56 protein-coding genes and 1 tRNA gene (1 of these 57 running past the window's edge) are annotated in these 57,176 nt (G+C 52.9%); 23 read left to right on the top strand and 34 right to left on the bottom strand.

Features of this window, described 5'->3' with window-relative positions; translation table 11 throughout:
- Positions 1-297: 297 nt before the first annotated feature.
- A complete protein-coding gene (locus tag ABIC79_RS21650) occupies positions 298-1,596 on the top strand; it encodes an MFS family transporter (protein ID WP_354568471.1) in 1,299 nt (432 codons plus the stop codon).
- Between the two features lie 189 nt (positions 1,597-1,785).
- Here ABIC79_RS21650 and pssA read toward each other — a convergent pair whose 3' ends face one another.
- From pssA to trxC, 4 genes are all read right to left on the bottom strand, one after another.
- On the bottom strand, positions 1,786-3,141 hold the full coding sequence (pssA, locus tag ABIC79_RS21655; RefSeq protein WP_153376683.1) for a CDP-diacylglycerol--serine O-phosphatidyltransferase: 1,356 nt from the start codon (positions 3,139-3,141) through the stop codon (positions 1,786-1,788).
- Between the two features lie 84 nt (positions 3,142-3,225).
- Entirely contained in the window at positions 3,226-5,946 is a 2,721-nt protein-coding gene (locus ABIC79_RS21660) for a bifunctional acetate--CoA ligase family protein/GNAT family N-acetyltransferase (RefSeq protein ID WP_112198038.1), read from the bottom strand.
- 31 nt (positions 5,947-5,977) lie between these two features.
- Positions 5,978-6,682: a tRNA-uridine aminocarboxypropyltransferase gene (locus tag ABIC79_RS21665; protein WP_013574073.1), complete on the bottom strand. Its 705-nt coding sequence runs from the start codon at positions 6,680-6,682 to the stop codon at positions 5,978-5,980.
- 129 nt (positions 6,683-6,811) lie between these two features.
- A complete protein-coding gene (trxC, locus tag ABIC79_RS21670; protein WP_013574074.1) occupies positions 6,812-7,231 on the bottom strand; it encodes a thioredoxin TrxC in 420 nt (139 codons plus the stop codon).
- A gap of 244 nt (positions 7,232-7,475) precedes the next feature.
- Here trxC and ABIC79_RS21675 point away from each other — a divergent pair, with 244 nt between their 5' ends.
- Positions 7,476-8,579, top strand: a complete 1,104-nt coding sequence (locus ABIC79_RS21675) for a tRNA/rRNA methyltransferase (protein ID WP_037035243.1) — start codon at positions 7,476-7,478, stop codon at positions 8,577-8,579.
- Positions 8,580-8,654: 75 nt separating this feature from the next.
- On the opposite strand, the gene emrB is transcribed toward ABIC79_RS21675, so the two are convergent.
- The 15 genes from emrB to ABIC79_RS21750 all read right to left on the bottom strand — a co-directional run bounded on the left by emrB (position 8,655) and on the right by ABIC79_RS21750 (position 24,427).
- Positions 8,655-10,190, bottom strand: coding sequence for a multidrug efflux MFS transporter permease subunit EmrB (gene emrB / locus ABIC79_RS21680; protein ID WP_015689403.1), 1,536 nt, complete (start codon positions 10,188-10,190; stop codon positions 8,655-8,657).
- Positions 10,191-10,207: 17 nt separating this feature from the next.
- On the bottom strand, positions 10,208-11,383 hold the full coding sequence (gene emrA, locus ABIC79_RS21685) for a multidrug efflux MFS transporter periplasmic adaptor subunit EmrA (protein WP_354568475.1): 1,176 nt from the start codon (positions 11,381-11,383) through the stop codon (positions 10,208-10,210).
- Between the two features lie 25 nt (positions 11,384-11,408).
- Positions 11,409-12,863: an efflux transporter outer membrane subunit gene (locus tag ABIC79_RS21690; RefSeq protein ID WP_354568477.1), complete on the bottom strand. Its 1,455-nt coding sequence runs from the start codon at positions 12,861-12,863 to the stop codon at positions 11,409-11,411.
- Between the two features lie 23 nt (positions 12,864-12,886).
- Positions 12,887-13,408: a transcriptional repressor MprA gene (gene mprA / locus ABIC79_RS21695; protein WP_013574079.1), complete on the bottom strand. Its 522-nt coding sequence runs from the start codon at positions 13,406-13,408 to the stop codon at positions 12,887-12,889.
- Positions 13,409-13,582: 174 nt separating this feature from the next.
- The gene (gene ygaH / locus ABIC79_RS21700) at positions 13,583-13,921 is read right to left on the bottom strand and encodes an L-valine transporter subunit YgaH (protein WP_013574080.1); all 339 of its coding nucleotides are present in this window, start codon (positions 13,919-13,921) and stop codon (positions 13,583-13,585) included.
- A complete protein-coding gene (locus tag ABIC79_RS21705) occupies positions 13,911-14,672 on the bottom strand; it encodes an AzlC family ABC transporter permease (protein WP_013574081.1) in 762 nt (253 codons plus the stop codon). The genes ygaH and ABIC79_RS21705 overlap by 11 nt, the downstream gene beginning before the upstream one ends.
- Before the next feature lie 174 nt (positions 14,673-14,846).
- Positions 14,847-16,031: an MFS transporter gene (locus tag ABIC79_RS21710; protein ID WP_013574082.1), complete on the bottom strand. Its 1,185-nt coding sequence runs from the start codon at positions 16,029-16,031 to the stop codon at positions 14,847-14,849.
- A gap of 168 nt (positions 16,032-16,199) precedes the next feature.
- Positions 16,200-16,631: a type II toxin-antitoxin system HicB family antitoxin gene (locus tag ABIC79_RS21715; protein ID WP_013574083.1), complete on the bottom strand. Its 432-nt coding sequence runs from the start codon at positions 16,629-16,631 to the stop codon at positions 16,200-16,202.
- 21 nt (positions 16,632-16,652) lie between these two features.
- Positions 16,653-16,835: a type II toxin-antitoxin system HicA family toxin gene (locus ABIC79_RS21720; protein WP_013574084.1), complete on the bottom strand. Its 183-nt coding sequence runs from the start codon at positions 16,833-16,835 to the stop codon at positions 16,653-16,655.
- Between the two features lie 116 nt (positions 16,836-16,951).
- On the bottom strand, positions 16,952-17,947 hold the full coding sequence (proX, locus tag ABIC79_RS21725) for a glycine betaine/L-proline ABC transporter substrate-binding protein ProX (protein ID WP_013574085.1): 996 nt from the start codon (positions 17,945-17,947) through the stop codon (positions 16,952-16,954).
- A 24-nt stretch (positions 17,948-17,971) separates the two neighbouring features.
- Positions 17,972-18,982, bottom strand: a complete 1,011-nt coding sequence (proX, locus tag ABIC79_RS21730; protein ID WP_112152327.1) for a glycine betaine/L-proline ABC transporter substrate-binding protein ProX — start codon at positions 18,980-18,982, stop codon at positions 17,972-17,974.
- A gap of 105 nt (positions 18,983-19,087) precedes the next feature.
- Positions 19,088-20,287 carry a glycine betaine/L-proline ABC transporter permease ProW gene (gene proW / locus ABIC79_RS21735; protein WP_013574087.1) on the bottom strand — a complete coding sequence of 400 codons (1,200 nt, stop codon included), beginning with the start codon at positions 20,285-20,287 and terminating at the stop codon, positions 19,088-19,090.
- Positions 20,284-21,480 (bottom strand): glycine betaine/L-proline ABC transporter ATP-binding protein ProV, encoded by a 1,197-nt coding sequence (gene proV / locus ABIC79_RS21740; protein ID WP_013574088.1) that lies wholly within the window; start codon positions 21,478-21,480, stop codon positions 20,284-20,286. Before proV ends, proW begins: the two co-directional genes overlap by 4 nt.
- Before the next feature lie 588 nt (positions 21,481-22,068).
- A complete protein-coding gene (locus ABIC79_RS21745) occupies positions 22,069-22,782 on the bottom strand; it encodes a response regulator (protein ID WP_112152328.1) in 714 nt (237 codons plus the stop codon).
- Entirely contained in the window at positions 22,775-24,427 is a 1,653-nt protein-coding gene (locus ABIC79_RS21750) for an ATP-binding protein (protein WP_119261267.1), read from the bottom strand. The genes ABIC79_RS21745 and ABIC79_RS21750 overlap by 8 nt, the downstream gene beginning before the upstream one ends.
- Before the next feature lie 319 nt (positions 24,428-24,746).
- On the opposite strand from ABIC79_RS21750, the gene ABIC79_RS21755 reads away from it, so the two are divergent.
- Positions 24,747-26,102, top strand: coding sequence for a 2-hydroxycarboxylate transporter family protein (locus tag ABIC79_RS21755; RefSeq protein ID WP_354568483.1), 1,356 nt, complete (start codon positions 24,747-24,749; stop codon positions 26,100-26,102).
- A 296-nt stretch (positions 26,103-26,398) separates the two neighbouring features.
- Positions 26,399-26,857 carry a C40 family peptidase gene (locus ABIC79_RS21760; RefSeq protein WP_223510322.1) on the top strand — a complete coding sequence of 153 codons (459 nt, stop codon included), beginning with the start codon at positions 26,399-26,401 and terminating at the stop codon, positions 26,855-26,857.
- Positions 26,858-26,904: 47 nt separating this feature from the next.
- Here ABIC79_RS21760 and mgrA read toward each other — a convergent pair whose 3' ends face one another.
- The 6 genes from mgrA to ABIC79_RS21790 all read right to left on the bottom strand — a co-directional run bounded on the left by mgrA (position 26,905) and on the right by ABIC79_RS21790 (position 32,558).
- Positions 26,905-27,948, bottom strand: a complete 1,044-nt coding sequence (gene mgrA / locus ABIC79_RS21765) for an L-glyceraldehyde 3-phosphate reductase (RefSeq protein ID WP_112152331.1) — start codon at positions 27,946-27,948, stop codon at positions 26,905-26,907.
- Between the two features lie 117 nt (positions 27,949-28,065).
- On the bottom strand, positions 28,066-29,049 hold the full coding sequence (gene nrdF / locus ABIC79_RS21770) for a class 1b ribonucleoside-diphosphate reductase subunit beta (protein WP_013574094.1): 984 nt from the start codon (positions 29,047-29,049) through the stop codon (positions 28,066-28,068).
- A gap of 21 nt (positions 29,050-29,070) precedes the next feature.
- The gene (gene nrdE, locus ABIC79_RS21775) at positions 29,071-31,233 is read right to left on the bottom strand and encodes a class 1b ribonucleoside-diphosphate reductase subunit alpha (protein ID WP_112198036.1); all 2,163 of its coding nucleotides are present in this window, start codon (positions 31,231-31,233) and stop codon (positions 29,071-29,073) included.
- Complete coding sequence (gene nrdI / locus ABIC79_RS21780; RefSeq protein WP_013574096.1) at positions 31,215-31,619, bottom strand: class Ib ribonucleoside-diphosphate reductase assembly flavoprotein NrdI; 405 nt, start codon at positions 31,617-31,619, stop codon at positions 31,215-31,217. The genes nrdE and nrdI overlap by 19 nt, the downstream gene beginning before the upstream one ends.
- A gap of 10 nt (positions 31,620-31,629) precedes the next feature.
- Entirely contained in the window at positions 31,630-31,869 is a 240-nt protein-coding gene (gene nrdH, locus ABIC79_RS21785; protein ID WP_013574097.1) for a glutaredoxin-like protein NrdH, read from the bottom strand.
- Between the two features lie 257 nt (positions 31,870-32,126).
- Positions 32,127-32,558 (bottom strand): carboxymuconolactone decarboxylase family protein, encoded by a 432-nt coding sequence (locus ABIC79_RS21790; RefSeq protein WP_013574098.1) that lies wholly within the window; start codon positions 32,556-32,558, stop codon positions 32,127-32,129.
- 123 nt (positions 32,559-32,681) lie between these two features.
- Between ABIC79_RS21790 and pdxR the strand changes: the two genes are divergently transcribed.
- Together pdxR and ABIC79_RS25685 are read left to right on the top strand one after the other, a co-directional pair.
- The gene (gene pdxR / locus ABIC79_RS21795) at positions 32,682-34,133 is read left to right on the top strand and encodes a MocR-like pyridoxine biosynthesis transcription factor PdxR (RefSeq protein ID WP_354568488.1); all 1,452 of its coding nucleotides are present in this window, start codon (positions 32,682-32,684) and stop codon (positions 34,131-34,133) included.
- Positions 34,117-34,290, top strand: a complete 174-nt coding sequence (locus ABIC79_RS25685; RefSeq protein WP_015689408.1) for a hypothetical protein — start codon at positions 34,117-34,119, stop codon at positions 34,288-34,290. Before pdxR ends, ABIC79_RS25685 begins: the two co-directional genes overlap by 17 nt.
- A 237-nt stretch (positions 34,291-34,527) precedes the next feature.
- On the opposite strand, the gene ABIC79_RS21805 is transcribed toward ABIC79_RS25685, so the two are convergent.
- Positions 34,528-34,833, bottom strand: coding sequence for an ElaB/YgaM/YqjD family protein (locus tag ABIC79_RS21805; protein WP_013574100.1), 306 nt, complete (start codon positions 34,831-34,833; stop codon positions 34,528-34,530).
- Between the two features lie 272 nt (positions 34,834-35,105).
- Here ABIC79_RS21805 and ABIC79_RS21810 point away from each other — a divergent pair, with 272 nt between their 5' ends.
- On the top strand, positions 35,106-36,302 hold the full coding sequence (locus tag ABIC79_RS21810; protein ID WP_013574101.1) for an MFS transporter: 1,197 nt from the start codon (positions 35,106-35,108) through the stop codon (positions 36,300-36,302).
- A gap of 126 nt (positions 36,303-36,428) precedes the next feature.
- Complete coding sequence (locus ABIC79_RS21815; protein WP_013574102.1) at positions 36,429-36,764, top strand: DUF2002 family protein; 336 nt, start codon at positions 36,429-36,431, stop codon at positions 36,762-36,764.
- A 64-nt stretch (positions 36,765-36,828) separates the two neighbouring features.
- Here ABIC79_RS21815 and ABIC79_RS21820 read toward each other — a convergent pair whose 3' ends face one another.
- The 3 genes from ABIC79_RS21820 to pfkB all read right to left on the bottom strand — a co-directional run bounded on the left by ABIC79_RS21820 (position 36,829) and on the right by pfkB (position 39,387).
- On the bottom strand, positions 36,829-37,716 hold the full coding sequence (locus ABIC79_RS21820; RefSeq protein WP_121020180.1) for an AraC family transcriptional regulator: 888 nt from the start codon (positions 37,714-37,716) through the stop codon (positions 36,829-36,831).
- A 126-nt stretch (positions 37,717-37,842) separates the two neighbouring features.
- Complete coding sequence (locus ABIC79_RS21825) at positions 37,843-38,283, bottom strand: DUF1198 domain-containing protein (protein WP_013574104.1); 441 nt, start codon at positions 38,281-38,283, stop codon at positions 37,843-37,845.
- Positions 38,284-38,442: 159 nt separating this feature from the next.
- Positions 38,443-39,387, bottom strand: coding sequence for a 6-phosphofructokinase II (pfkB, locus tag ABIC79_RS21830; protein ID WP_112152335.1), 945 nt, complete (start codon positions 39,385-39,387; stop codon positions 38,443-38,445).
- Positions 39,388-39,571: 184 nt separating this feature from the next.
- On the opposite strand from pfkB, the gene ABIC79_RS21835 reads away from it, so the two are divergent.
- Positions 39,572-40,102 carry a class IV adenylate cyclase gene (locus ABIC79_RS21835; RefSeq protein ID WP_013574106.1) on the top strand — a complete coding sequence of 177 codons (531 nt, stop codon included), beginning with the start codon at positions 39,572-39,574 and terminating at the stop codon, positions 40,100-40,102.
- Positions 40,103-40,150: 48 nt separating this feature from the next.
- Here the strand turns inward: ABIC79_RS21835 and ygfZ are convergent, their stop codons facing one another.
- On the bottom strand, positions 40,151-41,143 hold the full coding sequence (ygfZ, locus tag ABIC79_RS21840) for a tRNA-modifying protein YgfZ (protein ID WP_013574107.1): 993 nt from the start codon (positions 41,141-41,143) through the stop codon (positions 40,151-40,153).
- Positions 41,144-41,421: 278 nt separating this feature from the next.
- Here ygfZ and sdhE point away from each other — a divergent pair, with 278 nt between their 5' ends.
- The gene (gene sdhE, locus ABIC79_RS21845) at positions 41,422-41,688 is read left to right on the top strand and encodes an FAD assembly factor SdhE (RefSeq protein WP_037035260.1); all 267 of its coding nucleotides are present in this window, start codon (positions 41,422-41,424) and stop codon (positions 41,686-41,688) included.
- Complete coding sequence (locus ABIC79_RS21850; RefSeq protein WP_013574109.1) at positions 41,669-42,121, top strand: protein YgfX; 453 nt, start codon at positions 41,669-41,671, stop codon at positions 42,119-42,121. The genes sdhE and ABIC79_RS21850 overlap by 20 nt, the downstream gene beginning before the upstream one ends.
- Before the next feature lie 45 nt (positions 42,122-42,166).
- On the opposite strand, the gene fldB is transcribed toward ABIC79_RS21850, so the two are convergent.
- Positions 42,167-42,685, bottom strand: a complete 519-nt coding sequence (gene fldB, locus ABIC79_RS21855; RefSeq protein ID WP_013574110.1) for a flavodoxin FldB — start codon at positions 42,683-42,685, stop codon at positions 42,167-42,169.
- A gap of 99 nt (positions 42,686-42,784) precedes the next feature.
- Between fldB and xerD the strand changes: the two genes are divergently transcribed.
- The 7 genes from xerD to ABIC79_RS21890 all read left to right on the top strand — a co-directional run bounded on the left by xerD (position 42,785) and on the right by ABIC79_RS21890 (position 50,000).
- Positions 42,785-43,744, top strand: a complete 960-nt coding sequence (gene xerD / locus ABIC79_RS21860) for a site-specific tyrosine recombinase XerD (RefSeq protein WP_072012276.1) — start codon at positions 42,785-42,787, stop codon at positions 43,742-43,744.
- 25 nt (positions 43,745-43,769) lie between these two features.
- Positions 43,770-44,489 (top strand): bifunctional protein-disulfide isomerase/oxidoreductase DsbC, encoded by a 720-nt coding sequence (gene dsbC, locus ABIC79_RS21865; RefSeq protein WP_354568494.1) that lies wholly within the window; start codon positions 43,770-43,772, stop codon positions 44,487-44,489.
- Positions 44,490-44,495: 6 nt separating this feature from the next.
- Positions 44,496-46,229, top strand: coding sequence for a single-stranded-DNA-specific exonuclease RecJ (gene recJ, locus ABIC79_RS21870; protein WP_013574113.1), 1,734 nt, complete (start codon positions 44,496-44,498; stop codon positions 46,227-46,229).
- Positions 46,230-46,359: 130 nt separating this feature from the next.
- A protein-coding gene (gene prfB, locus ABIC79_RS21875) for a peptide chain release factor 2 (protein ID WP_013574114.1) occupies positions 46,360-47,458 on the top strand; the annotation gives its coding sequence in 2 pieces (ribosomal slippage) (positions 46,360-46,434 and positions 46,436-47,458; 1,098 coding nt in all).
- Between the two features lie 9 nt (positions 47,459-47,467).
- Positions 47,468-48,997 (top strand): lysine--tRNA ligase, encoded by a 1,530-nt coding sequence (lysS, locus tag ABIC79_RS21880; RefSeq protein WP_354568497.1) that lies wholly within the window; start codon positions 47,468-47,470, stop codon positions 48,995-48,997.
- Positions 48,998-49,148: 151 nt separating this feature from the next.
- Positions 49,149-49,222: transfer RNA gene (locus tag ABIC79_RS21885), tRNA-Gly, on the top strand.
- Between the two features lie 526 nt (positions 49,223-49,748).
- The gene (locus tag ABIC79_RS21890; RefSeq protein ID WP_013574116.1) at positions 49,749-50,000 is read left to right on the top strand and encodes a helix-turn-helix domain-containing protein; all 252 of its coding nucleotides are present in this window, start codon (positions 49,749-49,751) and stop codon (positions 49,998-50,000) included.
- Positions 50,001-50,071: 71 nt separating this feature from the next.
- Here ABIC79_RS21890 and argG read toward each other — a convergent pair whose 3' ends face one another.
- Together argG and ABIC79_RS21900 are read right to left on the bottom strand one after the other, a co-directional pair.
- Positions 50,072-51,433 (bottom strand): argininosuccinate synthase, encoded by a 1,362-nt coding sequence (argG, locus tag ABIC79_RS21895; RefSeq protein WP_015689414.1) that lies wholly within the window; start codon positions 51,431-51,433, stop codon positions 50,072-50,074.
- Positions 51,434-51,583: 150 nt separating this feature from the next.
- Positions 51,584-52,489, bottom strand: a complete 906-nt coding sequence (locus ABIC79_RS21900) for a LysR family transcriptional regulator (RefSeq protein ID WP_037035253.1) — start codon at positions 52,487-52,489, stop codon at positions 51,584-51,586.
- 128 nt (positions 52,490-52,617) lie between these two features.
- Here ABIC79_RS21900 and ABIC79_RS21905 point away from each other — a divergent pair, with 128 nt between their 5' ends.
- From ABIC79_RS21905 to ABIC79_RS21920, 4 genes are all read left to right on the top strand, one after another.
- Complete coding sequence (locus ABIC79_RS21905) at positions 52,618-53,757, top strand: M20 family metallopeptidase (RefSeq protein ID WP_354568500.1); 1,140 nt, start codon at positions 52,618-52,620, stop codon at positions 53,755-53,757.
- 364 nt (positions 53,758-54,121) lie between these two features.
- Complete coding sequence (locus ABIC79_RS21910; protein WP_015689416.1) at positions 54,122-54,802, top strand: nucleoside recognition domain-containing protein; 681 nt, start codon at positions 54,122-54,124, stop codon at positions 54,800-54,802.
- Complete coding sequence (locus ABIC79_RS21915; protein WP_013574121.1) at positions 54,795-55,262, top strand: YjiG family protein; 468 nt, start codon at positions 54,795-54,797, stop codon at positions 55,260-55,262. The genes ABIC79_RS21910 and ABIC79_RS21915 overlap by 8 nt, the downstream gene beginning before the upstream one ends.
- 47 nt (positions 55,263-55,309) lie before the next feature.
- A complete protein-coding gene (locus ABIC79_RS21920) occupies positions 55,310-56,413 on the top strand; it encodes an amidohydrolase (RefSeq protein ID WP_013574122.1) in 1,104 nt (367 codons plus the stop codon).
- Between the two features lie 54 nt (positions 56,414-56,467).
- On the opposite strand, the gene ABIC79_RS21925 is transcribed toward ABIC79_RS21920, so the two are convergent.
- On the bottom strand, positions 56,468-56,944 hold the full coding sequence (locus ABIC79_RS21925; protein WP_015689417.1) for an Lrp/AsnC family transcriptional regulator: 477 nt from the start codon (positions 56,942-56,944) through the stop codon (positions 56,468-56,470).
- Positions 56,945-57,076: 132 nt separating this feature from the next.
- On the opposite strand from ABIC79_RS21925, the gene ABIC79_RS21930 reads away from it, so the two are divergent.
- Positions 57,077-57,176, top strand: partial view of a DUF2000 domain-containing protein gene (locus ABIC79_RS21930; protein ID WP_013574124.1) — the 5' end (the start) only. 317 nt of this gene lie beyond the right edge of the window; the window shows 100 of its 417 coding nt (coding positions 1-100); its start codon is at positions 57,077-57,079; its stop codon lies off the right edge, out of view.

Genomic DNA, 57,176 nt, shown 5'->3' on the forward strand with positions numbered 1-57,176 from the left:
CAGAAGTGAAACGCCGTAGCGCCGATGGTAGTGTGGGGTCTCCCCATGCGAGAGTAGGGAACTGCCAGGCATCAAATAAGTGGAAAGCCCCGTACGAAAGTACGGGGCTTTTTGCTATGCGGAATTTAACTAAAAGTTACCTTTAACCACGCGCTGCATCACAAAAAACAACGCAAACGCAGGTAACTCGTCAACTTTCCTCTCTTCCTTATCCATTCGTTGCTTAACTCAATATTTCCTATCGATAAAAAATAGTCATAACCACGCTTATAGCAGGAACTATTGGGAGAAAATAATATGAAGGATACTCTGGGATCTCAATCTGAGAATCATGATCAGCAAGATAAGAAGAAACGTATTTTTGCGATTGTGGGGGCATCTTCGGGAAATCTGGTCGAATGGTTTGACTTCTACGTCTATTCCTTTTGTTCGCTCTATTTTGCTTCTTCATTTTTCCCCAGCGGAAACAGTACAACCCAGTTATTACAAACTGCAGGCGTTTTTGCCGCAGGATTCTTTATGCGCCCTATTGGAGGATGGTTATTTGGTTATATCGCCGATAAACATGGGCGCAAAAACTCAATGATGATCTCGGTCTGCATGATGTGCTGCGGTTCGCTGGTGATCGCCTGTTTGCCAACCTACGCGACGATAGGCAGCTGGGCACCGGTCTTATTACTGGTCGCCCGTCTATTCCAGGGGCTTTCTGTTGGTGGGGAATACGGAACAAGCGCAACTTATATGAGTGAAGTTGCGATTAAAGGACGTCGCGGTTTTTATGCTTCATTTCAGTATGTGACCTTGATCGGTGGGCAACTATTAGCACTTCTGGTTCTGGTTATACTGCAGCAGATATTCTCCAATGATGAGCTTAAATCCTGGGCGTGGCGGATCCCATTTGCCTTGGGCGCTGTGCTTGCTGTCGTGGCGTTGTTCCTGCGGCGTTCACTGAACGAAACATCAGATAAACAAACTCGTGAGCATAAAGATGCTGGTACCCTCTCGGGTTTATGGAAGCATAAAAAGGCATTTATGATGGTATTAGGGTTCACGGCGGCAGGATCCCTGACCTTCTATACCTTCACCACTTATATGCAAAAATATCTGGTGAATACTGCCGGGATGGATACCAAAACAGCGAGTGCCTTAATGACCGTCGCCCTGTTTGTCTTTATGTGTTTGCAGCCTATTATTGGCGGGCTCTCGGATAAAATAGGTCGACGCAGTTCTATGTTGATATTCAGCGGCCTGGCGACTGTTTTCACCATCCCGATTTTGTATATTCTGCAAACCGTTACCAGTCCTTATATCGCCTTCGGACTTATTGTTTTGGCACTGCTGATTGTCAGTTTTTACACATCAATCAGCGGATTATTAAAGGCGGAAATGTTCCCGCCGGAAGTGAGGGCATTGGGTGTCGGATTATCTTATGCGGTTGCAAATGCTGTGTTTGGTGGTTCGGCAGAATATGTCGCCCTGACCTTTAAATCCTGGAATATAGAGGAAGTATTTTTCTGGTATGTCTGCGTAATGTGTTTGATCGCTTTGGTCGTATCGATGAAATTGCACCGCAAAGGAAAGGAAATACGGCTGTAATTCTTACGGAGAGAGTGCAGGGATGCACTTTTAATAATGGATAAGATGATAAGCGCTGTAGCCAGCAGCTGCGCCTGCTATAAGCATAATGACAGGAAGCCTGAGAGCCAGGAGAATTTTTGCATCACAAAGTGGAATTCCAAATACAAAAAAGCCCGATCACGATGATCAGGCTTTCAGTATAGCCAATTACAGAATCCGGCTGATTAATCTGTCGATACGTATCCGGCGCAGACGGCGGATAAGCTTACGGACTTTCACCGGGTAATTAGGAATACTTTCCAGCTCCATATAATGCGAGACAACCTGCGTGTGCTGGCGTATTTCTTCCAGTTCTTTGTGTCGCGCGATCGCCAGCTCTTTATGCGGATCATGGATCAAAATGGCATTCTCCAAATCCAGACGCCAGGCGCGAGGATTCAGGTTATTACCGGTAATAAGTTGCCAGCGGTCATCCACCCACATTCCCTTCAGGTGATAGCTGTTATCACCGTCTTTCCACAGGCGGACAATCAACTGTCCGCTGTCCACGAAGCGTTGTAAACGGCTCAGGAAACGACGCAGATTAATTTCATACAAATACGGTAAGGCACCGATGATTTTGAATGGCTGATCCTGCGGAATATAAAAATCGTTTGCGGTTTTGTCACCCACGATAATTTCAACCTGCTTACCACGACGCAGCAGATGAATAATATTACGTGCCAGCATGGCAGGCATATTGAAATAAGGCGTACACAGCGTCAGCTTATGTTCCGTACTGGCCATGAGATGATGGATAGTTCGGTTAAGCTCATTTTGTTTGCCCAGACCGACGATAGGGGTCACTGCCAGCTCATCATTCCCTGCGCTGTCTTTGAAATGATAACCGCTGCTGCGCAGATTCTGACGGAACTGACGCGTTTCGTTTTTAATCTCAATGCTTTTCGGGCGATCTTCACGATCAAGACGCTGTACCGCTGCGGCTGTCAGGATCGACTTCTTCATAAAGTCGATCATGGCATCTGCCAGCGGGGCGTTGGACAGTAACTGATAGCGATCGTAGCGGTATTTTTCATGACGATGCAGATAAACATCATTGAGGCTCGCGCCGCTGTAGATCACCTGATCGTCAATAACAAAGCCTTTGAGATGCAAAACACCTAACGCTTCACGGGTATTGACCGGAACGCCATACACCGGCACGGAAAGCTCAGGATGCTCTTTTGCCATGCGACAATACCAGTCAGCATTGGTGTTTGACGCTGCCGCGCCAATGCGACCACGCTGCGCGCGGTGCCAGTCAACCAGCACACAAATCTCCAGTTCAGGGCGTTGCTGCTTGGCGGCATATAGCGCCGACAATACATCACGACCGCCATCATCGTTCTCTAAATAGAGCGCGACCAGATAAATCCGTTGGGTGGCGTTGGCAATGGCTTCGAGCAGCGTCTTACGGAAATCTGCAGGGCAGTAGAGTGTTTTTACAGCATCAACCGTTTGGGGGAGTTTGGGCAGCTGAGCAAGGTGTTGTTGATGTTTATTACGTTTAAATTTTGACAACATCACAGTGCGCTTCTTCTCTCTTCATGTAATGGCTTTAGCGGCACAAGCAGACAGTGGTAACCGCACAATCGGTCGATAATACCATTAGTCCTGCCCCATGTGCGCATCTTTTGCCTGTTCATGGCGCAGGCTCGCGGCTTTCTGCTGCGAAATCCGGGTCTTTTCCAGTGCCAGTGAGAGGTTCACAATGCCGTCCTGGATCTGAATATCGACGTCGAATTCGAGTTTTCTGGCCAGCGTGATCATGCCACGGTTATTGGGCATCGTAATGCCGGTCAGACGTTGCAGGCCGTGCTCTGCCGCGTAATGGATCATCTTATCAAGCAGCCGCCTTCCGAGCCCCAGACCTTTCAGATCCGACCGCACCAGTACCGAGAATTCAGCATCAATATTATCCGGATCCGAGACCGCCCGGGTGACGCCAATAATTTCACTTTCATCATTCACAGTACGAATGGCGACGAACGCCATTTCACGGTCGTAGTCGATCTGTGTCATGTTCGCTAAATCTTCATGGGTGAACTCATTGATCTCACTGAAGTAGCGGTAATACAGGTCTTCCTTAGTGACTTTCAGGATAAATGCTTTAAGCAGCGGCTCATCTTCCGGAAGGATTGGCCGGAACAATGCCGGTGATCCGTCTTTCAGTATAACGCGCTCTTCCAACTCGCGCGGATAAGGGCGGATCGCCAGTCGTGACGGTGCCTCTGCTCCCTGTGCACAAAGCTGCATGGACACATCCAGCAGGCTGAGCTCACTGCCGGAAATCAGCAGAGGATGGATATCCAGCCGTTCGATCTCCGGGCAGTCGATAATCAGGTTCGACACATTCACCAGCAACTGACTCAGCGCCGGTATATCAAGAGGATGCAGGGCATGGCGACCACGAATTTTGCCACTCTTCAGCGCCTGAACTATCTGATAACGTGCAAGCGTCATGTTCAGCGGCGGCAGGGAAATCGCCGCCTGTCTTTCAGGTCGCCAGTCGGTACCGCCTTCGGCCAGCATGATCAGCGGGCCGAATACCGGATCCTGTTCGACCACCACGCGCAATTCTTGTGAGCCTGGCCGGTTGGCCATGGTTTGCACCAGCAGCCCCAGAATTCTCGCCTGCGGAAACGCCTGTCTGGCACGGTCAAAAATGGCATTCGCCGCCTGCGCGACTTCGCTGGCGGTACGCAGATATAACATCACGCCCTGTACTTCAGAATTATGCGGGATGTCAGGGGAGCGCAATTTCAGCGCCACCGGATAACCCACCTGGCTGGCGATATTCACCGCTTCTGCGCTGTCGCTGGCAATCCACGTCGGCAGCACATTCATGCCGTACGCCTGCAAAATCGGGCGTACCTCATGTGTATCCAGCTGTGTCGTGCCTTCCGCCAGTGTGCGGGCGATCAACTGATGCGCCTGATCAGTGTTCTGCTCGAGGTCGGCCGGAAGTGCCGGTGTTTCTTTCAGCTGCTTTTGGTTCCGGCGATATTCCACCATATGCATAAACGCCGTCACCGTTCCTTCCGGTGTCCGGTAAGTCGGGATCCCGGCTTCGGTGAATAACTTGCGGGCTTCCTGCGAGGAAAACTCGCCGCACCAGTTGGTTAGCAGCGTGATGTATTTGCCACGCGAATGCTTATGCACAGCATCGATCAGATGGCTGGCGGTCACCGTACCGTGTGCGACGGCGCTGGGGGCGTGGATCACCAGCAGCGCATCGTAATCAGTGCTGTCCAGCAGGGTGGTCATCACAGCCTGATACAGCTGCGGTGTGGCGTCATCATGCAAATCCAGCGGATTCGAGACGGCAATATTGTCAGGCAGAATGGCACTCAGTTTTTGGCAGGTTTCATCGCTCAGTTTCGCCAGTTTGCCGTTACGCGAAAGCAACTGATCCAGCGCCATCGCGGCAGGAGCGGCACCGTTACTGATGATAAACAAACGCTCACCGCGTAACGGGCGCATATGGCTCAGCGTTTCAACGGCGGAAAACAGCTCGTGCGTATCCTGCACGCGCAGTAAACCGGCGCGCTGAATAGCCGCATCATAGGCGGCGTCGAGGCTAAGCGGGCTGTTGAGTAATTGCTGCGCCTGTCCGCTGCGACCACTTTTGATCACCAGAATCGGTTTATTGCGTGAGGCACTGCGGGAGGCAGAAAGAAAGCGCCGTGCATCGCTGATGTGTTCGAGATAGAGCAAAATAGCGCTGGTTTTACTGTCGCGGGCGAGGAAATCGAGCAGGTCATCGACATCAATATCCAGGCTGTCGCCCAGTGATACGAAATAGGAAAAGCCGACGGCACGCTGTTGCGCCCAGTCCAGAATCGTATTGGCGACCGCAGCCGATTGCGAAATAAACGCCAGCTTACCGGGCAGGATGGGCACCGGCGAAAAACTGGCGTTTAGTTTTTGCCACGGTGCAAGAATGCCCAGGCTGTTGGGTCCGAGCAGGCGCATCGAAAAGCGCTGGGCGCTGGTTTTGAGTTCAACGAATTGTTGTGGCTGTGAGGAAAGCACAATGACCGTCTTGCAGCCACGTTCGCCGAGCTGTTCGAGCAATGCAAGATTGCGGTCAGCGTGGGTACAGAGAATGGCGAGATCGGGCGACATCGGCAGGCTGGCGACATCCCGCCAGGTCAGTACGCCGCACACCGCGCGATAAGCGGGTGTAACCGGCAGCACCGGGCCATTGAATCCGCTGTCGAGCAGATTGCGCATCATCAGATATCCGGCCCGCCCCGGTTTATTGCTCGCGCCAATGACCGCGATAGATTCAGGTCGTAATAAGGCTTCCAGTCCGCGCTGACTCATAACGTCTCCGGTTCATCATGTTCCCATGATTCTAGAGGTTTTCTTCGTTCTTTGCTGTGAGCTGGTGCACCGGATGATGGGGTTTTCCGGCCAGATACTGGGTGCGGAAATGGGTAAAGTGGCGTGAGAGGCCCGCTGAAGCATCGAGATCACCGGCTTTTTCCAGCAGGGCGGCGGCCACTTCCACGGTGCAATGCAGTTCCGGGCGCGAGGCTTCCCGAAGGATATAGCCGGAGCTGGCGCTTACATCGAGAGAGAAAACCGGCAAATTATCCAGATACGGGCTTTTGCGGAACATTTTGCGCGCTTCGTTCCAGGTGCCGTCGAGCATAATGAATAAAGGCGGTTTGCTGCCCGCCGGAACTTCGGTAAACACCTGACGCGGCGGTTCGGCGAAAGAGGCGGGAAACACCACATAAGCCTGACGCTGCGGGTCCGCAATTGCTTCCAGCAGAGCCGGATCGGTTTGCGTGCGTGACCACAAAAACGCCTGCGTATCCGGCAACACGTCCGCGATTAAGCGACCCGTATTGCTCGGTTTCATCGGCTCCGTGTCAAACATCACCAGACAAAAACGGCTGGTGGCCTGATGAATTTCGCGCGTGGCGCAGATGCAGTGGCGTTTGGGCAACAGGCAGGTCTGACAGCGTATCGCCCGTGAACCACGCGCAAGAAAAGGACGGGTGGATCGGGCTAAACGCTGCTCACGCAGGCGAAGGACGGCATTGTCTGACATAGGCATTCCGGTATGCGAAAAACGGCTATTCTAATCGCCCGGTGGTGGCAGGCAAGTGGCTTGTGTTCGGAACAGAAAAAGGCCCGTGCGGTGACGGGCCTTCAGCAGGGCTTTATAGCGGCTTATGCGTTACAATGATTCATTAAGCCAGTTGTTGAACGGTGCTTTAGGCATTGCTCCACTCAACATATCGACCATTTTGCCTTCATTAAATACCATAATGGTCGGAATACTGCGGATACGGAACCGCGCGCTCAGTTCAGGTTCAGCTTCGGTATTAACCTTGATGAAGCGGATTTTACCGGCGCGTTCCTGTGCAACGTCTTCAAAAATCGGTGCAAAGTTAACACAAGGGCCACACCACGGTGCCCAGAAATCGACAACCACCGGCAGATCATCCTGCAGGTATTTGTCCAGCGTGGCGGCAGTCGCGTGAATGACATCGCCTTCAAAAAGTGCATGACCGCAACGGCCGCATTTTGCGCCGTCGTCGATACGATCCTCAGGCAGGCGGTTGGTGGCCTGACATGATGAACAAACCGTATTCATAAAATAGCCTCTACATTGCTTAACGTGAGAATGGTATCAACCACAACCCCGGTTTTATCCTTAAAAGCGGTAAAGAACACGGCTGATATGTTACTTATATGTTGTAAGTATGGGGTCGATACGTCACGTAAACAACGTGGTTTATTCAATGATTACGATAGTTTTTAGCTTTTGGTCCAAAGCCTGTGGCTTAGCTCACAGACATCAGGTAATCTTCGCGCCCTGCGCGTAGGTGGAGAGAAAAATGAACGATTCATTCAGTGGCAAGAACGGCAAAGTCAAAGTGATGTACGTCCGCAGTGACGACGACGGCGATAACCGCAATAACGATAAACGTCCTTCTAACAATAAAGGACGTCCGGGCGATAAACCTCGCCAGGGTTCCCGTCCAGATGATGCCCGCCGCAATGAGCGTCGCAGCAGCGATTCCCGTGGCGATTCCCGCGGACCGGCACCACGCCGTAGTGATGATCGCCCGCGTCGTCCGGCGCGTGACGACGACGGCCCGTACTCTTCGCCGTGGAAAACAGTTTCACGTCCGCCGGCAGATGAATCTGTTCCGGATCACGGCGGTATCAGCGGTAAAAGCTTTATCGATCCTGAACAACTGCGTCGTCAGCGTCAGGAAGAAACCCGTGTGTATGGCGAAAACGCCTGTCAGGCACTGTTTGCCAGCCGTCCGGACGCGATTGTGCGTGCATGGTTTGTGCAGTCCGTGACTCCGCGTTTCCGCGAAGCGCTGCGCTGGATGGCGGCGAACCGCAAAGCCTACCATGTGGTTGAAGATGACGAACTGGCGAAAGCCTCCGGCACCGAACACCACGGCGGCGTGTGCTTCCTGATCAAAAAACGTCAGGGTCTGGATGCAGAAACGTATCTGCAAACGGCTCCGGCGAAAGACTGTGTGCTGGCGCTGGAAAACGTCGGTAACCCGCACAACCTCGGCGGTATCATGCGTTCTTGTGCGCATTTTGGTATCAACGGGATGATGGTTCAGGATCCGGCCCAGCTGGAATCTGGCGCAGCAGTCCGTACCGCTGAAGGCGGCGCAGAACACGTTAAAGCCATCAGTGCGGATAACTTCCTTGAAGTGCTGGAAACCTTCCGTAAAGCGGGATACACCATCGTGACCACGTCGAGCCATAAAGGTACGGCGCTGGGCAAAGCGCAGTTACCGGCCAAAATGGTGCTGGTGCTGGGCGAAGAAAGTGATGGTTTATCTGACAGCGCATGGCAGCAGGGCGACCTGAGCGTGTCTATCGGCGGTACCGGTAAAGTGGAAAGCCTCAACGTTTCCGTGGCATCCGGTATTTTGCTGGCAGAATGGTGGCGTCAGAACCAGGCGTAATCGCCCGGTTTCAGCCATAAAAAACGGACGCATAAGGCGTCCGTTTTGCTTTCTGACATTCAGGGTTTATCTGAATCAGTGCGCACCACCCGCGCCACCGCCACTGGTGAATGGCGGTCGGGCGAACCAGATTAAAATCAGCAACACCAGGAACGCCCCGCCGGATAACCAGAAAATCTCGTTGGCAGAGATAATTAATCCCTGATTGGTGATCTCCCGCGCTATCCATCCTGAAGCCTGCTGGTGGCTCATACCGAGACCTTCGAGCTGCTGATAAGTCTGCGTCGCAGCCGGATTATACGGCGTGATGTTTTCCGTTAACTGGGCGTGATGCAGCGATTCACGGTTCGACCATAACGTGGTGGTGATTGACGTACCAATCGACCCCGCCAGTGTACGGATAAAGTTCGACAGACTCGATGCCGCCGCCATCCGTTCCGGCGGTAATCCCGACAGAATAATGGTGGTCAGCGGCATGAAGAAGCAACCCACCGCGAAGCCCTGAATAAACTGCGGCCAGGCGGATGCGCCAAAATCCATCCCCGGTTCGAACGTATACGCACGCCAGAAGAAGCAGTAGGCATACATGATAAAGCTGAAGGTCACCAGCTTTCGCATATCCAGACGGTGCGCGAAACGCCCGATAATCGGCGACATCAGTACCGGCAAAATACCCACCGGCGCGGACGCCAGACCGGCCCAGGTGGCGGTATACCCGTAAACCTCCTGCAACAGCTGCGGCAGCAACACAATCGCGCCGAAGTAGAGCATGTAGGCCAGGCTGATACACAGCACGCCGATGGTAAAGTTTCGCGATTTAAACAGTGACAAGTCGACGATCGGATGGTCGTCGGTCAGTTCCCAGACCACAAGGAAACAGAGCGCGACCACCGCCACGACCGCCAGCACGATAATTTCCGTCGAGTTAAACCAGTCGAGTTCTTTACCCCGGTCGAGCATCACCTGCAAGGCACCGATACCCAGCACCAGCAGCACTAATCCCACACTGTCGATCGGACGGATCTGCGTGGCGGTTTCGCGTCCCTTCAGCGTTCTGAGCGTCAGGAACACCACGGCCAGACCGATCGGCACGTTAATAAAGAAGATCCATCCCCAGTGATAGTTATCACTGATATACCCGCCGAGGATCGGCCCGCAAATCGGGGCGACGATCACCGTCATCGACCAGAGCGCGAGCGCGGTACTCCGCTTGGCCGGTGGATAGTTATTCAGTAACAGACTTTGTGATAACGGGATCAGCGGACCTGCCACCACGCCCTGCAACACACGGAAGAAGATCAGCATTTCCAGACTGTTGGACATCCCGCACAACCATGAAGCGAGGGCGAACAGTACTGTGGACCACAGGAACAGTTTGACCTCACCGATGCGTTTTGCCAGCCAGCCGGTGATCGGGATCGAGATGGCATTCGCCACCCCGAATGAGGTGATAACCCAGGTACCCTGTGAGTTCGAGGCACCCAGATTCCCGGCGATGGTCGGGATCGCCACGTTGGCGATCGTCGAGTCCAGCACCTGCATAAAGGTGGCCATAGACAAAGCCACCGTCATCCAGGCCAGCGGGGCGCCTACCAGCGGTTTATTTGCCACAGAGGCCTCCGGATGTTTTAGCCTGCATTGGCATGTATAACGTCAGCAATAATGGCGTTAACCGGTGCCAGATCCAGCGTCAGTGCTGAAGTCTGATACAACGGTTCGGTACGGACTTTATCGGCCAGCACCAGGCCATCGCGATTCTGAGTATCAACCGTTACCAGTGTCGATAAACCGATACGCAGCGGATGTTCAGCCACTTCCTGATCGTTAAGTTCGATACGAACCGGCAGACGCTGAACCACTTTGATCCAGTTGCCGGTGGCATTTTGCGCAGGTAACAGCGAGAACGCGCCGCCGGTGCCCATGTCCATACCGACGACTTTGCCGTGGTATTTCACGTCATCGCCATACATATCGCTGACCACGGTTGCCACCTGACCAATACGCATATTCGCCAGCTGGGTTTCTTTAAAGTTGGCATCAACCCAGATGTGATGCGCTGGCACCACGGCCATCAGGGACGTTGTCGGGCTGATCTGCTGGCCGATTTGTACGGCACGGCGTGAAACGAAACCGTCAACAGGGCTGCGCACTTTAGTCCGTTGCAGGGCAAGCCATGCGTCACGAACCTGCGCGGCGGCCTGCAGAACTTGCGGCTGTTTATCGACCGGCGTATCCAGAATCATCGCCTGATTGGCGTTGTACTGCTGAACGGCGACATCGTATTGCGCTTTCGCGGTATCGACGGCGTCACGGGCGTGTTGCAGTTCTTCGCGACCAATGGCATCGACATTACCCAGCACAATGCGGCGCTTAAGGTCAGTCTGTGCCTGTTGCAGTTGGGTCTGACGCAGCGCGATATTGGCCTGATATTGCTTGCCGTTGATGATCAACTGATGCATCTGACGCACGCTGTTCGCCAGCGCCGTTTTAGAGCGCTCGAAAGCCTGCTCTGCATCGGTCGGATCGAGGGTCACCAGCACGTCGCCTTTTTTCACAAAGTCGGTGCTGTCGAAGTTGACGTCGGTCACGCTGCCCGACACCTGCGCCATAATCTGTACCTGATTACCGGCCACGTAAGCATCGTCGGTAGACTGGAAATGACGTAATACCAGCAGCCAGTAGAACAGGTAGGCGATGGCAATAATGATGAAAATTCCGGTTAACAAGAGCATCGCGACTTTGCGCGTCTTTTTCTTATTTTTCGGAGCTTGCGGCGTTGCCTGAGTGTCGGCATTTGCGCTCATGGTCTTCTCCACACTGAGTCTTTTATTATGATTTTTGGTCCGCGGCAGGGGCCTGATAGCCACCCCCAAGCGCACGGATGAGACTGATTTTTGCCTGCATCAACTGACTGCTGGCAGTGAGTTGCGCCTGCTGTTGTTGCAGGAGCGCTGACTGGCTGGTTAACAGCTCATCCCGTCCGATGACGCCAGCGTTGTATCTTGCATCTGAAACGCGATACACCTCTTCCAGCGATTTAGCGGCAGAAGACGCCTGCTGCAATTGTTCAACGCTGCTTTTCGAGACAGTAATGGCATCCGCAGTTTGCTGGATGGCGTTCAGGATGGTCTGGTTATACGACTCAACAGACTGGTCATATAACGCGGACTCTTCGCCCAGTTTGGAGCGCAGCGCACCGGCGTGGAAAATTGGCAGCGAAATGGCTGGCGCGATATTCCAGGCTTTACTGGCTGCTTCAAAAAGATTCGGGCTGGTGCCGCCGTAGTTGGTGGTTGTCAGACCGCCGAAGGCACTGATGGAAAGGCTTGGATAAAATTCTTTTTTCGCGGCACTGACCCGCTGGGAATAGGACTCCACCAGATCACGTTGTGCAGCGATGTCCGGGCGTTTGCCGAGTAAATCCAGCGTCAGTTCCCCTTTCGGTGCCAGCGCGTCAGGCGACGGCAATGCCACGGCGTGCAGCCCGTTCATGGCATCCGGGCCACGTCCGGCCAGCGCGGAAAGCTGATGTCTTAGCTGTTCGGTCTGCGCTTTCAGATTGATGATTTGCTGTTTGGCACTGTCGGCCTGAGCCTGGGTTTGTTGCGGAATTTCAACACCGTACACGCCTGCCTGATATTGCGCTTTACGCAAATCAGCCAGATGCTGATTATTGTCCACTTCGTGTTGCAGAACATCCTGCAAGGCAAGATCTGCCTGCAACTGATAATAGGCTGACGCCACCGAACTGGTCAGCGTCAGAGCGGCTTCAGCCTGTTCAGCACGGGCGGAATCCACCTGTGCTTTCGCGGCATTCACCTGATTGCGGTATTTCCCCCACCAGTCAAACTCATAGCTCAGATTCAGCCCGAGGCTGTTGCTGCTGTCGTAAATTGGCGCTTCGGGATAGCTGGTCAAAAACGGAGGGATCGTGTTTTTTGCGACACGTTCACGACGCGTTGAACCGTTCAAATCCAGATAAGGGCCATTGGCGGCATCAGCTTCTCCCATCACACTTTGCGCTTCGTGCACGCGGGCGGCTGCCTGACGTAATGATGGCGAGTTTTGCAACGTCGTAGTCATCAGATTATCGAGTTGCGGGTCATTAAGACTGCGCCACCACTGAGGACCGATGGTCAGGGAACTGACTTTTTCCTGCTGCAGATGAAGCTGTTGCGTATCCAGCAGCGACGACTGAGGAGCAATATTATTACTGGAGGCGCAGCCGGCCAACGTCAAAACGGCAAACAGCGGCGTAAGCCTCCAGCGAGCTTGGAGTGACATGTGTGGTTTACCTGAACAGAAATCTAGAATTGTTGTGGTGCTGTCGCATCCATCTGATCAAGGCGAGTTAACAGTTTGCGCGTCAGGGTTTCTAACTGCTTCTGTTCATCTGCGTCTAATGTCGACCAGAGAAAATGCAGGCTCTTATGTTGAGGCGGCAGTAACTTCTGAATAAAGGCTTCACCGTCAGCCGTCAGGTGCAAATGCAGACACCGGCGGTCGTTATCGCTTTCACGGCGTTCGATCCATCCGCGTTTTTCCAACTCATCCGCAATACGGGTGGCGTTGGTACGGGATGAACCTAGCGCAGAGCTTAGCTCCGAAGGCTGAATACTGTGACTTTCCTGCGCATCAAGGGTGAGTAACGCCATAAACAGCGTTTCATTAATTCCTTGTGCTTTCAGCATCTTATTACGGTTTTCAAGCAATTTACTTTGCATGTGCATACACAGGCGGGTCAGCAGAATTTCCTGATAAGGGAAATCTTTTTGCTTTTTAGCCCGGAAATTCAACATGTTTTCAATTGGCGCGAACGAACTGTCCATATGAGAAGCCTCATTAGTTACGAATGACATAGTAACGATGGTAATTAATAATATCAATGTCATGAATCACCAATTCTTTAGCAATTAGTGTTATTCATAACTCCGGTGAATTATTCGATGTTTAATGTATCAGGCAGACTTTGCCCGGGTGTTGCCTTACGGTAAAAATGGTCCTCAGCTTGCCAGCAGCATCACCTTGAACACCAGTCCGTACACTACGGCACCGGTCAGGGTGGCAATAATGATGCTTTTGGTGCGCCAGAAAATCAGTGCGAGCAGAACGAAACCGGCCAGTGACGGCAGCAGCTTTTGTTGATCGCGCAGAATTTCAGGGGTGCCTGAAACCACCAGCAGCGCGCAAATTGACGCGATACCAATGCTGTCGAGCACGCGGGAGAGCGGGCCATTTTTCAGTCCCGATTTCTGCCGCGAACCCAGGCGCAGAGGCAGATACCGGAACAGGTAATTGACGGTGCCGACGAGCAGACAAACCAGAATGACATCAGTGCTCATCTGAGGTTATCTCCGTGGCAGAAGGGGATTGAGGACGTTGCAGCAGGGCGGCAAGGCACCCTGCGCCCAGACCACCGCCTATGGCAGCGGGGATCGACCAGAACAACAGCCCGCCCAGCGCACCGGCCAGCGAGGCGACAAACACTATGCTCTGCTGGCGCTTAAAAGCAGCGAGCAGGAAACTCAGAAACAGCGCCGGTAACATAAATCCCAGCGCGGCTTCGACGGCCGGGAAATTTTCCAGCGGACCATTACCAAACAGTGCACCCACGGCGGTGCCCGATACCCACGACAGCCACGATGACAGCGCAATGCCGCACATCCAGTTTTCACTCCAGCTGCGTTTATCACGGATCAGCCTGGCGGTGGCGGCAGCGAACACTTCGTCCGTCAGGCCGAATGCCCAGAGCGCCGTTTTTTTACCATTGAGCTTTCCCGCCAGGCGATTGCGCAGCGACGGGCCGTACAGCACGTGCCGGACATCCATCGCCATCACGGTCAGGGCGGAAACCCACAACGACATTCCTGCACTGAGCAGCGCGGTGATCACAAACTGGCTGGCGCCAGCGTAGATAAGAATGGAAAACAGCAGACTTTCAGCGGGAGTGAAACCTAGTTTGACCGCGCTGAGCCCGAATGCAAAAGCAATGGGCAGATAACCAATCACGATAGGAAGGCTATCGGTAATACCTTGTGCGAAAGTGGAAACGCGGACGGGGTCAGGTGCTTCGAGATCTGGATTGGTTTGCATGGATATTTGAAACATTGTGAAACCGGATGGTTGCCAGCGAATAATTCATGGCGTAAACATTACCAGACTGTAAGTATTGTTGACACCCTTTGGTTCAAATAAATTTCCCAAATGACTATTCGCAAGCTAATCAGGAGGGGTGATGATTCCCGCCTGATGTAGTTTCGTACGTTATCAGGCCAGTGTGTACTTATGACCCTTCCACCAGACCAGTAAATTCAGTATACACATGACGATGCCTGCTGCTGAGACCCCGTACCAGCCTGCCGCCTGATAGGCTGAAGCCGACACCAGTGAACCTGCCGCACCCCCGATAAAGTACGTCGTCATGTAACCCGCCGTCAGGCGGTTACGCGCTTCCGGCATCGTTTTATAGATAACACTTTGGTTGGTGATGTGTACGCCCTGAACCGAAAGGTCCAAAACGATGATACCGATAATCAGCGAAATCACCGAGTGTTGTCCCAGGGCAATCGCAGCCCATGACAGTAACAGCAGCACCAGCCCGGCGGTCGTGGTCAGATGCGCTTTGCCTTTATCCGCCAGATTCCCTGCACGGGTGGCCGCCAGTGCCCCCGCCGCCCCCACCAGACCAAACAGGCCGATTACCCCTTCGGAATAGTGATACGCCGGGCCAGCCAGCAGGAACGCCATCGACGTCCACAAAATGCTGAAGTTGGCGAAGCAGAACATGCCGATCAGCGCGCGGGTACGTAACACCGGCGTGTGGATGAACAGCGTAAAAATGGATTTCAGCAGTTGCGGATAATTCAGATCCGTTTTTTGCTGATGTTTCGGCAGCTTGCGCCACAGCACCAGCGCCATCACGATCATCAGCGCACTGGCAACCCAGTACACCGTCCGCCAGCCGCCCAGCGACGCCAGCGCACCAGCGACGGTTCGCGCCAGCAGAATACCCAGCAGCAAGCCAGACATAATCAGTCCGACCACTTTACCGCGACGCTCCGGTTCCGCCAGTGTGGCGGCCAGCGGCACCAGAATCTGCGCCACGACCGAGAACAGTCCTGTCAGCGCCGTCCCGACCAGCATGACGGTCAGCGTGGGCGCCATGGCGGTGATCAGCAGTCCGGCGGCGGAAAGCAGCGTCATCAGCACGATTAAACCGCGACGCTCAAACATATCGCCCAGCGGCACGATAAACATCAACCCACAGGCGTAACCGAGCTGCGCCACCGTCACAATAAACCCGGCCTGATTGACGGAAAGATTAAAAGCGCGGGCGATGGTTTCCAGCAACGGTTGCGGATAATAGTTACTGGCGACGGCAAGCCCGGTGGCCACCGCCATCAGAATAATCAGTGCCGGGCTGAGTGGGGAATGTGTGGTCGTTTTTTTCATAATGAGATTTAACAGATCTTATTGAAGAATCAGGGGAAATTCGGATGATGATTATCGTTTTGGTTGAAATATTAAACCAATGAATAGTTTTAATGGCAACTATTTGGTTTTGTAATAGACACAGTGGCAAGGGAGTCGCCAGCAGGAGGGTTTCCTGCTGTCAGATTGTCAGGTCAGCAATTCTTTACGTGCGGCCATCGCCAGAAAATGGCTGCGGTCGCGATATGACGGATGATTTTTAACTTTATTATCAATGCGTTTGATCAGGGTGTCAGGCAGCGAAATATTGATTCGATGCGCTTTCCCTTCGAATTCCGAGAGATCAATATCAATCAAAAACCAGGTATCGAAGTCGGCATATTCGGGATTAGCGGCATACACCAAATGGCCTGCATCAAAAATATCGTCAACAACAAAGCGTTCGCTTTCGATCAAATCTTCTACTGTCATCAGGATGGCTTCGCGAACCATAGGGGCGATTTCTTCACGGGTATCCGCTGCAGAGAAGCATCCGTAATCAAACGCGGTAAATGCAGGTACCACCATACCGTAAGCGGTTTTGTCATCTTTTGGTGTTTCAAGACCGACTGAAAAGAACATATTCAACCTCCAGTTGCAGGATCATATCCCTGCCATTTTTCTAATGGATTTGAGAGTTCCCACAGGTAAATCATTTTTGGGGTGGGGAACGGGAAAGGTTTTGTTGGTGACAGGTGACCACCAAATTTGATGACTTCCTCCCCGGTGACGCTTGAGTTCACAACCCGCTGCAAGCAGCGCTTTAATCAATTCCGTTGATTTCATGGGCTCTCCTTGGTGATGGATGATTATACACACCAATACACACACCAGCAATCACCCACAAAAAAACGGGCGGAGATCTCTCTCCGCCCGCTGGCCTTACTGAGTCTGTGACTGCGTTATTTCGCCGCAGCAGCCGCTTCTTTTACCCAGCCATCAAATTCTTCCTGATGGGCTTTGATCCAGCCGTCGGTCTGTGCAGCGATATCCGCATCTGAATTTTTACCCGCGTGCATCGCGGCGTTCTGCGCATTGATGTCTTTCAGAGGCAGTTTCATGATGGCAAACAGTTTTGCTGCCGCCGGGTTTTTCTCAGCCCAGGCTTTGTTCGCCACGATGTGCATAGTGCTCACCGGGAAACCGTAGTTTTTGCCATTTGGCAGTTTGGTATCGGCGTTTTTATCCCCTGGCACCACGGAGAACGGTACCTGCATCCACAGCACGTCTTTGCCCGGGATCAGCACATTGCTCACCCAGTACGGCGTCCAGGTGTAATAGAAGATCGGTTTACCTTCTTTGTAACGCGTGATGGTGTCAGCGATCATCGCAGAGTAGTTACCCTGATTGTGCGTCACGGTCGGTTCAAGACCATAGGCTTTCAGCTGTTCATTCAGCGCCGCTTCGCAGCCCCAGCCCGGTGTACAACCGGTCAGATCGGCTTTGCCGTCGCCGTTGGTATCAAACAGTTTGGCCAGTTTCGGGTCTTTCAGCTGTTCGATATTAGTGATGTGGTATTTCTCAGCGGTTTTCTTATCGATCAGCCAGCCCTGTGCCGCGCCGGTCACGTAAGTCCCTTCACGGTAAAACACTTTGTCGCCACCGGCGGCTTTGTACATTTCATCATGCAGTGGCGACCAGTTGACGGCGGTGAAAGTGGCATCACCGGCAGCCAGGGTGGTGTAGCCGACGTTGTAATCGACCTCGCGGGTTGGCTGAACGTCATAGCCCAGTTTCTCCAGCGCCTTGCTGACCAGTTCTGTCTGAAAAGACTCTTCGCTGATGGTGCTCTGAACGGGTGTCACGCTGATGCCTTTACCCGGCAGATCGGCGGCGAATGTGGTGGCTGTTGCAAATGTGGTGAGGGCGGCAACTGCCCAGATTCCTGTCTTTTTCATAAATTCCTCGATTTTTATAATGCGTTATTTTGCTGCGGCGGCAGCTTCTTTGATCCAGCCATCGAAGGTCGCCTGATGCGCCTTGATCCAGCCATCAACATGCTGCTGGATATCTTCTGATGAGGATTCACCTTCATGCATCCGCAGGTTCTGCGCATTCACGTCGGCCAGTGGCAGTTTCATGATGGCGAACAGTTTCGCGGCCGCCGGGTTTTTCTCAGCCCAGGCTTTGTTCGCCACGATGTGTTCGTTATTGACCGGGAAACCGTAGTTCTTGCCGTTCGGCAGCGTGGTATCGAGATCTTTCTGCGAACCCGGATTGGCCGAGAACGGCACAGTCAGCCAGACCACGTCTTTGCCCGGTTTCATCTCGTTGCTGACCCAGTACGGCGTCCAGGTGAAGTACAACACCGGCTTACCGGATTTAAACCGGGTGAGGGTGTCAGCGATAATCGCCGAATAGTTGCCCTCGTTTTGCGTCACGGTATTGCTCAGACCGTAGGCTTTGATTTGGGTATTGATCACCTGGCCGCAGACCCAGCCCGGATTACAACCCGCCATATCCGCTTTGCCGTCGCCGTCAGCATCAAAGAGTTTGGCGATCTTCGGATCTTTCAGCTGTGACAAATCGTGGATGTGATATTTGTCGGCGGTTTTTTTATCGATCAGATAACCCTGCGCCGCGCCGCTGATGTAGGTGCCCTGACGGTAGAATTTCTGGTCGCCACCGGCTGTGTTATACATGTCTTTTTGCAGCGGCTCCCAGTTCACCGCCATGTAGGTAGAATCGCCGCTGGCGATGGCGGTATACGCCACGTTGTAATCCACTTCGCCGGTTTGCTGAACGTCATAGCCCAGTTTTTCCAGCGCGCGGTTAACCAGTTCTGTCTGGAAGGCTTCTTCCGCGATGGTACTTTGCAACGGTTTGACGACCACGCCTTTGCCCGGTAAATCGGCAGCGAAAGCAGCGGGAGTTGCCATGGATACTGCGAGGATGAGTGCTTTGATCTGTGTTTTATTCTGAGTTGTGCGCATGGTGAACCCTTATTCTTGCTGTTGAATACGTAAGAGTGGACTGCGTTTTTTTAGCTTTTTGAGAGTTCCCGGCAGCGAGCCGCCGGGAAAAATGCAGTGTGTGAATCAGGCTTTCTTCGTGAAAGGCTTCATCACCAGACCGACAGGACCGCGGGTGAACCAGCGGTGACCGCCTTTACTGCGGCTGTCGCGTCCCATCGACTGGGTGAGACGGTCGAGGATAATGGCGAGAATAACGATACCCGCACCACCGACTGACGCCAGACCCATATCCAGACGACCAATACCGCGCAGTACCATCTGACCCAGACCACCGACGGCGATCATCGAGGCGATAACCACCATCGACAGCGCCAGCATCAGCGTCTGGTTAATACCGGCCATGATGGTCGGCATCGCCAGCGGCAACTGAACTTTAAACAGCAACTGACGCGGGCTGGAACCAAAGGATTTCGCGGCTTCGATCAAGTCTTCCGGCACCTGATTGATACCCAGAATGGTCAGACGCACCACCGGCGGCAGGGCGAAGATAATCGTTACCACTACGCCCGGCACGTTACCGATACCAAACAGCATCACGATCGGCACCAGATAGACGAACGCAGGTGTGGTTTGCATGGCATCAAGCAGCGGCCTGATAATTTTCGCCGCTCTCTGACTGCGCGCCAGCCATATCCCGAGCGGCAGGCCGATCAGGATACAGAAGAACAGCGAGGTCAGAACCAGCGCCAGCGTCACCATCGCCTGTGACCAGGCACCGATCGCACCGATCAGCACCAGCGAAACCAGCGTGGCAGCACCCATGCCGAAACCGGCCATCTGCCAGGCGAGCAGGGCGAAGACCAGGATCGCAATCGGCGCTGGCAGGGATTCCAGACCATGCTGGAAACCGCTCAGGACGAAATCGACCGGAACACGGATCCCCTGAAATACCGGGCGGAAGTTACCGACCAGCCAGTCGATCCCCTCAGTCACCCAGCGGTCGAGCGGGATCAGCGTGCTGTGAAACGGATCGAGAATATTAAAATGCTGATGCTGTTCCGGCGCGACACTCAGCCAGTCGTTGGTCTGGGCGGCGGCATGGTGCGTCGCGTCTGGTGTGCTGGTTGCGGCATCGCTGCTGCCGCCCCACGGATCACTGCTGCCTGCATCGGCTGGCGCGGCATGGGTGGCGGCGTCAGCTTGTGGCGCGACACCGCCACTGGCGTTATCGGCACTCCACGGATCCACGGAAGGATCGAGAGCCTGGGCCTGAGCGGCCTGCGCGTGCTGTGTAATGGTGTTCGTTATGGTTGAAGTGCTCATTCGTTACCCCCTTCTTTGTCCAGAGCCTGAAGCAGCATGGCTTTGGAAATAATGCCGATATAGTTATTGTCCTCATTGACGACCGGCACAGCGCAAGGCGCGGCGGCGACATGGGAAATCAGTTCGCTGAGCGGCATGTCTGCCTGCACGGCTGCCGGAGATTCCAGCAAGGCGCTTTCCAGCGACTGATTGGTTTTGAGCGCGGTTTTCAGGGATTCAATCGACACCACGCCAATGAATTTCTGTCCACGTTCAAGTACATAACCATATTCGCGGTCTTCATCTTCGAGCAGCTTGAGAGCGGCACGTGGACCAAAACCGGGGGTTTTACGAATAAGCGCGCCACGGCGGCGGGCAATGTCTTTGGCACTGAAGACCTGACTGATATCCACACCACGGAAGAACGTGCGCACATAGTCGTTGGCCGGATTATTAAGAATGTCTTCCGGCGTGCCGACCTGTACCACTTCGCCGCCCTGCATAATGGCGATGCGGTCGCCAATACGCATGGCTTCGTCCAGATCATGAGAAATGAACACAATGGTGCGCTGATGCTGAGCCTGCAGCTTCACCAGTTCATCCTGCATTTCGGTACGAATTAACGGGTCAAGTGCAGAGAAGGCTTCATCCATGAGCAGAATGTCAGGGTTGTTGGCCATAGCACGCGCTAAACCGACACGCTGGCGCATCCCGCCTGACAATTCATCCGGATAAGAGTTGGCATAGTTTTCCAGCCCGACCTGACGCAGCGCGTCAAGCGCTTTGGTATTGCGCTCTTCGACCGGCACACCAGCCAGCTCCATACCAAACGCGGTGTTATTCAACACGGTCAGGTGTGGCATCAGCGCAAAGGACTGAAATACCATACTGATTTTACTGCGGCGCACCTGGCGCAATTTTGCTTCTGAGATTTTGGCGATGTCTTCGCCGTCGATCAGGACTTCGCCACGGGTGGGCTCTATCAGACGATTGAGAAGGCGTACCATGGTGGATTTACCGGAACCGGATAACCCCATGATGACGAAAATCTCGCCTTCTTCAATGGCCAGACTGGCATTCTTAACGCCAAGTGAAAGACCGGTTTTCTCAAAAATCTCTTCTTTACCCTTGCCTGCATCAATCATCTTGAAAGCGCGATCCGGGTTTTCGCCAAATACCTTATAAAGATTCTTTACTTCGATTTTAATTGCCATGCAATGTGCATTCCTTGGATATAAATAGCCGTATCGGCTCGATGTCTAATTTTTGTGTTGGACCGTATAGGATTTTGCCTGTAACGAAATAGTGAACGCGTTATACCCTAACACATCGAAATTCTGAGACAAGTCTCAATGTTTCCGATGAATATTCATGATTGGGTTTCTGGTTACGTATTTATCTGTATTTGCGGTGTTTAATTTCGGTAAATTCAAACTGACAATTAATGACAATTTATCCCGCCAGAGCACTTTGGGTTTTTGCCTAATTTCACGACGGATGCTTTCGCTAAAAATATAAGTAATTTATTGATTTTATGGGATTTGTTGTCTTTTTTATTTGTGTGATTTTAGAACGGAGTTATTGAGGTATTTCCCTGAAGTTAATGCGTTTTATGAGGAGGGGATTTGCAAGGGTAAATAGAGATTTGAGCTTTGCGTGAAAGCCGTGAATTTACCGCTTGTCTGAAAGATGACTACGTAATGAAATAATCACCTGAACAGGCGGGGTATGCGGGAAATTCGCCGGTGATGACACCGGCAGGGAGGGGGAAGTTCTTCACGCAAAACGGCCGAAATTCGGCCTCAGGATACGGATTTTTCTTCGTCTGCTATTTTGCGATACAGACGTCTCGGATGACCGATATTTCCGTACTGCATCTCGACGCCGATAAAGCCAATTTCCACGCAATATTCCAGATAGCGGCGACCGGTCGTTTTGCTGATCCCAACCTCTTCAACCACCTGTTCCACCGACCAGCTGACGTCGGGTTTCGCCGTGAAAACCCGCTGAACCAGTTCGAGCGTATTCGGCTCGATGCCTTTGGCAGAAGGGGCTGCCGGTGTATCGCTGGCGGGCAGATTGAACAACTTATCCAGGGCCCGCTGATCGACCACTTTCACATTACGCAGCGTTTGCACCAGTTGCATAAAGCGCTCGAGTGAACTGCGCAGACGATGGAACGACACCGGCTTGATGATGTAATCGAACGCGCCGCTGCGCATGGCCTGGCTACAGGTTTGCATATCGCTGGCAGCGGTAATGAAAATCACCGAGCAATCGAAGCTTTTCAGCAACGGGCTGTCGATCAGATCGACACCCTGACCATCCGGCAAATAGTTATCGAGTAAGATCAGACGCGGCTGATGCAGGCGCAGCAGAGAACGCGTCTGCTCCAGTGTGGCCGCAATGCCGACGACGCGCAGGTTGAAATTTTGCTCGATAAAATCACGATGCAGACCAGCCAGATGTGGCTCATCTTCCACAATCACGACATCGAGTGCGCTGCTGTTATTCATGGTTCTGTCCTGTTAACGCTTCTGCCGGATACGGGATAAAGACTGAAAATATTGTACCTTGCGGCGTGTTGTCTGAGATTTCGATGCTGCCACCCGCCTGACGGACATAACCGGCCACCAGATACAGGCCGATACCGTGTTCTGCACCCGTGGCGTCCTGCCCGCTGGAGGGCTTGCTGGTGACGCCTTGTTCAAACAGGTGCGGCTTGAGTGCATCTTCCACGCCGCTGCCCTGATCGGCGACTTCAATCAGCAGTTCCCGGTTCCGGTCGGAAATATACAATTCGACCGGTGCCGGGGGCGTCAGTGCTTTCAGTGTGGCGTCCACGGCGTTATCCAGCAAATTACCAATCACTGACATCAGTTCGGTTTCACTGATGGCTGCCGGTATGCGGGTGAGCTGACAGGCGGGATCGAAACTCAGCTCGACGCCTTTTTCGCGTGCACTGACGTATTTCCCCAGCAGCAGGCCACAAAGTGCTGGCGAGGTAAAGCGTGCTGAGACGAAATCCAGCACGGCCTGCGCGCCTTCCGACTGCGCCTGAATATAGCGCATTGCATCGTCGTAACGCTGCATTTGCAGCAAGCCCGCCAGCGTCGCAGTCCAGTTCAGTTGTTCATGGCGCATAATGCGAAGGTTATCGGCGTAGCGCTTCACCTGACTCAGCTGGCTGCTCAGCGTATTAATGTCATTTTTATCGCGGAAACTGAATACCCAGCCACTTTCTGCACCGGGTTCAAGTTCGATGGGTACGCGGTTGACGATCACCTGTCTCTGATTGAGTACCGTAATCTGATCATGCTGACTGTTGTTTTCACTGACACCACGTTGCGTAAAGAACGTGGGCGGCGTCTGAAGCACCTCCGCCAGCGGTTTACCCAGTAGCTCGTTTTCGGGCTGGCGGATATCCAGTAACTCGCGTGCGGCCCGGTTAATTGAAATCAGTTGCCTTTCGGCGTTGATCGCAAATACGCCCTCATACATGGCTTCCAGCAACGCTTTTTGCTGGCGGACCAGCAGGGCAATATCTTTGGGTTCCAGCCAGAACATCTGTTTTTTAACGTTGCGGGTGAACATCCATGAAAAAATAAACAGCAGTAATAAAAGCAGTAAACCGTATAAACCGGCCTGCGCCAGACGGCGGCCATTAATATTATCGATGTAAGAGGTGAGATAACCGACCGAGACAATGCCGATCACCTGATTACTGGCATCCAGAATCGGGGCTTTGCTGCGCAATGAAACGCCGATGCCGCCCTGACGTACGGAAATAATGGTTTTACCGGCCAGCACACCGGCGTTATCACCGCCAATCATCGGCAGGTCTATGCGCTCCGGAGATTCGGAATGATAAAGATGCAGCTCGCGGGTATCGCCGATAACGATATAACTGGCGTCACTTTTATCGCGTAATGGCTGGATTAGTTTCGCGATGCCGGGGATATCGCGGGCCTGTACCTTCTGCGCCAGCCCCGGCATCAGAGCGATCTCGCTGGCCTGAACCCGTGCACGCTGGCCCAGATCATGATGTAACTGACGGTCAATAATATGAAATAAAATAGCCCCCAGCAGTGCCAGCAACACGCAGGAAAATACCACCAGAGATAAAAAGAGTTTTACCTGAAAAGGTAACCTGAATTTCATACGACCTGCTGCACGGCGAACCTGAGATATACATTCAATAAGCCTATCACGGCGAAATGTGAGTCGTAATCGCAGAGAAGCGGAGTTGTGAACAGAAGATTAAAATAATGATTATTTCACACAGTAATAACAGGGTTAATAGCGGGATTTACTACTAATCTTATAATCCTTATAAATCAGGGTGCATTAACACCATAAACACCATAACAACCTTTATCCCTGCGGTTTTAATTTGAACAACCTCACACCCGGCTGACCGCCTGTTTTCATATGCTCAGACCATCAATAAGAAAAGTCTTCAGAAGAAAGAGGCAATGTCATGAGCACAACCGACGATTCCTACATCGCTGTCAAAGAAACGAAAACCTCCGGCCTCTCGGCCAGACAAAAATGGTGGCACATTCTTGATCACTACAAGATAGGCATTATCCCGCTGCCCTTTTTCCTGCTGGCGGGCGTGCTGATCCTGCTCGATTGCCTGAATGGCAAGTTGCCGAGTGACATCGTGGTGATGGTCGCCACGCTGGCCTTCTTCGGTTTTGCCTGTGGCGAGTTGGGTAAACGCTTACCTGTGGTGGGTAAACTGGGGGCCGCGGCGATTTGTGCCACTTTTATTCCTTCGGCGATGGTGCATTACGGCCTGCTGCCGGATGTTGTTGTTGATTCCACGGTCAAATTCTATAAATCCACCAATATTCTCTACCTTTATATCTGCTGCATTATTGTCGGCAGCATCATGAGCATGAACCGTCAGGTGCTGATCCAGGGCTTTATGCGTATTTTCGTACCGATGCTGTGCGGCGAAGTGGTCGGCATGATTGCCGGTATGGCGATGGGCACTGTTTTAGGTTTACCGCCAATGCAAACCTTCTTCTTCCTGATCCTGCCGATCATGGCTGGCGGTGTCGGGGAAGGTGCGATCCCGCTGTCGATGGGTTACGCGACCATCCTGCATATGGAGCAGGGCGTGGCGCTTGGGCGCATTCTGCCGATTGTTATGCTCGGTGGCCTGACGGCCATTGTGCTGGCGGGCGTGCTGAACCAGCTTGGTAAACGTTATCCGCATCTTACCGGCGAAGGCCAACTGATGCCGTCGAAAAAAGGCCAGATGGGCAGTGGCACCGATGAATTTGAGGGCAATCCGGGCGTCAACGCGCTGGCCTGTGGTGCGCTGCTGGCCATCCTGCTGTACATGGTCGGGATGCTCGGCCAGAAATGGATCGGCCTGCCAGCGCCGGTCTGCATGCTGTTTGCGGCGGTGCTGGTGAAACTGGCGAACGGTGTTTCGCCGACTATTCAGCACGGCTCGATGACGGTGTATAAATTCTTTCGTACGGCGGTAACTTATCCGGTGTTGTTCGCGGTGGGTGTCGCGATCACGCCCTGGCAGGAACTGATCAACGCTTTCACCCTTCAGAACCTGCTGGTGATTGTGACCACAGTGCTGGCGCTGGTCGGCACCGGTTTTTATGTGGGTAAGAAAATTGGCATGCACCCTATCGATGTGGCGATTGTTTCCTGCTGCCAGAGCGGGCAGGGCGGCACGGGCGACGTGGCGATTCTGACCTCCGGCAACCGCATGACGCTGATGCCTTTCGCGCAAATCGCTACCCGTATCGGGGGAGCTATCAACGTTTCTGTCGGCCTGTTTGTTCTGGCGAAGTTCTTCTCATAACACCTTCACCCACCCCTTCAGCCTAAGGGGTGGGTTTTCCTGAGAAAAAATCCCCAGTCCAATTTTGGACTCAATTCAACCTGCTTATTTATTGTCCTGCGGTTATTATTTGCGCACTCAGAGACGAGTCACCCGCCCCGTGAGCAGGTTCCCACGTAAGGAAGAGCACTATTTTTTGACGAAAGAATCCACGCATGTTCCGTATTAAATCGCTTGTTTCTGCCTTACTGCTTCTCGTTATCGGTTTGTTTAGCATCCACTCCTTTGCTTTTGATATGCCTAAAGAATTTGAGTCTATGGACACCTACAAATTTTTCCATAGCGAACTTTTTAATGGAAAAGGGTCCACCGTGACTGCGGTCAATACGGGCAACTCAGACAATATTAAAAGCGCCCTGCTGGCGGAATATCCGCGCTGGAAGGGGACGCATTACCGCTGGGGGGGCACCACCCACAAAGGCGTGGACTGCTCGTCGCTGATGCAGCATCTGTTTAATGATTCCCTGCAAACACGCCTGCCAAGAACCACCTTTCAGCAAATCAGGAACGGCAGAAAAGTGAGTAAAAATAATCTGAAACCGGGAGATTTAGTGTTTTTCAAAACGTCGCCGGGCGATCGTCATGTCGGCGTGTATGTCGGGGATCATCAGTTCATTCATGCCTCGAAAATTGAAGGCGTCACTATTTCATCACTGGATAATCAGTATTGGGTTGATCATTACGAAACCGCACGTCGTTTAGAACTGATGAGCTAAAAAAAAGGCGGATCCTTTCAGGAGATCCGCCCGTTTGTTTTGGATGGTTATTTATCTGACGAAGCCTGCCAAAGATTCAACTGACCATCCGCCACATGCTTATCAATCGCTGTCAGTTCTTCAGCGGTGAAGCGCAGATTATCCAGCGCTTTCACGTTTTCATCCAGTTGCTCAGGGCGGCTGGCACCAATCAGCACCGACGTCACGCGATCGTCTTTCAGCAGCCAGCTCAGCGCCATCTGCGCCATGGTCTGTCCGCGCTGCTGCGCCATCTCATTGAGCAACCGCAGGCTGTTCAGGTTATCTTCTGTCAGCATCTTGGCGTTCAGCCCGCGCACCTTATTCCCTTCCACCTGCATGCGCGAGCCGTCAGGGATGCCGTTGAGATACTTGCCGGTCAGCAACCCCTGCGCCAGCGGCGTAAAGGCGATGCAACCTGCGCCATTTTGGTCCAGCGTATCCAGCAAACCACTCTTATCCACCCAGCGGTTCAGCAGATTGTATGACGGCTGATGGATCAGCAGCGGTACTTTCAGCTCACGCAGTAACTCCGCCATGATCTGGGTACGTTCCGGCGAGTAAGAGGAGATCCCGACATACAATGCCTTACCGCTTTGCACCGCATAAGCCAGCGCCGCTGCGGTTTCTTCCATCGGCGTTTCTTCATCCACCCGGTGCGAATAGAAGATATCGACGTAATCCAGCCCCATGCGTTGCAGGCTCTGATCGAGGCTGGCCAGCAGATATTTGCGCGAGCCGCCGGAACCGTACGGTCCTGGCCACATGTCGTAACCGGCTTTGGTGGAGATGATCAGTTCATCGCGATATGGCGCGAAATCCTGCTTCAGCAAACGGCCAAAATTTTCTTCCGCAGAGCCCGGAGGCGGGCCGTAGTTATTCGCCAGATCAAAATGGGTGATGCCTAAATCGAAGGCTTTTTGCAGCAATGCACGCTGGGATTCCAGCGGACTGACATGGCCGAAGCTGTGCCACAGGCCAAGAGAAAGGGCAGGGAGTTGTAAACCGCTCTGACCGCAACGGCGGAATTGCATGGTTTCGTAACGGGAGGATGAGGCTTGATAGGGCGTCATGATGTTTCCTTTTTCTGATCGCGTAGGGTTTTGAAACACTGTTTCTATACTAACGCTGAGAAAAATAACGGCAACATCCGTTTTCCTCCTTCCCCTCTCACGAGGGGAAGGAGCTGTTTAGAAATCCCAGTCCTCGTCTTCGGTGTTGACGGCTTTGCCGATCACATATGACGAACCGGATCCGGAGAAGAAGTCATGGTTTTCGTCGGCGTTTGGCGATAATGCGGAAAGGATCGCCGGATTCACATCCGCCATGCTGGCCGGGAACAGGGCTTCGTAGCCGAGATTCATCAGCGCTTTGTTGGCGTTGTAATGCAGGAATTTCTTCACGTCTTCGCTCCAGCCTACACCGTCGTACAGTTCTTCGGTGTAGCGGATCTCGTTATCGTACAAATCCTGAATCAGATCAAACGCCTGCTCCTTGATCTGACGCTGACGCTCTTCGCTTTCCAGCGCCAGCGCTTTCTGGAATTTATAGCCGATGTAGTAACCGTGAACCGCTTCATCGCGGATGATCAGACGGATCAGATCGGCGGTGTTGGTCAGCTTGGCGCGGCTCGACCAGTACATCGGCAGATAGAAACCGGAATAGAACAGGAACGATTCGAGGAACACGCTGGCGACTTTCTTCATCAGCGGATCTTCGCCGTCGTAATACGACAAAATGATTGCGGCTTTGTTTTGCAGCGCGACGTTTTCCTCACTCCAGCGGTAGGCTTCATCCACGTCCACGGTGGCGCACAGCGTCGAGAAAATCGAACTGTAAGAACGCGCATGCACCGCTTCCATAAAGCAGATATTCGAGTAAACCGCTTCTTCGTGCGGTGTCACCGCGTCCTTCATTAGCGTCGGTGCGCCGACCACGTTTTGCACGGTATCCAGCAGCGTCAGGCCAGTAAACACGCGGATCGTCAGCTGTTTCTCTTTTGCGCTGAGCGTCGCCCAGGACGGAATATCGTTCGACAACGGCACCTTTTCCGGCAACCAGAAGTTCGACGTCAGGCGGTTCCACACTTCCAGATCTTTATCGTCCTGGATTTTGTTCCAGTTAATGGCTTTGCTGACCGGCTGTGGCACTAACAATTGTTTTACTGCGCTCATCTTTTAAATCCTTTCAGTCGGTTACAGCGTGCAGGAAACGCAGCCCTGAACTTCGGTGCCTTCCAGCGCCATCTGGCGCAGACGGATGTAATAAATGGTTTTGATGCCTTTGCGCCAGGCGTAAATCTGCGCTTTATTGATGTCGCGCGTGGTGGCGGTATCGCGGAAAAACAGCGTCAGCGACAGCCCCTGATCGACGTGCTGCGTGGCTTCGGCGTAGGTATCAATAATTTTTTCCGGGCCGATTTCATAGGCATCCTGGTAGTAATCCAGATTGTCGTTGGTCATAAACGCCGCCGGATAATACACACGGCCAATTTTGCCCTCTTTGCGGATTTCTACGCGGGACACAATCGGATGAATACTCGACGTCGAATTATTGATGTAGGAAATAGAACCGGTGGGCGGCACCGCCTGTAAATTCTGGTTATACAGGCCATGCTGCATCACGGAGGCTTTCAGCGCCGCCCAGTCTGCGGTGGTCGGAATGGCAATACCGGCATCTGCAAACAGTTCGCGCACGCGCTCTGTTTTCGGCTGCCATTTCGCCGCCAGTGCGTCATCGACATATTTGTCGAAATACGCGCCGCTGGCGTAAGTGGAATCGCTGAAGCCTTTAAACGACTGCTGGCGCTCGATGGCGATCTGGTTCGATGCGCGGATCGCGTGGAAAGCCACGGTGCAGAAATAGATATTGGTGAAATCCAGACCTTCTTCCGAACCGTAGTAAATACGCTCGCGGCACAGGTAACCGTGCAAATTCATCTGGCCGAGGCCGATGGCGTGCGAATCCTGATTCCCCTGATCAATAGATGGCACTGAGCGGATGTGGCTCATGTCAGACACCGCCGTCAGCGCACGAACCGCCATTTCGACAGTATTGCCGAAATCCGGTGAATCCATCGCCGAAGCGATATTCAGCGAACCGAGGTTACAGGAAATGTCTTTGCCAATTTCCTGATAAGACAGGTCTTCGCCGTAGATCGTCGGCGAATTCACCTGCAAAATCTCCGAACACAGGTTGCTCATATTGATGCGACCTTTGATCGGATTGGCGCGGTTAACCGTGTCTTCAAACATCATGTACGGGTAGCCGGATTCGAACTGAATTTCCGCCAGCACCTGGAAGAATTCACGCGCGTTGATTTTGCTTTTATGAATGCGCTTGTCATTCACCATCTCGCGATATTTCTCGCTGATGCTGATTTCAGACATCGGCACGCCGTACACTTTCTCCACGTGATACGGCGAGAACAGGTACATATCTTCATTATTTTTCGCCAGTTCGAACGTGATATCCGGAATAACCACACCCAGCGACAGTGTTTTAATCCGGATTTTTTCGTCGGCGTTTTCGCGTTTGGTATCGAGGAAACGCAGAATATCCGGGTGATGAGCGTTCAGATAGACCGCCCCCGCGCCCTGACGCGCACCGAGCTGGTTGGCGTAAGAGAAGGCATCTTCCAGCATCTTCATGATCGGAATAACGCCGGAAGACTGATTTTCGATGCGCTTAATCGGCGCGCCCACTTCACGAATGTTGGTCAGCATAAACGCCACACCGCCGCCGCGTTTGGAAAGCTGCAGCGCCGAGTTGACCGAGCGCCCGATGGATTCCATGTTGTCTTCAATGCGCAGCAGGAAGCACGACACCAGCTCACCGCGCTGTTTTTTGCCGCAGTTAAGGAACGTCGGCGTGGCAGGCTGGAAACGGCCGGAAATGATCTCATCAACAAAATGGCCAGCGAGCTGGATATCGCCACGAGCCAGCGTCAATGCCACCATGCACACGCGATCTTCATAACGTTCAAGGTAGCGTTTGCCGTCGAAGGTTTTCAGCGTGTAGCTGGTGTAATACTTGAACGCGCCCAGAAACGTCTGGAAGCGGAATTTTTTGGCGTAAGCCTGTTTGAATAACGCTTTAATATCGTCAAAAGCGTACTGATCCAGCACGCTGGCTTCGTAATAGCCTTCTTCCACCAGATAACGCAGTTTCTCCGCCAGATTGTGGAAAAACACCGTGTTCTGATTGACGTGTTGCAGGAAGTATTGGCGCGCGGCCAGGCGGTCTTTATCAAACTGGATCTGGCCGTTAGCATCGAACAGATTCAGCATCGCATTAAGCGCGTGATAGTCCGGGCCGCGGGTGCCGGGGTCGGTGATTGCTAGTTCTGTCGCTGCCAAAATTCTGTTACTCCCTGTCTGACCTTTGCAACGTCTTCCGGCGTTCCCAGCAACTCAAAACGGTACAGGTAAGGCACCTGACACTTTTGGGAAATAATATCGCCGGCAATACAATACGCTGCGCCGAAGTTGGTGTTTCCGGCGGCGATAACGCCGCGGATGAGTGAACGGTTATGTTCGTCGTTCAGAAAACGGATCACTTGTGTCGGCACCGCGCCTTTGGCCGAACCGCCGCCGTAGCTCGGCACCACCAGAATATACGGTAAGTCCACACGCAATTTTTCAGGCTGACGATCTACCGGGATACGGATCGCCGGCAATCCTGTTCTGCCGACGAAACGATGGGTGTTTTCTGAACTGCTGGAAAAATAGACCAACGGATTCATCCGCCAGCCCTCAGAACGCGTTCTGGAGCTGGCGCAGGGCGCTGATTTTGTCCGGACGGAAACCAGACCAGTGATCGTCACCGGCCACAATCACCGGAACCTGCTGATAGCCCATCGCACGAACCTGGCCGAGCGCCTGCTCATCCTGAGTCAAATCCACAACTTCGTAAGCGATGCCTTGTTTATCTAATGCACGGTAGGTCGCGTTGCACTGGACACAGTCTGGTTTACTGTAAATAATAATGCTCATGATTCGTATTTCCATCTTGTAAGAAATCAGAGACAATTTTTGCCTTCCCGTTGTGCGGCTGCTTCAGCCGGGGGAAAGGCGCGAGAGTCGGTGCCATCGTGGCGTCCCGATGAACTGAATACTAGATGTAGTGATTTGGATTTTCAACCACACAATATGTAGATTTTCTAAATTTGCTTATTGCAAAAGCGGCAAAGCCCGCAGGAAGCGGGCTGGCGAGGAAAAACTTTTTTCAGTTCGTTTTTTAAGCGGTCAAATTACTGGCGCATACCCACCGCGAGGCGGTTAAACGCATTCATCAGACCGATGGCGAAGGTCAGTTCCGAGATTTCCACGTCGCTGAATTGCGCTTTCAGCGGCTCAAAGGCGTTGTCCGGTGCGCCGGTAGCGGCAACGAATGTCAGTGATTCGGCCCACGCCAGTGCGGCACGTTCACGCTCAGAATACACGTGGCTGACCTGCCAGCCCGCCAGCTGATCCAGTTTGGTCTGCGCGACTTCCATTTTACGCAACGCTTTGGAATGCATATCCAGGCAATAGGCGCAGCCGTTAATTTGTGACACACGCAGGAACGCCAGCTCGATAATCACGTTATCCAGCGGACCGTTTTCCAGTGCGCCGAGCGCGGCTTTCATCGGTTCCATCACCGAAGAAGACAGGGAATAGTAAGGCAGGCGAAGTGCAGTCATGATGATTTCCTCTGGGCGTTTCGGGCTAAACAGCGACGCAGGGTGCGTCTCAATGACCGCTACTTTACGCTGCATATGGTCTATACTACAGGGCCATAAAATGTCTCTTTAAGCAGGTCATGAATGAACCGCTTCGACCTTGCCTTTCATCTCGATCCCCGACACAAAGCACCGCTTTACCGGCAGATTTATCAGCGGGTGAAACAGGCGATCATGGCAGGACAGCTTAAACGCGGCAGCCGTGTGCCGTCGGTGCGGGCGCTGGCCAGCGAACTCGGCGTGGCACGCGCCACGGTTGAAAATGCCTATGGCTTGCTGATGGCGGAAGGCTTTCTGCAAAGCCGCGCACAGGCCGGAACGGTAGTCAGCGCGCCGGAAAGTTTATCCGCGCCCGCACCCTCGCCGGTCAGAGAAGATGCCGGGCGTAAACCCGTCAACCCGATGTTACCTTCCGTTTCTTCCCTGCCTTTCCAGCTCGGGCTTCCGGCACTGGATGCGTTCCCGCGTGCGATCTGGTCGCGCATTGTTTCACGGCAAATTCGTCACACCAGCATGAATGATTTAGGCCATCCGCCGCTGGCAGGGACGGACGTTTTACGCCACGCCGTCGCCCGTTATCTGCAACTTTCCCGCGGATTTACCTGCCGTCCTGAACAGATATTTATTTGCGGCGGCTATGCGCCGGTGCTGGATTTGATCATCGGCAGCCTGCTGCAACCGGGCGACGGCGTCTGGCTGGAAGACCCGGGTTATCCGGTCACGCAGGCATTTTTCCGTGCCGCCGGTGCCACGCCGATGGCGGTGAATGTTGATGATGAAGGCATGAATGTTCCGCAGGCGGTGGCGCAGTTTGCGAACGCACGATTTGCCGTGGTGACGCCCGCTCATCAAAGTCCGACCGGTGTGACCATGAGTTTAGCGCGGCGTATGGCCTTGCTGGATTGGGCAGCGCAGCAACAGGCGTGGATTATCGAAGATGATTACGACAGCGAGTTCCGCTATCACGGCCAGCCTTTGCCTTCGCTGAAAAGCCTCGATACGCAGGGAAGGGTGATTTACGCGGGAACATTCAGCAAAGTGATGTTTCCGGCGCTTCGCTGTGGATATGTCGTGGTGCCGGACAGTCTGGTGGAAAAAATCGAAGCGTATTGCCCGCTGCGAATTTGCGGAACGCCGCCTTTGGTGCAAAGCAGTATCGCGGAATTTATCGAGCAGGGGCATTTCTACCGGCATCTGAAACGGATGCGTCAGCTTTATGCTGAGCGGCGCGGCTATCTGGAAAAGGCGCTGACGGCGGCGTTTCCGGCGGACATATTACGTGTGAGCCAGCAGGTCGGCGGGATCCAGCTTTGCACCACACTGAATGCCGCACTGGACGATGCGCTGATCGCCACAAATGCCCGTGAACAGGGGCTGGCAGTGCAGGCGCTGTCCGACTGGCAGGTTGAGCGCCACGTGAGGGGCGAGGCTTTACGTCCGAACGGCCTGCTGATGGGATTTGTGAATATCAGTTCGCAGCAACAGGCGGACGGGCTGGTGCAGCGGCTGGCGGCAGTGCTTGAAAACAGCCGCTGATCAGTGCGGCATCCGCCGCTATCAGCAGGTACTGGAGCTGGAAAACGGCTCGGATGATGGCGATGAATATGACTATTCTCCGGCGCGCGATGAGTGGCTGCTCACGTCCGGCAACCTGGTGGCCGGAGTCAGCTATCAGCATCAGCCGTGGCGATGAAACGCAGGCATCTTCTCAACATAAAAAAGGTGACCTGGGGACGTTTAAATCCTGTCAGTCAAAGAGTTTTCGCGTTCATTTTTAACGTTAAAGGGATCCAAAAATAGAAAACGGAGCCCGGAGGCTCCGTCGTCTTTTCTTAGCAATCGCGCGGCAATGAGGGAGCCACGCGGATGTTTCAGGTTTTTAAGCCATATTCCCGACACAGGAGTGAAACATCGCAAATTGCCTTTTACGTTAGCGGCGTCCCAAAAGAACACCGATAACAATACCGATTGCGGCACCAGCACCGACGCCATACCACGGATTATCTTTCACATAATCATTGGCAGTCGCCGCCGCATCGCGTGCCTGCTGACTTAATTTTTCGCTGTTGAAACGCGCACGGGTTTCACGCAATACACCCTGTGCTTTGCTGCGGATTTTATCCAATTCATCCTTGGATTTATCACCTGCAGACTGAAGCACTTCATCCAGCGTGTCCGCCAGCAGGGTTACGTCCTGATCGATATTTTTTTCTACTTTATCTGTTCTCTTAAACATTCCGTCTCTCCTTGTGTGACTGTTGTATTAAGCATAGACCATAATGTTGTACCGGATGGTTCTTTAAGGACAAATGTCTATGATTTCGAACCTTTTCAGGCCATGGCACTGTGTCAGAAGTCAGGCGGGACGAGGGCTGGCGTGATGCGGCTCAGATTTCTCTGCAAAACAAAATCCGCGTTACAGCCGATAACATTTTTAGCCCGTTTTGAAGGCCAAACCTGTTTATACTGTTTATTCCACTCTCAGTGATCTCATTTTCGGGTCCGCCCATGTCTTTAAGTACATTGCGTTCTAACGCTCTGCTCAACAAACGCATTTTGTCGTTCATGCTGTTCACTTTCGTTGTTTATCTGACCATTGGCTTGCCGCTCGCGGTGTTGCCGGGCTTTGTGCATAACACGCTGGGATATAACTCGGTGCTGGCGGGGCTGGTGATCAGTGTTCAGTATTTCTCGACGCTCATCAGCCGGCCGCACGCCGGGCGATATGCCGATCTCCTTGGCCCGAAACGGGTGGTCATTTTTGGCCTTATTTGCTGCGGGATCAGCGGTATTTTTTACGCGATGGCGTTTTGGTTTTCGGCGTTTCCGCTGGCGAGTCTGCTGATGCTCTGTGTTGGCCGCATCTTTCTGGGTGTCGGTGAAAGCTTCGGCAGCACCGGAACTACGCTGTGGGGAATTGGTGCGGTAGGCGCGAAACATACCGCACGCGTGATTTCCTGGAATGGTGTGGCGACTTACGGCGCAATGGCCGTCGGTGCGCCGCTCGGCGTGTTACTCAACCATGCTTACGGGCTGATGGGGGTGGCGGTACTGATTATCGTCGCTGCCGCGTTTGCCGCCATACTGGCCAGCATGAAAGCCGCGATTTCCGTCACCGCCGGTAAGCGGATTGCATTCAAAGCGGTGGTCGGGCGCATCTGGCTGTATGGCCTCGGGCTGGGATTCGGCACCATCGGGTTCGGCGTTATCGCCACCTTTATTACCCTTTACTACGCTGATAAAGGCTGGAGCGGGGCGGCATTCACGCTCACCTTATTCAGCCTCGGATTTGTCGGCGCGCGCCTCGTCTTCGGCAACATGATTAACCGGTTCGGCGGCCTGCGGGTCTCACTGGTGTCCTTTGTGTTTGAAGTCGCAGGGTTACTGATGATCTGGCTGGGACACGATCCGTTGTCGGTGCAACTGGGCGCCTTTCTTACCGGTTCCGGCTTCTCGCTGATTTTCCCTGCGCTGGGTGTGGAAGCGGTAAAACAGGTACCGCCACAAAATCAGGGCACGGCGCTGGGGCTGTATTCCGCCTTTCTGGATCTCGGGCTCGGTATTACCGGACCGGTAGCCGGGCTGATTATTTCGCATTTTGGGACGCCGTCTATTTATCTTGCGGCGGCATTTATGGTGGTGATTGCCTGGCTGCTGACCCTCAGATTGTGGGTAAATACTTCGCGGCAATCTCCTGCTGATTAACCCTTCAAATTTCAGGGTTAAGGCATTTAGATAAATCCTAAATACGCCGAAATCGGGGATAAACGCATTGTCTGGCAGAGTTATTGCGGTAAGGTCGCCTTGCGGTTAAAGAAGCGAGGAGCAACCATGTATTTACGGCCAGATGAAGTGGCACGTGTTTTAGAAACCTCAGGGTTTGAACGTGATTTTATTGATGATAAAGCTTACGGTTACCGCCGGGGCGAGCATTATGTGTATGTAAACCGGGAAGCGCGGTTTGGCCGGACTGCCCTGGTAATACACCCGGCGCTGAAAGAGCGCAGTGAGCGTTTTGCTGAACCCACAGCATCGTTTCGCAGCAGTGAAGCCTACAAGAATTTCCCGCTGGATGTCTCCAGCGACAATGAAACTTACTATGGCATTTGCCATGGTTTCAGTTCACGCCAGATCCTGGCGAGCTATCTGGACAACGTGTTCAGATAATCCGGCGACGGAACAGAAACAGACAGCGCTGATTTCACCAGCGCTGTTTCCTCAGGTTTTTATCTCATTTCAGCGGCAACAAAATATCGGTTTGCTGCGCATGCTCCGGTAATTCCTGATCAAGATGCAGGTAGCGGAAATAAACCGGAAAATCCCGTAATTCCTCTCCGCTGTGCGGCAACCATTCGCGATAAAGATAATAAACACTGTCACTTATCCGGTCATACGCTCCGACGTGTCGAACCACCGCGCAACGTCCACCCGGCAGCGTTTTGCCGATCACTCCCTGCGGATTTTCCGGCACGGTGCCATTAGCCTGCGGGTTAAGTTCGCCGCAGACATCGAAGCGGAATTCCTCGCCCGGCGTGACCAGCGGATCGTTATACGGAATACCGTAAGTGCCGCGCTGTGTGTAATCCGAAAGCCCGGAAGCTTTGCGCCATTCGATAAACGTTGCGACCGTATTGCTCACCCGCATCGGATCCCCGAGATGTTCCAGCACCGCGACCTGCATGGGTTCCACTTCAATGATTTTGACTTCCATATTTTCCAGCCTCTGCTGATTTTCCCTGCCGGGAAATTGAAAATGCACATGCCAGTCGACCCAGACAGGATTTTTGCGAAACTCGCTGGGGCTCAGGCCAAAAGTGTTCCTGAAGGCACGGGAAAACGACTCCGGGTTTTCAAATCCGGCATCCAGCGCGATACCAATCACCTTCTCGTGCGGGTTTTGTACCAGCCGGAACGAGGCGAGTTTCAGGCGCATCAGCGTGATGTAGCGGCTGACGCTGACCCCACAGAACTGGCTGAACTGCCGGTGAAAGTGAAAACGTGAGAAACAGGCGACTTCACTTAGTTGCTCCACGGTCATCGGACTGTCCAGATGCTGTTCTATATAGGTAAATACCTGCTGAAAACGTCGCTGATAAAGCTGGCTTTTGTCGTGATTCATTTCCTCTCCTTCATGGCGTTTACTTTGCCCGCCGTGTGAGGGGTTGTCCTGACTGAGATTGCTTTTTCAATGCAGCAGAAAAGAAAATGGCCCGGATAAGGGCCATTTCTGAGGCGAACCGGAACGTTAAACCAGATGGATTTGGTTATAGGTTTCGTTGTAGTCGCGGCGAAACTGCGCCAGCTCGAAGGGTTCGATATCCAGTTCGGCAAAATAGAACAGCGCCAGCTCGGCGTGTTCGCTGCTTAACTGTGGCGGCAGATGCGCGCGCACTAAAATGTTTCGCCAGCGGACGATATTCTCTTCCGAGGGATCTTTAATAAACGTCTGATAAATAAAAACAACATAAGCAGCTTTGCGGATTTCTTCAGCATAGCCACCGCTGATTGAGCGGATAAACATCTGGCTCTGACGTTTGCCCATTTCCAGCAACATGGAATCGATATAAACCGGCTTTATTTTCAACAGACTGGCGAGAGAATCATTCGCTTTACGGGTATCTGCTGTCATAAACCAATAACCCACAATAAAAACCACAACAATTGCAGCAAGCATAATCCATATCATTCTGGACTCTGGCCTCCGGCCTTTTCTGGCGTGATGTGAAAGGTGCATGCAACACCCGATGCTGCGAGTTTATCTGCTAATCAGGGTAAATACGTGAAGGAGTGACAAAGAATTTTCGCTTCGTGAAGGTGCTGAGCCTTCACGAAGCGGGGTTTGGCCCTAATGAGCCGGTGTTTGCTGGCACAGATACTGATAAATTTGCTGAGTATCTTTATCCGAGCACAGACGCGTACCGATATTGAGTGTTGCCGCGCTACCGGCGGCCACGCCAAAGCGAACCATGTCGAGTAAATCAGCCCCTTCGGCCAGTTTGAGGGTCATCGCGCCGACCATGCTGTCACCTGCGCCAACGGTACTCATTTTTTTCACCGGCGGCGGGACAACCTGGAATGAGCTGTTCGCGTCCACGGCCAGCGCACCCTGCGGCCCCAGTGAAACGACCACGCGTTCAGCACCACCGTCACGGATAATTTGCTGAGCTGCAGCCAGAACATCCCCCGGATTTTCCAGAGAATGCCCGACCAGCGCGGCCAGTTCATTCTGGTTCGGTTTGACCAGCGCCAGCCCGCCGAGCTTCAGGCCTGCGGCCAGTGCATCACCCGAACTGTCAAGAATGCAGCGTAAACCGGCTTTCTGCGCTTTCCTGATTAACTCTGTCAGTGCCGTAATGTGCGTGCCCGGTGGCAAACTGCCGCTGATGACCAGTATTGAGCCGGCTGGGATCTTTTCGATTTTCGCGCTAAGGCCCGCAAATTCAGCCTCCGTAAGTCGCGCGCCCGGCATCACGAAACGATACTGTTCACCGGTATTTTCGGTGTGAACGTGCAGGTTCTGGCGGGTCCAGTCCTGGGTTTCCAGCGTGTCTGTAGTGATCCCCTCGTCGCGCAGCAACTGAACCAGATGTGCACCTGTCGGGCCTCCCGTCGGAAATAATGCGGTAGCCTGGCCGCCCAGATAAACAATGGCACGCGCTACATTAATACCGCCGCCGCCGGGTTCGAACACGGGGGCCGTACAACGCAATTTACCTTCCGGGTAAATCTTAGGGGTGAGAGTGGCACTGTCGAGCGAAGGTGCCAGTGTGAGTGTGACTATTTTGGTCATTATCGTTCCCTCAATTTTCCAAAAACTGAATTCAGGTTAGCATCCTGACCTGTTTTTGCAGCACCTGATTGGCGATTTAACGCGCGAGATCAAACTCCCTTGCGGTTCAACATAATGTCACTGTAAGGTCACTCCATGTTCATTGAATCAGTATAAAAACGCATGAACTTTTAAGGAGTGAAAGATGGCCAGAAACATTGAGATCAAAGCCAGGGTAGATGATTTCTCTGCGCTGTATGAAAAAATCGCGCTGCTTTCCGATGGATTGCCGGACATCATTGAGCAGGACGACACTTTTTTCGTGTGTCCGCACGGACGCCTGAAATTGCGCACATTAGCGCCCGATCGCGGCGAGCTGATTTTCTATCAGCGTCCTGACAAGGCGGGACCGAAAACTAGCTTCTACACGCTTTCTGAAACACATGATCCTGACAGTCTGCGCGAAACCCTGACGCTGGCCTATGGCGCCGCCGGACGGGTCATCAAACAGAGGACTCTTTTTATGATCGGACAAACCCGTCTGCATCTCGACAGGGTAAAAGGGCTGGGCGATTATCTGGAATTCGAGGTTGTGCTTGCGGATGATGAAACGCCTGAGCAGGGCATTGTCATTGCAGAAGACTTACTGGAAAGGTTGGGGATTGACCGCCAGGAACTGGTGGATCAGGCGTATGTGGATTTGCTGAATGCGAAAGGCAAACACCTTCACGAGTAAATTTATAATCACCGCCTTCATATCAGGAAGGCGGCAATAGGTTGAAAGTTACTTCGTTTCTTCCAGCGAATACGGCAGCGGCTGAATGCTCAACTGGCTGGTCGCGTCATCGCGCACCCGCAGACTGGCATCGGCTTCCAGATCGTTATTCAGCACGGCCTGAACCCAAAGCGTGCCGTCGCTGAGCTGAACGGCTGCCAGAACGGTGCCGGTCCGGCGCCAGTTTTCACCCAGTTGCAGTTCGAGATCGTCCGCCGGGGCAGGCACTTTGCTCGCTTTGCCTGCCAGCCAGTACAATGCACGTTTGTTCGCACCGCGGTATTTTGCTCGCGCCACCATTTCCTGCCCGGCGTAGCAGCCTTTGGTAAAGCTGATGCCATCGAGCGCATGAATATTGGTGGCCTGCGGGATAAACTGCACGGCGTTGGCGGTATCAATCACCGGGAATCCGGCTTCGATATCCAGCGCCAGCCATTGCTGGCTGTCGTTGCGTTGTGCCTGTTCACCCAGTTCTTCCACCACCTGACGGGCTTTTTCCGGGCTGGTGACAATCAGATAACGTTCGGCTGGCAGGGAGAAATGCAGCAGTGTGGTTTCATCTTGTTGTACGACCTGCTGTTCAGCCGTTGGCAAGGTTGAAAAAAGCCCGGTCAGAGCAGCACTGGCCTGAAAACCTGCCACACCGAGTAACACCACATCATCATCGGCAGTGAACGTCACTTTAGAAAATACGGCGTACTTTTTGATTTCTGTAAGCTGTGTGTCACGCAAATTGCGGCGTTCAATAAACGCCATACCATCGCCACGCTTGAACAGGCGCAAATTACTCCACATTTTCCCTTTCGCATCACAGTGCGCACAGAGAATATGCTGATCGGCGGCCAGCGCATCGACATCCGCAGTGACCTGGCCTTGCAGGTATTTCACGGTGTCTGCGCCGGTCATGGTCACCAGTGCCCAGTCTTCCAGTGAAATCAATGTCAGCGGAAGGTGCGAAGACGCTGAAGGTTTTTGCGGTGGAAAGGGAAATTCGTTAGCCATTTTCTAATCCCGGTCAATGAAATGTGACTGATGCCCCATGGTAAAAGAGCCCATCCGCTTTGAAAACAGTTATTGGTGCCTTTTCCAGGACGCCTTCCAGAGAATGTAAGACAAACGACAGGTTTGCATCAGGTTTTCCAGCACATCACAGAGATTGACAAAACAGGGCACTGAAAAGTTACGCCCCTGCGCAACGGGCTGTTAGAATCGCTTTCTATATAAAAGAATTCTCATTCTGTATCCTAAAAAAGAGTCTTGTTATGGAAAGCAAAAACCAACTGGATATTAATAATCGTTCCCGCGTTCACTGGGCCTGCCGTCGTGGCATGCGCGAGCTGGATATCTCCATCATGCCGTTCTTCGAATATGAATATGATTCGCTGAGCGAGACCGATAAAGAAGTATTTGTCCGCTTGCTGACCTGTGATGATCCGGATCTGTTCAACTGGCTGATGAATCACGGCGAACCGAAAGACACCGAATTGCAGCGTATGGTCGCCCTTATTCAGACTCGAAACAAAGCCCGTGGCCCTGTGGCGATGTGATCTCAGGGTGTCCTGGCGCAGTCAGCTTATTTCACTGGGATGTTACGGTGCAGTGATGTTGCTGATTTTGCTGGCACCCTGGCCTGCGGGTTACTGGCCGGTATGGATGACGTTGCTTTTGCTGGTGTTGTTTGAATGCATCCGCAGCCAGCGGCGTATTACAGCACGCACAGGTGAAATGATCCTGCTCGAGGATAACCGTCTTTTATGGCGCGGCCATGAATGGCAGATTAAACAGCCGGTATGGATGATAAGCCACGGCGTACTGCTCTCGCTTCGTCGCGAAAAACGTAAAGGCGGGCTGGCGCAGGCGATGCGCAGTTCAAGGCAGCGGTTATGGCTGGCGTCGGACAGCATGAGTCTGGAAGAGTGGCGGCGGTTGCGACAGATATTGCTCAGTGGCACTCCGCGTAGCCCGGTAAAACCGGGCTGAGAGGGGCATGTCCATGGAAGGCTGACGCCGTGTTCTTATGCTGCGTTAAAGCAGGGCGTCCATTTCCAGCAGGATCTGTTCGCACCATTGTTGCAGGCGCTCTTCGGTGAGATCGAACTGGTTCACATCATCCAGAGCCAGCCCGACGAAATGCTTGCCGTCCGCACTCAGCGGTTTCGGGCTGGTAAACTCAAAGCCTTCTGTCGGCCAGAAACCAATGAAATGCACACCAAGGGGAACCAGCTGATGATAAAGCATGCCGAGCGCGTCAAGGAACCATTCGCCGTAGCCGAGTTGGTCGCCCATGCCGTACATGGCGACGATTTTACCGCGTAGTTTCAGCGTTGGGAGTTGATTCCAGACCGCTTCCCAGTCTTCCTGGATTTCGCCAAAATCCCATGTCGGGATGCCCAGGATCAGAATGTTGTAGTCTTCCATTCTGTCGGGATCAACATCTTTTATGTTATGCAAATCAACCAGTTCTTCGCCCAAAATATCGCGGATTTTTTCCGCTGCCATTTCGGTATAACAGGTGCTGGAACCGTAGAAAAGTCCGATCTTCATACTTGCTGCCATAACGTTATCAGAATACGAATGGCAGCCAGTGTAGCAGATTTGGGCGCATGAAAGGCATAATGGCCGTCGTGAGTAAGAGGAGTCGGGATGCCAAAACAAGATAATGCGAATCCTCAGGATGTTACGCCTGAGCCGGTGACACCAGCGGTTAATGAGGCCGATCAGAGCCTGACTGAGCAGTTTCTGGATATGCTCTGGATTGAGCGCAATCTCGCGGAAAATACGCTGTCATCCTACCGTCAGGATCTGAAATCATTGCTGGGCTGGCTGCATCATAACAATACCGATCTCCTGCATGTCAGCGCCGAAGATTTACAGTTGTTCCTCTCCGAGCGCATTGAGGGCGGATACAAAGCCACCAGCTCAGCACGGTTGCTTAGCGCGATGCGTCGCCTCTTTCAGTACATGAACCGTGAGTCCGTGCGTCAGGATGACCCGACCGCGCTGTTGTCTTCGCCTAAATTACCGCAACGCCTGCCGAAAGATCTCAGTGAGGCGCAGGTAGACGCATTGCTGGCGTCACCGAGTGTCGATGTGCCTCTTGAACTGCGTGATAAAGCCATGCTGGAGCTGCTTTACGCCACCGGTTTGCGTGTTTCGGAACTGGTCGGGCTGACGCTCAGTGATCTGAGCCTGCGCCAGGGTGTGGTGCGGGTTATCGGTAAAGGCAACAAAGAACGGCTGGTGCCGATGGGCGAAGAAGCCGTGTACTGGATCGAAAATTATTTCGAACACGGCAGGCCGTGGCTGCTGAACGGACAATCGCTGGATATCGTGTTCCCCAGCAACCGGGCGCAGCAAATGACACGCCAGACGTTCTGGCATCGCATCAAACACTATGCGATTCTTGCGGGCATTGATGCAGAGCGGTTGTCTCCCCACGTTCTGCGCCACGCTTTCGCCACCCACTTATTGAATCACGGTGCGGATCTGCGCGTCGTGCAAATGTTGTTAGGTCACAGTGACTTATCGACCACACAAATCTATACCCATGTAGCGACTGAACGACTCAAACTGCTACATCAACAACATCATCCCCGTGCATAACAGGCCGGAGAAAAAGGACGACATGATGAAAAAAGGTTTAATGCTGCTGACACTTCTGGCTGCGTGTATGAGCTCCGCGGTCCATGCTGATGAAGCAGCAATCAAAGCCACGCTGGGCAAACTGGGCATGAGCCATACCGACATCCAGCCTTCGCCGGTAACCGGCCTGAGTGCGGTTTCTACCGACAGCGGCACCCTTTACATTACCGACGACGGCAAACACGTTTTGCAAGGCCCGCTGTATGATGTCAGCGGCAGCCATCCGGTTAACGTCACCAACAAAGCGCTGGTGAAGAAGATGGATGCGTTACAAAACGAGATGATCATTTATAAAGCCAAAAACGAAAAGCATGTGATCACGGTGTTTACCGATATCACCTGCGGTTATTGCCACAAGCTGCATCAGCAGATACAGGACTATAACGATCTTGGCATAACCATCCGTTATCTGGCCTTCCCGCGTCAGGGGCTGAATTCCAAAACCGAGAATGACATGCAATCTATCTGGTGTACAGGCAACCGCAAAACCAACTTTGATGCGGCAATGCGCGGCGATGACATCACGCCGGCAACCTGTAAAACCAGTGATATTGCGAAGCAATTTGAGCTGGGCGTTCAGTTCGGCGTAACAGGCACTCCGGCCATCGTGCTGGCAGACGGAACTTTGATCCCTGGTTATCAGCCGCCGAAAGAAATGGCTGCCATGCTCGACCAGCAGGATCCTTCACATAAAACCGGTGGTTGATTTTTCGTGACCTTGCAGACTCAACTTCGCCGTCGTGAGGCGGCGACTGGCGTGGATCTTCCCGCCGAACTCTCCCCGCTGTTACGTCGGCTGTATCTCGCCCGCGGTGTGACACAAAGCCAGGAGCTGGAGCGCGGCGTGCGCGGTATGCTGCCTTATCAGCAGCTTGATGGCATTGATACCGCCGTTGCCTTGCTGCAAAAAGCGCTGGCTGAGCGTCTGCGCATAATTATCGTTGGCGACTTCGATGCCGATGGCGCGACCAGTACGGCGCTGACGTTGCTTTCCTTGCGCAGCATGGGCTGCGGTAATCTGGATTATCTGGTGCCGAACCGTTTTGAAGACGGTTATGGTCTCAGCCCGGAAGTGGTTGAACAGGCGGCGTCGCGCGGTGCAGAGTTGATCCTCACCGTCGATAACGGCATTTCTTCTCACGCGGGCGTGACGCTCGCCCATGAAAAAGGCATTCAGGTGCTGATCACCGATCACCACTTGCCGGGCGAAATATTGCCGGATGCCGAAGCGATCATTAACCCGAATCTGGTCGGTTGCGAGTTTCCGTCCAAATCGCTGGCGGGTGTCGGTGTGGCGTTTTATCTGATGCTGGCGCTGCGCAGTGCATTACGCGAAAGTGGCTGGTTTGAACAAAACGGTCTGGCGATCCCCAATCTCGCGGAGCATCTGGATCTGGTGGCGCTCGGCACGGTAGCGGATGTCGTGCCGCTTGATACCAACAATCGCATCATGGTGTATCAGGGGCTGAACCGCATTCGTGCCGGAAAATGCCGTGCGGGGATCCGCGCGTTGCTGGAAGTGGCCGGGCGAGAAGCCCGTACGCTGTGCGCCAGTGATTTAGGTTTTGCGCTTGGACCACGGCTGAATGCCGCCGGACGTCTTGATGATATGTCGGTTGGCGTGGCGCTGTTACTCAGTGAAGACATCGGTCAGGCGCGTGCGCTGGCAAGCGATCTGGATGCGCTGAATCAGACCCGCCGTGAGATAGAGCAGGGCATGCAGGTCGAAGCGCTGGCGCTGTGTGACAAGCTGGAAAGCAGTACCGACGCGCTGCCGTTCGGGCTGGCGATGTATCATCCTGAGTGGCATCAGGGGGTGGTCGGCATTCTGGCATCACGTCTGAAAGAGCGTTTTAATCGCCCGGTGATTGCGTTCGCACCGGCGGGTGAAGGCATTCTGAAAGGGTCCGGTCGTTCGATTGCCGGATTGCATATGCGCGATGCGCTGGAACGTCTCGATACGCTTAATCCCGGTCTGATGATGAAATTCGGTGGACACGCGATGGCAGCCGGTTTGTCGCTGGAAGAGAGCAAGTTCGACGAATTTCGTGATCGTTTCGCTGCACTGGTCGGTGAATGGCTGGATCCTTCGCATCTGGAAGGTGTGGTCTGGTCGGATGGCGAGCTGTCGGCGCGTGAACTGACGATTGATACGGCTGAAATGCTGCGCGACGGCGGCCCGTGGGGACAGGCGTTCCCGGAACCGACCTTTGACGGCAGGTTCCGTATCCTGCAACAGAAACTGCTGAAAGAGCGTCACCTCAAGCTGATGATTGAACCCGTCGGCGGCGGTCCGTTGCTCGATGGTATTGCTTTTAATATCGATCCGACTTTCTGGCCGGACAGCAGCATCCGCGAAGTGCAACTGGCCTACCGGCTGGATATCAATGAATTTCGGGGAAATCGCAGCGTTCAGTTGATTATCGAACATTTATGGCCGAAATAAGCGATTTACGCCGGTAATAAACCCTGCAAAAAAACGGCTCCTTGCTATAAAAAGACCGCTAATTCCGTTAGAATCTGCGGTTCGAATGGCATTGGGCCAACTCCGAATCTAACGTAAGACGCGAAAAATCATGTTTGAAATTAATCCGGTTAAAAACCGCATTCAGGACCTGTCCGAGCGGACAGTCGTTCTTCGGGGGTATCTTTGACTATGATGCCAAGAAAGAACGCCTCGAAGAAGTAAACGCCGAGCTGGAACAGCCGGACGTCTGGAACGAGCCAGAACGCGCGCAGGCGCTGGGCAAAGAACGTTCCTCACTGGAAGCTATTGTTGAAACCATCGATGAGTTGTTGCAGGGCGCGGAAGATGTGACCGGCCTGCTGGAACTGGCGGTAGAAGCCGACGATGAAGACACTTTCAATGAAACGGTTGCCGAACTCGACGTACTGACCGCCAAACTGGAACAGCTTGAATTCCGCCGCATGTTCTCCGGTGAATACGACAGCGCGAGCTGCTATCTCGATATCCAGGCTGGTTCCGGTGGTACGGAAGCACAGGACTGGGCGAGCATGTTGCTGCGTATGTATTTGCGTTGGGCAGAAGCCAAAGGTTTCAAAACTGAAGTTATTGAAGAATCTGACGGTGAAGTCGCTGGCCTGAAATCCGCGACTATCAAGATCATCGGTGATTATGCGTTTGGCTGGCTGCGTACGGAAACCGGCGTTCATCGCCTGGTGCGTAAAAGCCCGTTTGATTCCGGCGGTCGTCGCCATACCTCGTTCAGTTCCGCGTTTGTGTATCCGGAAGTGGATGACGACATCGAAATCGAAATTAACCCTGCCGACCTGCGTATCGACGTATACCGTGCGTCCGGTGCGGGTGGTCAGCACGTCAACAAAACGGAATCTGCGGTACGTATTACCCACCTTCCGACCAACATTGTGACCCAGTGTCAGAACGACCGCTCCCAGCATAAAAACAAAGATCAGGCCATGAAGCAGATGCGTGCGAAGCTTTATGAGTATGAGATGCAAAAGAAAAATGCGGACAAGCAGCAGTTGGAAGACACCAAGTCTGACATCGGCTGGGGCAGCCAGATTCGTTCTTACGTGCTGGATGATTCCCGTATTAAAGATTTACGCACGGGCGTCGAAACGCGAAATACGCAGGCCGTACTGGATGGCGACCTGGATAAATTCATTGAGGCAAGTTTGAAAGCCGGGTTATGAGGAACCAAAATGTCTGAGCAACAACCAGCAGCGCAAAGCGCAGAAAACGTACCAGATCTTAACAACGAGCTGAAATCTCGTCGTCAGAAGCTGGCTTTACTGCGCGAATCCGGTATCGCTTTCCCTAACGATTTCCGTCGTGACAGCATCTCTGATGAATTGCATGCGAAATATGGCGAAAAGACCAACGAAGAACTGGAAGCATTAAACATCGAAGTCACCGTGGGTGGCCGTATGATGACCCGCCGTATTATGGGCAAGGCATCTTTCGTGACCCTGCAGGATGTCGGTGGCCGTATCCAGCTTTACGTTGCGCGTGATGACCTCGCAGAAGGCATCTACAACGAGCAATTCAAGAAATGGGATCTGGGCGATATCCTGGGTGCGACGGGTAAACTGTTCAAAACCAAGACCGGCGAACTGTCGATCCATTGTTCTGAACTGCGTCTGCTGACCAAAGCACTGCGTCCGTTGCCGGACAAATTCCACGGCTTGCAGGATCAGGAAGCGCGTTACCGTCAGCGTTATCTCGACCTGATCGCTAACGAAGATTCCCGTAAGACCTTCAAAATCCGTTCTCAGATCATGTCTGGTATCCGCAGCTTTATGGTGGAAAACGGCTTCATGGAAGTCGAAACCCCGATGATGCAGGTGATCCCTGGCGGTGCGGCGGCGCGTCCGTTCATCACTCACCACAATGCGCTCGATATCGATATGTACCTGCGTATCGCGCCGGAACTGTACCTGAAGCGTCTGGTTGTCGGTGGCTTCGATCGCGTGTTCGAAATCAACCGTAACTTCCGTAACGAAGGCGTTTCTCCGCGTCACAACCCAGAGTTCACCATGATGGAACTCTACATGGCGTACGCGGATTACAAAGACCTGATTGTTCTGACCGAGACTCTGTTCCGCACCCTGACTGAATCTGTTCTGGGCAGCAGCGTTGTGCAGTACGGCGACCAGACTTTCGATTTCGGCAAGCCATTCGCCAAGCTGACCATGCGTGAAGCGATCTGCAAATACCGTCCGGAAACTAACGTGGCTGATCTCGACGATCTGGCAAAAGCGACCGCTATCGCAGAATCACTCGGTATCAAAATCGAGAAGAGCTGGGGTCTGGGCCGTATCGTGACCGAGATCTTCGAAGAAACCGCCGAAGCACAGCTGATCCAGCCAACCTTCATTACCGAGTACCCGGCAGAGGTTTCTCCGCTGGCGCGCCGTAATGACGTGAACCCTGAAATCACTGACCGTTTCGAGTTCTTCATCGGTGGCCGTGAAATCGGTAATGGTTTCTCTGAGCTGAACGACGCAGAAGACCAGGCACAGCGCTTTGCTGATCAGGTTTCTGCGAAAGATGCAGGCGACGACGAAGCGATGTTCTATGACGAAGACTACGTGACAGCGCTGGAACACGGCCTGCCACCGACTGCGGGTCTGGGTATTGGTATCGACCGTATGGTTATGCTGTTCACCAACAGCCACACCATCCGCGACGTTATCCTGTTCCCGGCAATGCGTCCGCAGACACAGAAATAAGTTTTCCTCAGAAACACCAGAAGGGCGCTCCGGCGCCCTTTTTCATGCCACAGATCACGGCATATGCTAACTGCTTAAAACTCCAGCGCTTATCCGCAATCACGTCTTGCTCCGCCGTCGTAACCGGTTATAATGCCAGTCGCACACCGATGCGGGTGTAGTTCAATGGTAGAACGAGAGCTTCCCAAGCTCTATACGAGGGTTCGATTCCCTTCACCCGCTCCAAAAGCTTCTTCCTCAAATCTGTTCAATACCCCAAAAAAATTCACTACCCGACTCCGTTTATTCGTCTTCCTGTTACGACGTTTTGCATATCCCAAATTTGGTCTGATAACTAAAAAAATGATGCAAATCAGCTCCCTTCCTTGGGGTATTAAGGGCAGATCGGAATGCGGAAACATTGACTGTTTTATGGTTTGCGAAACCCCCACCCAGCCTCCCCCTTCGCAGGAGGAGGAGCACACCTGCAATCTCTGCAACTCCTTGCAAACCATTAAATTTATCTGGAATCATTAGCTCAGTTTTGTTCTTAGCCACTTGGTTTAGTCACGTGCTTTACGCTATAGTCGCGTCGCTGCGGCAAAATCCGCAGCCGGGCGTGAGAACTCGAACTCTACTGGAAACGGCACAATTTCTGTTGTGCGAAAACATCAGCTTAGTTAGATGGAGTTCTCAATGAACCTGTATCAGTTATTCACCTTTTTACCTTTCCCCCATTCCCCTGTGATCCTGACCTCAGGAGCACAAACTCATGAATAATCAAGACTGGCATCAGGCAGATATTATTGCGGCGTTGCGTAAGAAGGGCACGACATTGGCGGCGGTATCACGGGCTGCGGGGTTAAGTTCTTCAACGCTATCGAATGCGCTTTCGCGTCCGTGGCCGAAAGGGGAAATACTGATTGGTCAGGCAATTGGTGTGCATCCTGCGGTGATCTGGCCGAGCCGTTATTACAACCCGAAAACACATCAGTTAATTGAACGCCGTACACGAAATCATTAGGTGCAAATTATTGAGCGGGCAGGGCATCAGTAATGATGATGATCCTGCCCGCTCGTTTAAGCTAACAGCAATTACTTATTCTTCACCTGCAATCCGCGTGGCAGATTATTGTTATCCACCTGCGGTAAACCGGTAGAGGCGGAAGAAGTCAGCAAGCCTGTCTCAACGTAGTTTTGCAGCTTCTCGCGGGTATCGGTGATATCCAGGTTACGCATGGTCAGCTGACCAATACGGTCATCCGGTGAGAACACAGAATCGCCTTTTTCCATGGTCAGACGCTCTGGTTTGTAAGTCAGGTTCTCAGATACCGTATTCATGATGGTGTAGTCATTACCGCGACGCAGTTCCAGAGTCACTTCACCGGTGATTTCGCTGGCGACCCAACGCTGTGCGGAGTCACGCAGCATCAGAGCCTGCGGATCGAACCAACGGCCCTGATACAGCAGACGACCCAGTACTCGGCCATTTGCATGGTATTGCTCGATGGTATCTTCGTTATGGATACCGGTCAGCAGACGCTCATAAGCGATGTGCAGCAGCGCCATCCCCGGGGCTTCGTAGATGCCACGGCTTTTGGCTTCAATGATACGGTTTTCAATCTGGTCGCTCATCCCCAAGCCATGACGACCGCCGATGCGGTTGGCTTCCATCATCAGCTCCACGCTGTCGTCAAAGGTCACGCCATTCAGTGCGACAGGATAACCACGCTCAAAACGGATGGAGACTTCTTCCGCTTTCACGACCACATTCTCGTCCCAGAATTTCACGCCCATAATCGGGTTAACGATTTTGACGCCGGAGTCGAGGAATTCCAGATCTTTGGCTTCGTGCGTTGCGCCCAGCATGTTGGAGTCAGTGGAGTAGGCTTTCTCGGTCGACATTTTGTAATCGAAACCGGACTGAATCATGAATTCGGACATCTCATGACGGCCACCGAGTTCATCGATAAAGTCGGTATCCAGCCACGGCTTATAAATCTTCAGTTCAGCATTGGTCAGCAGACCGTAACGGTAGAAACGTTCAATGTCGTTACCTTTATATGTGCTGCCGTCGCCCCAGATATTGACGCCGTCTTCTTTCATTGCGGCAACCAGCATGGTGCCGGTCACGGCACGGCCCAGCGGCGTGGTATTGAAGTAAGTCACGCCCGCCGTAGTGTTATGGAATGCGCCACACTGAATGGCGGCAATCCCTTCTGCAACCAGTTGTTTACGGCAGTCAATCAGGCGGGCTTTCTCTGCACCGTACTCCATCGCTTTACGCGGAATGGCATCGTAATCTTCTTCATCAGGCTGACCCAGATTGGCCGTGTAGGCATAAGGAATCGCCCCTTTTTTCTGCATCCACAGCAGGGCTGCACTGGTGTCCAAACCGCCGGAGAATGCAATCCCCACACGCTGATTGATAGGAAGGTGCTTGAGAATAGTTGTCATCGGTTAAATCCTGTATGAATGGGGGTCTGTCTGCTAAAAGTTTCAATGCCTATATTGATATCGCAAAACCGGCGTCGGGTAAAAGACATTTTGCATATTTATGTAAATTTTACCGCATAACTATCTAATTGTCATGCACTGCAAAACGCCTTACCGCTCATTCTGTTTCTGGAAAAAATTCAGCAGTAACTGCCATAAATGATGCGCTGCGGGCGTGAAGCGCCGGTCTGAATTGCGCAATAAATGGCACTGGGCTTCGGTGGCGATAGGGTGATCAATGGGAACCGCCACCAGAATGTCGTGCTCGATGCGTTCACCTGCCGCCTGTGCGCTCATAAAGGAAATCCCCATGCCTGAAATGCTCAGGCTCATGGCCGTCGAGAACAGGTTACAGCGGTAGGCAGGAGTGAACAAAAAACCTTTGCTCTGGAACATCGCGTTCATGTGGCGTTGCAAACCAAACGTCTCACTGAGCGAAATCAGCGGGTGCTTGTTCAGTTCTTCGATCGAGACTGTTTTCAGATGTGCGATCGGGTGCTGCGGATTGACCACTGCGCAGATCGGCCCCCACGGAAAACTGTGTCGCTTCAGTTCCGGGTTACCAATCGGGCCAAACGCCAGTGCCATATCGGCCTCACCCTGGACAATCGACGCCAGTGTTTCCTGCATATTCCCTGCGACAATTTCCACAAAAACATTGGGATAGGATGTCGCAAAGTTTTTCAGTACGTGTTCGACAAAGGTATCAACCAGCCCGGCACCGACGCGAATGGTGACCGCGCCACCTTTCATATAGCGCAAATCTTTTAAATGCCGCTCCAGTTTTTCACGACGTATCCGGCTTTCAAAAAAATCATCCGCCAGCAGTTTTCCGGCATCGGTCAGCACCACTGTGCGTCCGCTGCGTTCAAGTAAGGGCAGTTGCAGTGTGCGTTCCAGCAGGGCGATCTGACGGCTGATCACCGAAGCGTTGACGCCCAGAATATCGGCCGCACGGCGGATCCCGCCCTGGATCCCCACCTCGTAGAGATAACTGATCTGCTTCTCGTGAAACATCTGGCTCATCGGTGTTCCCGGTGTCTGTTGACCAAAAGGCAACAATATAGTCATTGAAACGACATTTATATTATGTGATGGGTTGTAGATAATCAAAATTGACGACAAAACAGACATCGGGAAATTTCATGCCAACCGTGTATGACTATCTGCAACAACATGCTTCGCTGATCCTCAGTGATATAAAGCGCCTGGTTCAGGCCGAATCCCCTTCGCTGAATAAAGTGGCGGTTAACCGTTGCGGAGACGTACTGCAAAGCATCATGGCGGAGCGGCTGGATGTGCAGGCACAGGTTTGCCCGCAGGAAAAACTCGGCAATCATCTGCTGTTCAGTGTCGGTAACGGGCCGCAGGTGACCAGTATTCTTGGCCATTTCGATACTGTGTGGGAATGCGGTGAGCTGGAGATGGTGGAAAAAGACGGCCGTTTATATGGGCCCGGTGTGCTGGATATGAAAGGCGGGCTGGTGCAGGCAATCTGGGCGGTGCGGGCGCTGGTACAAACCGGCGCGCTGTCGCCACATCGCATTCAGTTTATTTGTCCTTCGGATGAAGAACTCGGCAGCCCGTCATCGCGTAAATGGATTGAACAATGTGCTGCTGATTCCGGACGGGTTCTGGTGGCCGAACCGGCCGTGGCGCGTACCCATGAGGCCAAAATTGCCCGTAAAGGATCCGGCAGGTTTGAAGTGAAAATCACCGGTCGTTCGGCCCATGCGGGCAACAATCCGGAAGATGGCATCAGCGCGATTGAGGAAATGGCGCATCAGATTTTAGCCCTTCACAGCCTGAATGCCCCGCAGGCTGGCACGACGGTCAACGTCGGACTGGCAAGCGGTGGCGGCAAAATTAATGTGGTCGCCGATCATGCCGTACTGGGTGTGGATTTACGTGTGACCAATATGGCAGAGGCCGCGCGCGTGGAAGCGGCAATCAAAGATTGCCAGCCGCATCTTGCAGGTGCGCAGGTGGTGGTCACCGGCGGGATGTCCCGCCCGCCAATGGAACAGACACCGCAGAATTTAGCGCTTTTTTTGCAGGCGCAGCATGCTGCTGAACGGCTGGGAATTACGCTGAAAGGCAAAGCGGTCGGCGGCGGCAGCGACGGTAATTTTACGTCGGCGCTGGGTATCCCCACGCTCGACGGACTGGGTGCGACAGGCTCCGGCATTCATGCCCGGGACGAACATATTATTATTGATGATATTCCGCTGCGGGCAGCATTGCTTGCTGAAATAATTCTGGGCAGCGGGGAAGTAGTCGTATGACATGTTGATAAACAGTGCATGAAATAAAATACCTGGCCCTTTATTGGTGCGTCATAAACCAAAATGGTGCAATGAATCTCGGGTTATTTCATCGAGATTGAATGATTTTATTAAAAAGCCTTTATTACGATGAGGGCTATTTTTCGTTTTTATTTTTTATCTGTTTTTTAACTATTTTTACTGTTTATTAAAAAGTGAAAGTTGGCACGTTTCCTGCTCTCTTGTCTGTGGTTAAAAATAAAAATGAGCAGAAATCAGGTGCTGAATGAATAACCTGTTTTCTCACATGACATTCATTGAAAACTGACAGGAATTGTATTCCTGATTTTTTATTGCAGACAGATACCAGAGAAGGAACGTTAGTATGAGTGACACACGAATATCAGAACAGAGAGCCACCCCTGAGGTGGACGAGTGGAAAGTCGGTAAGGGGGCATACGTGTCGCTTATTGTCGTTATCCTGCTGTTTTCTGGTGCATTTTTAAAGGTGGATGGCATGGCGTGGCTGGGAGCCTTTGACTTCACCACGCTGGGCGGTTCGTTCGGTACTATGAAAGGTGAAACCAGCACGTTTGTCGGGGCGGGCGGTGTCAGTGCGAAAGCCGGTTTCCTTTTTGCCTTATCTCTGGTGCCGACGGTCATGCTGGCACTGGGATTATTAGAAATATTTACGCACTACGGCGCTATCCGGGCTGCACATAAATTATTAACACCACTGCTTAAGCCGATATTAGGCATTCCCGGCCACACCGGTCTGGCGTTAATTACCGATCTGCAAAGCACTGACGCCGGCGCTGCATTAAGTAAAGAGCTTTACGATAATAAACAGGTCACAAAGAAAGACGTAGTGATCATGGGCGCATGGCAATATTCCGGTGCCGGTCTGATCAACAACTATTTCTCCATCGGTTCCGCTATGTTTGCATCATTAACCATGCCGGTGATTATTCCGCTGGTGGTGATGTTCGTGATGAAATTTGTCGGCGCGGTATTTGTCCGCTTTGTGTTGAACACCGTTTATAAAAGAGATTTTGAAAATGAGTAATGCCACCCGAGTTTCCTCAAACCCGTTCGATATTTTCGTGGTCGGTGCCCGTAAAGGTTTCAATATTGCTATCAATAATCTGATGCCTAACGTGGTAATGGCTTACGTCATTTCAGAAATGCTCAATCTGCTCGGCGTAATGACGTTGGTGGGGCACATTTTCGCGCCACTCATGGGGTTGCTGGGATTGCCCGGTGAAGCCGTTACCGTGCTGCTCACATCATGGCTATCGTCTTCGGCGGGTACGGGTGTGGCTATCAGTTTGCTGACCAAAGGCACGCTGGATATGACGCAGATTACTATCCTGGCACCGGCAATTTTCCTGATGGGTTCTCAGTTGCAATACATGGGACGCCTGCTTGGCGTGGCGGATGTGCCGAAAAAATACTGGCCTCTGCTGATGCTGACCAGCGTACTGAACGCCATTATTTCGATGATCCTGATGCGAATTTTTGCCTGATTTTCGATTGCACTGTTTTGAAAATGAATTTACCGGAGTGTTTACCCGTGTCGAAAGCTATTGAACATTATCAACATTTACATCTCATCCCTGAACTGGGTTTTACCGAATTTAAGACATCGGCTTATATCGCGCAGGCGCTTGAAGATGCGGGGTTTAACGTCACGCGTCATGTGAACGGCACCACAGGAATTATCGCTGAAATCGACAGCGGCAAGCCCGGTCCGGTCATGGCGCTGCGTGCCGATATGGATGCACTCGGCCATATCATTGATGGCGAGCTGGTGGCGCGCCATACCTGCGGCCACGATGGTCACTCCTCTGTCGTGCTCGCAGCGGCGCAGGAAATCATGAAAGAAGGCATGGTTAAAAAAGGCCGCCTGAAAATTTTGTTTCAGCCCGCTGAAGAGCTGGGCACCGGCGCCCTGGCCATGGTGGAAGGGGGCGCCATTGATGATGTGGATATGCTGCTGGGGTTCCATGTGCGGCCACTTGAAGAATGCCCGATGGGGCAGGCGGTGCCCGCGATGTATTACTCTGCCTGTGCGACGGTTGAGGCGATTATCACTGGTGTTCCTTCTCACGCGGCGCGCCCGCACCTGGGCATTAACGCGCTGGATGCCGCCGTGGCGGCGGTTCAGGCAGTGAATACTATTCATCTGGCACCGAGCCTGACATACAGCGTGAAAGCCACCCGTTTCCTGTGCGATGCGGGTGTGACCAATTCTGTGCCAGCGGAAGCCCGCGTGTGCTGGGATTTGCGTTCGCAGCACAATGAACCGATGGATGAACTGAAAGCAAAGGTGATTCGTGCGATTGAGCACAGCGTGGCGGCGCTGGGTGCCACCGCGGAAATTCATGTGATGAAAGAGATGCCTGCGGCAGAAGTCGACAGTGACGTGACCGCGATTATCGCGGAATCTGTTACAGAAGTTTTAGGTGCAGAGGGCCTGACTGAACCGAAATTTACACCGGGCAGTGAAGATTTCTTCCACTATTCACGCCAGCGTCCGGCCATTAAAACCGGGTTCTGGGGACTGGGCGCGAATCTCACGCCCGGGCTGCATCATCCTGATATGCGCTTTGATCTCGACGCTTTGGACATTGGTGTCAGGGTGTTTAAAGGCTGCGTGAAAAGAGTGCTGGGATAAGCATTACGGCGCGTCATTGTTTAAAAACATGCCCGGCTTTTGTCGGGCATTGCCTTACATTCCCTCCAGCGGCAGCACATCCAGCGGTTTCACTTCCCTGAGCACAAACGAGGTTTGCATCTCTTTGATGCCCGGCAGACGACGCACCACTTCCATCGCGAAACTGGAAAAACTGTCGAGATCTTTAGCGACCACCTGCAACAGAAAATCCGCATCACCGGCAATCGCGTAACAGGCAATCACCGAAGGCAGCGCCCCCACTTCCTGCTCGAAACGTTGCGCATCTTCCTCGCTGTGACTGTCGATTTTCACCCGGATAAACGCCAGCAACCCCAGCCCGATTTTTTTCCTGTCGATGTTCGCCTGATAACCGGTGATTACGCCGCTGTCTTCCAGCTGTTTCATGCGCCGCCAGCAGGGAGAAGCGGCCATGCCCACTTTTTCCGCCAGCTCCTGATTGGTCATTCTGCCCGAACCCTGAAGTTGTTTGAGAATGCGAAGGTCTGCCGGTGAAATTTCAGATGCGGACATAATCTGCCTTTTAAATGTGATTTTAAGAAAGAGATAACCAGATTAGGGCATTTTACGGCGGGAAAAGAAAGCACCTTTCAGCGGCCAGGCGCTATCATTTTTGTCATCAATAATGATGAAAAGGGCGCAAAAATGGCAGATAAACTGCGGGTGGCAATTATTCTCAATCCCGAACTTCCGCCGGGATTACTGGCGAACACGGCAGGCGTAATTGGCATCGGATTAGCGGCAA

This window comes from Rahnella sp. 2050, assembly GCF_040544515.1.
In the GTDB taxonomy this organism is placed as follows: domain Bacteria; phylum Pseudomonadota; class Gammaproteobacteria; order Enterobacterales; family Enterobacteriaceae; genus Rahnella; species Rahnella aceris.

What these genes read in the sequence shown, in the direction of transcription:
- ABIC79_RS21650 (WP_354568471.1), top strand. Translation starts at nt 298, where the DNA reads ATGAAGGATACTCTGGGATCTCAATCTGAGAATCATGATCAGCAAGAT.
- pssA (WP_153376683.1), bottom strand. Translation starts at nt 3,141, where the DNA reads ATGTTGTCAAAATTTAAACGTAATAAACATCAACAACACCTTGCTCAG.
- ABIC79_RS21660 (WP_112198038.1), bottom strand. Translation starts at nt 5,946, where the DNA reads ATGAGTCAGCGCGGACTGGAAGCCTTATTACGACCTGAATCTATCGCG.
- ABIC79_RS21665 (WP_013574073.1), bottom strand. Translation starts at nt 6,682, where the DNA reads ATGTCAGACAATGCCGTCCTTCGCCTGCGTGAGCAGCGTTTAGCCCGA.
- trxC (WP_013574074.1), bottom strand. Translation starts at nt 7,231, where the DNA reads ATGAATACGGTTTGTTCATCATGTCAGGCCACCAACCGCCTGCCTGAG.
- ABIC79_RS21675 (WP_037035243.1), top strand. Translation starts at nt 7,476, where the DNA reads ATGAACGATTCATTCAGTGGCAAGAACGGCAAAGTCAAAGTGATGTAC.
- emrA (WP_354568475.1), bottom strand. Translation starts at nt 11,383, where the DNA reads ATGAGCGCAAATGCCGACACTCAGGCAACGCCGCAAGCTCCGAAAAAT.
- ABIC79_RS21690 (WP_354568477.1), bottom strand. Translation starts at nt 12,863, where the DNA reads ATGTCACTCCAAGCTCGCTGGAGGCTTACGCCGCTGTTTGCCGTTTTG.
- mprA (WP_013574079.1), bottom strand. Translation starts at nt 13,408, where the DNA reads ATGGACAGTTCGTTCGCGCCAATTGAAAACATGTTGAATTTCCGGGCT.
- ygaH (WP_013574080.1), bottom strand. Translation starts at nt 13,921, where the DNA reads ATGAGCACTGATGTCATTCTGGTTTGTCTGCTCGTCGGCACCGTCAAT.
- ABIC79_RS21705 (WP_013574081.1), bottom strand. Translation starts at nt 14,672, where the DNA reads ATGCAAACCAATCCAGATCTCGAAGCACCTGACCCCGTCCGCGTTTCC.
- ABIC79_RS21710 (WP_013574082.1), bottom strand. Translation starts at nt 16,031, where the DNA reads ATGAAAAAAACGACCACACATTCCCCACTCAGCCCGGCACTGATTATT.
- ABIC79_RS21715 (WP_013574083.1), bottom strand. Translation starts at nt 16,631, where the DNA reads ATGTTCTTTTCAGTCGGTCTTGAAACACCAAAAGATGACAAAACCGCT.
- ABIC79_RS21720 (WP_013574084.1), bottom strand. Translation starts at nt 16,835, where the DNA reads ATGAAATCAACGGAATTGATTAAAGCGCTGCTTGCAGCGGGTTGTGAA.
- proX (WP_013574085.1), bottom strand. Translation starts at nt 17,947, where the DNA reads ATGAAAAAGACAGGAATCTGGGCAGTTGCCGCCCTCACCACATTTGCA.
- proX (WP_112152327.1), bottom strand. Translation starts at nt 18,982, where the DNA reads ATGCGCACAACTCAGAATAAAACACAGATCAAAGCACTCATCCTCGCA.
- proW (WP_013574087.1), bottom strand. Translation starts at nt 20,287, where the DNA reads ATGAGCACTTCAACCATAACGAACACCATTACACAGCACGCGCAGGCC.
- proV (WP_013574088.1), bottom strand. Translation starts at nt 21,480, where the DNA reads ATGGCAATTAAAATCGAAGTAAAGAATCTTTATAAGGTATTTGGCGAA.
- ABIC79_RS21745 (WP_112152328.1), bottom strand. Translation starts at nt 22,782, where the DNA reads ATGAATAACAGCAGCGCACTCGATGTCGTGATTGTGGAAGATGAGCCA.
- ABIC79_RS21750 (WP_119261267.1), bottom strand. Translation starts at nt 24,427, where the DNA reads ATGAAATTCAGGTTACCTTTTCAGGTAAAACTCTTTTTATCTCTGGTG.
- ABIC79_RS21755 (WP_354568483.1), top strand. Translation starts at nt 24,747, where the DNA reads ATGAGCACAACCGACGATTCCTACATCGCTGTCAAAGAAACGAAAACC.
- ABIC79_RS21760 (WP_223510322.1), top strand. Translation starts at nt 26,399, where the DNA reads ATGGACACCTACAAATTTTTCCATAGCGAACTTTTTAATGGAAAAGGG.
- mgrA (WP_112152331.1), bottom strand. Translation starts at nt 27,948, where the DNA reads ATGACGCCCTATCAAGCCTCATCCTCCCGTTACGAAACCATGCAATTC.
- nrdF (WP_013574094.1), bottom strand. Translation starts at nt 29,049, where the DNA reads ATGAGCGCAGTAAAACAATTGTTAGTGCCACAGCCGGTCAGCAAAGCC.
- nrdI (WP_013574096.1), bottom strand. Translation starts at nt 31,619, where the DNA reads ATGAATCCGTTGGTCTATTTTTCCAGCAGTTCAGAAAACACCCATCGT.
- nrdH (WP_013574097.1), bottom strand. Translation starts at nt 31,869, where the DNA reads ATGAGCATTATTATTTACAGTAAACCAGACTGTGTCCAGTGCAACGCG.
- ABIC79_RS21790 (WP_013574098.1), bottom strand. Translation starts at nt 32,558, where the DNA reads ATGACTGCACTTCGCCTGCCTTACTATTCCCTGTCTTCTTCGGTGATG.
- pdxR (WP_354568488.1), top strand. Translation starts at nt 32,682, where the DNA reads ATGAACCGCTTCGACCTTGCCTTTCATCTCGATCCCCGACACAAAGCA.
- ABIC79_RS21805 (WP_013574100.1), bottom strand. Translation starts at nt 34,833, where the DNA reads ATGTTTAAGAGAACAGATAAAGTAGAAAAAAATATCGATCAGGACGTA.
- ABIC79_RS21810 (WP_013574101.1), top strand. Translation starts at nt 35,106, where the DNA reads ATGTCTTTAAGTACATTGCGTTCTAACGCTCTGCTCAACAAACGCATT.
- ABIC79_RS21815 (WP_013574102.1), top strand. Translation starts at nt 36,429, where the DNA reads ATGTATTTACGGCCAGATGAAGTGGCACGTGTTTTAGAAACCTCAGGG.
- ABIC79_RS21820 (WP_121020180.1), bottom strand. Translation starts at nt 37,716, where the DNA reads ATGAATCACGACAAAAGCCAGCTTTATCAGCGACGTTTTCAGCAGGTA.
- ABIC79_RS21825 (WP_013574104.1), bottom strand. Translation starts at nt 38,283, where the DNA reads ATGATATGGATTATGCTTGCTGCAATTGTTGTGGTTTTTATTGTGGGT.
- pfkB (WP_112152335.1), bottom strand. Translation starts at nt 39,387, where the DNA reads ATGACCAAAATAGTCACACTCACACTGGCACCTTCGCTCGACAGTGCC.
- ABIC79_RS21835 (WP_013574106.1), top strand. Translation starts at nt 39,572, where the DNA reads ATGGCCAGAAACATTGAGATCAAAGCCAGGGTAGATGATTTCTCTGCG.
- ygfZ (WP_013574107.1), bottom strand. Translation starts at nt 41,143, where the DNA reads ATGGCTAACGAATTTCCCTTTCCACCGCAAAAACCTTCAGCGTCTTCG.
- fldB (WP_013574110.1), bottom strand. Translation starts at nt 42,685, where the DNA reads ATGAAGATCGGACTTTTCTACGGTTCCAGCACCTGTTATACCGAAATG.
- xerD (WP_072012276.1), top strand. Translation starts at nt 42,785, where the DNA reads ATGCCAAAACAAGATAATGCGAATCCTCAGGATGTTACGCCTGAGCCG.
- dsbC (WP_354568494.1), top strand. Translation starts at nt 43,770, where the DNA reads ATGAAAAAAGGTTTAATGCTGCTGACACTTCTGGCTGCGTGTATGAGC.
- lysS (WP_354568497.1), top strand. Translation starts at nt 47,468, where the DNA reads ATGTCTGAGCAACAACCAGCAGCGCAAAGCGCAGAAAACGTACCAGAT.
- ABIC79_RS21890 (WP_013574116.1), top strand. Translation starts at nt 49,749, where the DNA reads ATGAATAATCAAGACTGGCATCAGGCAGATATTATTGCGGCGTTGCGT.
- argG (WP_015689414.1), bottom strand. Translation starts at nt 51,433, where the DNA reads ATGACAACTATTCTCAAGCACCTTCCTATCAATCAGCGTGTGGGGATT.
- ABIC79_RS21900 (WP_037035253.1), bottom strand. Translation starts at nt 52,489, where the DNA reads ATGTTTCACGAGAAGCAGATCAGTTATCTCTACGAGGTGGGGATCCAG.
- ABIC79_RS21905 (WP_354568500.1), top strand. Translation starts at nt 52,618, where the DNA reads ATGCCAACCGTGTATGACTATCTGCAACAACATGCTTCGCTGATCCTC.
- ABIC79_RS21910 (WP_015689416.1), top strand. Translation starts at nt 54,122, where the DNA reads ATGAGTGACACACGAATATCAGAACAGAGAGCCACCCCTGAGGTGGAC.
- ABIC79_RS21915 (WP_013574121.1), top strand. Translation starts at nt 54,795, where the DNA reads ATGAGTAATGCCACCCGAGTTTCCTCAAACCCGTTCGATATTTTCGTG.
- ABIC79_RS21925 (WP_015689417.1), bottom strand. Translation starts at nt 56,944, where the DNA reads ATGTCCGCATCTGAAATTTCACCGGCAGACCTTCGCATTCTCAAACAA.